At 74.1% G+C, this 52,159-nt stretch carries 48 protein-coding genes; 22 read left to right on the top strand and 26 right to left on the bottom strand.

Going from position 1 to position 52,159, the window contains the following annotated elements; all coding sequences use genetic code 11:
- Nucleotides 1-92: 92 nt before the first annotated feature.
- A complete protein-coding gene (locus ACFXOZ_RS10465; protein WP_375891031.1) occupies nt 93-1,157 on the bottom strand; it encodes an LLM class flavin-dependent oxidoreductase in 1,065 nt (354 codons plus the stop codon).
- A gap of 440 nt (nt 1,158-1,597) precedes the next feature.
- Here ACFXOZ_RS10465 and ACFXOZ_RS10460 point away from each other — a divergent pair, with 440 nt between their 5' ends.
- The 6 genes from ACFXOZ_RS10460 to ACFXOZ_RS10435 all read left to right on the top strand — a co-directional run bounded on the left by ACFXOZ_RS10460 (nt 1,598) and on the right by ACFXOZ_RS10435 (nt 8,526).
- A complete protein-coding gene (locus ACFXOZ_RS10460) occupies nt 1,598-3,676 on the top strand; it encodes a radical SAM protein (protein ID WP_380589228.1) in 2,079 nt (692 codons plus the stop codon).
- Nucleotides 3,677-3,877: 201 nt separating this feature from the next.
- Nucleotides 3,878-4,294 (top strand): winged helix-turn-helix transcriptional regulator, encoded by a 417-nt coding sequence (locus ACFXOZ_RS10455; protein WP_375891027.1) that lies wholly within the window; start codon nt 3,878-3,880, stop codon nt 4,292-4,294.
- A 160-nt stretch (nt 4,295-4,454) separates the two neighbouring features.
- Entirely contained in the window at nt 4,455-5,375 is a 921-nt protein-coding gene (locus ACFXOZ_RS10450; RefSeq protein ID WP_380523044.1) for an NADP-dependent oxidoreductase, read from the top strand.
- Nucleotides 5,376-5,588: 213 nt separating this feature from the next.
- Nucleotides 5,589-6,329 (top strand): (Fe-S)-binding protein, encoded by a 741-nt coding sequence (locus ACFXOZ_RS10445; protein WP_380589225.1) that lies wholly within the window; start codon nt 5,589-5,591, stop codon nt 6,327-6,329.
- Nucleotides 6,326-7,819, top strand: a complete 1,494-nt coding sequence (locus tag ACFXOZ_RS10440; protein WP_380589222.1) for a lactate utilization protein B — start codon at nt 6,326-6,328, stop codon at nt 7,817-7,819. Before ACFXOZ_RS10445 ends, ACFXOZ_RS10440 begins: the two co-directional genes overlap by 4 nt.
- Nucleotides 7,816-8,526: a lactate utilization protein C gene (locus ACFXOZ_RS10435; RefSeq protein ID WP_380589219.1), complete on the top strand. Its 711-nt coding sequence runs from the start codon at nt 7,816-7,818 to the stop codon at nt 8,524-8,526. Before ACFXOZ_RS10440 ends, ACFXOZ_RS10435 begins: the two co-directional genes overlap by 4 nt.
- 42 nt (nt 8,527-8,568) lie before the next feature.
- Here ACFXOZ_RS10435 and ACFXOZ_RS10430 read toward each other — a convergent pair whose 3' ends face one another.
- From ACFXOZ_RS10430 to ACFXOZ_RS10420, 3 genes are all read right to left on the bottom strand, one after another.
- Nucleotides 8,569-10,572: a fructose-specific PTS transporter subunit EIIC gene (locus ACFXOZ_RS10430; protein ID WP_380589216.1), complete on the bottom strand. Its 2,004-nt coding sequence runs from the start codon at nt 10,570-10,572 to the stop codon at nt 8,569-8,571.
- Nucleotides 10,573-10,679: 107 nt separating this feature from the next.
- Nucleotides 10,680-11,639, bottom strand: coding sequence for a 1-phosphofructokinase (gene pfkB / locus ACFXOZ_RS10425; protein ID WP_380523040.1), 960 nt, complete (start codon nt 11,637-11,639; stop codon nt 10,680-10,682).
- Entirely contained in the window at nt 11,636-12,397 is a 762-nt protein-coding gene (locus ACFXOZ_RS10420; protein WP_380589214.1) for a DeoR/GlpR family DNA-binding transcription regulator, read from the bottom strand. The genes pfkB and ACFXOZ_RS10420 overlap by 4 nt, the downstream gene beginning before the upstream one ends.
- 334 nt (nt 12,398-12,731) lie before the next feature.
- On the opposite strand from ACFXOZ_RS10420, the gene ACFXOZ_RS10415 reads away from it, so the two are divergent.
- Entirely contained in the window at nt 12,732-13,007 is a 276-nt protein-coding gene (locus ACFXOZ_RS10415) for an HPr family phosphocarrier protein (protein ID WP_380589211.1), read from the top strand.
- 101 nt (nt 13,008-13,108) lie between these two features.
- On the opposite strand, the gene ACFXOZ_RS10410 is transcribed toward ACFXOZ_RS10415, so the two are convergent.
- The gene (locus ACFXOZ_RS10410; protein ID WP_380589208.1) at nt 13,109-14,056 is read right to left on the bottom strand and encodes an alpha/beta hydrolase family protein; all 948 of its coding nucleotides are present in this window, start codon (nt 14,054-14,056) and stop codon (nt 13,109-13,111) included.
- Between the two features lie 173 nt (nt 14,057-14,229).
- Between ACFXOZ_RS10410 and ACFXOZ_RS10405 the strand changes: the two genes are divergently transcribed.
- The 4 genes from ACFXOZ_RS10405 to ACFXOZ_RS10390 all read left to right on the top strand — a co-directional run bounded on the left by ACFXOZ_RS10405 (nt 14,230) and on the right by ACFXOZ_RS10390 (nt 17,816).
- Nucleotides 14,230-14,844, top strand: coding sequence for a TetR/AcrR family transcriptional regulator (locus ACFXOZ_RS10405; protein ID WP_380589205.1), 615 nt, complete (start codon nt 14,230-14,232; stop codon nt 14,842-14,844).
- A 238-nt stretch (nt 14,845-15,082) separates the two neighbouring features.
- Nucleotides 15,083-15,433 (top strand): hypothetical protein, encoded by a 351-nt coding sequence (locus ACFXOZ_RS10400; RefSeq protein WP_380589202.1) that lies wholly within the window; start codon nt 15,083-15,085, stop codon nt 15,431-15,433.
- Between the two features lie 209 nt (nt 15,434-15,642).
- Nucleotides 15,643-16,233, top strand: coding sequence for a carbonic anhydrase (locus tag ACFXOZ_RS10395; protein WP_375891007.1), 591 nt, complete (start codon nt 15,643-15,645; stop codon nt 16,231-16,233).
- A 119-nt stretch (nt 16,234-16,352) separates the two neighbouring features.
- A complete protein-coding gene (locus ACFXOZ_RS10390) occupies nt 16,353-17,816 on the top strand; it encodes a SulP family inorganic anion transporter (protein ID WP_380523035.1) in 1,464 nt (487 codons plus the stop codon).
- Nucleotides 17,817-17,931: 115 nt separating this feature from the next.
- On the opposite strand, the gene aspA is transcribed toward ACFXOZ_RS10390, so the two are convergent.
- From aspA to ACFXOZ_RS10365, 5 genes are all read right to left on the bottom strand, one after another.
- Nucleotides 17,932-19,341 (bottom strand): aspartate ammonia-lyase, encoded by a 1,410-nt coding sequence (gene aspA / locus ACFXOZ_RS10385; RefSeq protein ID WP_380589324.1) that lies wholly within the window; start codon nt 19,339-19,341, stop codon nt 17,932-17,934.
- A 76-nt stretch (nt 19,342-19,417) separates the two neighbouring features.
- Complete coding sequence (locus ACFXOZ_RS10380; protein ID WP_380589199.1) at nt 19,418-20,446, bottom strand: asparaginase; 1,029 nt, start codon at nt 20,444-20,446, stop codon at nt 19,418-19,420.
- Between the two features lie 81 nt (nt 20,447-20,527).
- The gene (locus ACFXOZ_RS10375; RefSeq protein ID WP_380589321.1) at nt 20,528-22,012 is read right to left on the bottom strand and encodes an amino acid permease; all 1,485 of its coding nucleotides are present in this window, start codon (nt 22,010-22,012) and stop codon (nt 20,528-20,530) included.
- A 32-nt stretch (nt 22,013-22,044) separates the two neighbouring features.
- Complete coding sequence (locus ACFXOZ_RS10370) at nt 22,045-22,722, bottom strand: FadR/GntR family transcriptional regulator (protein WP_380589318.1); 678 nt, start codon at nt 22,720-22,722, stop codon at nt 22,045-22,047.
- 197 nt (nt 22,723-22,919) lie between these two features.
- Nucleotides 22,920-23,888: a lactonase family protein gene (locus ACFXOZ_RS10365; protein WP_380589196.1), complete on the bottom strand. Its 969-nt coding sequence runs from the start codon at nt 23,886-23,888 to the stop codon at nt 22,920-22,922.
- Between the two features lie 722 nt (nt 23,889-24,610).
- Here ACFXOZ_RS10365 and ACFXOZ_RS10360 point away from each other — a divergent pair.
- On the top strand, nt 24,611-25,639 hold the full coding sequence (locus ACFXOZ_RS10360) for a ScbA/BarX family gamma-butyrolactone biosynthesis protein (RefSeq protein WP_380589193.1): 1,029 nt from the start codon (nt 24,611-24,613) through the stop codon (nt 25,637-25,639).
- An 82-nt stretch (nt 25,640-25,721) separates the two neighbouring features.
- On the opposite strand, the gene ACFXOZ_RS10355 is transcribed toward ACFXOZ_RS10360, so the two are convergent.
- Both ACFXOZ_RS10355 and ACFXOZ_RS10350 read right to left on the bottom strand, forming a co-directional pair.
- Nucleotides 25,722-27,257, bottom strand: a complete 1,536-nt coding sequence (locus tag ACFXOZ_RS10355) for an MFS transporter (protein WP_380589190.1) — start codon at nt 27,255-27,257, stop codon at nt 25,722-25,724.
- A complete protein-coding gene (locus tag ACFXOZ_RS10350) occupies nt 27,254-27,778 on the bottom strand; it encodes a MarR family winged helix-turn-helix transcriptional regulator (RefSeq protein WP_380589188.1) in 525 nt (174 codons plus the stop codon). Before ACFXOZ_RS10350 ends, ACFXOZ_RS10355 begins: the two co-directional genes overlap by 4 nt.
- Nucleotides 27,779-27,892: 114 nt before the next feature.
- Between ACFXOZ_RS10350 and ACFXOZ_RS10345 the strand changes: the two genes are divergently transcribed.
- Nucleotides 27,893-28,558, top strand: coding sequence for a response regulator transcription factor (locus ACFXOZ_RS10345; RefSeq protein WP_380405365.1), 666 nt, complete (start codon nt 27,893-27,895; stop codon nt 28,556-28,558).
- Between the two features lie 45 nt (nt 28,559-28,603).
- Here the strand turns inward: ACFXOZ_RS10345 and ACFXOZ_RS10340 are convergent, their stop codons facing one another.
- The 4 genes from ACFXOZ_RS10340 to ACFXOZ_RS10325 form a co-directional block, all read right to left on the bottom strand.
- Complete coding sequence (locus ACFXOZ_RS10340) at nt 28,604-29,902, bottom strand: sensor histidine kinase (RefSeq protein ID WP_380589315.1); 1,299 nt, start codon at nt 29,900-29,902, stop codon at nt 28,604-28,606.
- 201 nt (nt 29,903-30,103) lie between these two features.
- The gene (locus tag ACFXOZ_RS10335) at nt 30,104-31,498 is read right to left on the bottom strand and encodes an FtsX-like permease family protein (RefSeq protein WP_380589185.1); all 1,395 of its coding nucleotides are present in this window, start codon (nt 31,496-31,498) and stop codon (nt 30,104-30,106) included.
- 5 nt (nt 31,499-31,503) lie between these two features.
- A complete protein-coding gene (locus ACFXOZ_RS10330) occupies nt 31,504-32,277 on the bottom strand; it encodes an ABC transporter ATP-binding protein (RefSeq protein WP_380589182.1) in 774 nt (257 codons plus the stop codon).
- Between the two features lie 250 nt (nt 32,278-32,527).
- Entirely contained in the window at nt 32,528-33,895 is a 1,368-nt protein-coding gene (locus ACFXOZ_RS10325) for a hypothetical protein (protein ID WP_380589179.1), read from the bottom strand.
- Nucleotides 33,896-34,019: 124 nt separating this feature from the next.
- Here ACFXOZ_RS10325 and ACFXOZ_RS10320 point away from each other — a divergent pair, with 124 nt between their 5' ends.
- From ACFXOZ_RS10320 to ACFXOZ_RS10295, 6 genes are all read left to right on the top strand, one after another.
- Complete coding sequence (locus tag ACFXOZ_RS10320; RefSeq protein ID WP_380589176.1) at nt 34,020-34,544, top strand: hypothetical protein; 525 nt, start codon at nt 34,020-34,022, stop codon at nt 34,542-34,544.
- Nucleotides 34,541-35,290, top strand: a complete 750-nt coding sequence (locus tag ACFXOZ_RS10315; protein WP_380589173.1) for a hypothetical protein — start codon at nt 34,541-34,543, stop codon at nt 35,288-35,290. The genes ACFXOZ_RS10320 and ACFXOZ_RS10315 overlap by 4 nt, the downstream gene beginning before the upstream one ends.
- Nucleotides 35,291-35,372: 82 nt before the next feature.
- Nucleotides 35,373-36,245, top strand: a complete 873-nt coding sequence (locus ACFXOZ_RS10310; protein WP_380589170.1) for a ketopantoate reductase family protein — start codon at nt 35,373-35,375, stop codon at nt 36,243-36,245.
- 108 nt (nt 36,246-36,353) lie between these two features.
- Nucleotides 36,354-36,932: a DUF6817 domain-containing protein gene (locus ACFXOZ_RS10305; protein WP_380589167.1), complete on the top strand. Its 579-nt coding sequence runs from the start codon at nt 36,354-36,356 to the stop codon at nt 36,930-36,932.
- A 109-nt stretch (nt 36,933-37,041) separates the two neighbouring features.
- A complete protein-coding gene (locus ACFXOZ_RS10300; protein ID WP_380589164.1) occupies nt 37,042-37,440 on the top strand; it encodes a hypothetical protein in 399 nt (132 codons plus the stop codon).
- Between the two features lie 183 nt (nt 37,441-37,623).
- Nucleotides 37,624-38,274 (top strand): transcriptional regulator, encoded by a 651-nt coding sequence (locus ACFXOZ_RS10295; protein WP_380589161.1) that lies wholly within the window; start codon nt 37,624-37,626, stop codon nt 38,272-38,274.
- Between the two features lies 1 nt (nt 38,275).
- Here ACFXOZ_RS10295 and ACFXOZ_RS10290 read toward each other — a convergent pair whose 3' ends face one another.
- Nucleotides 38,276-38,782 carry a hypothetical protein gene (locus tag ACFXOZ_RS10290; RefSeq protein ID WP_380589158.1) on the bottom strand — a complete coding sequence of 169 codons (507 nt, stop codon included), beginning with the start codon at nt 38,780-38,782 and terminating at the stop codon, nt 38,276-38,278.
- A gap of 239 nt (nt 38,783-39,021) precedes the next feature.
- On the opposite strand from ACFXOZ_RS10290, the gene ACFXOZ_RS10285 reads away from it, so the two are divergent.
- Complete coding sequence (locus ACFXOZ_RS10285) at nt 39,022-40,197, top strand: S1 family peptidase (protein WP_380589155.1); 1,176 nt, start codon at nt 39,022-39,024, stop codon at nt 40,195-40,197.
- 94 nt (nt 40,198-40,291) lie between these two features.
- On the opposite strand, the gene ACFXOZ_RS10280 is transcribed toward ACFXOZ_RS10285, so the two are convergent.
- Both ACFXOZ_RS10280 and ACFXOZ_RS10275 read right to left on the bottom strand, forming a co-directional pair.
- Nucleotides 40,292-41,512 (bottom strand): ROK family protein, encoded by a 1,221-nt coding sequence (locus tag ACFXOZ_RS10280; protein WP_380589152.1) that lies wholly within the window; start codon nt 41,510-41,512, stop codon nt 40,292-40,294.
- Between the two features lie 200 nt (nt 41,513-41,712).
- The gene (locus ACFXOZ_RS10275) at nt 41,713-42,585 is read right to left on the bottom strand and encodes an SDR family NAD(P)-dependent oxidoreductase (protein ID WP_380589149.1); all 873 of its coding nucleotides are present in this window, start codon (nt 42,583-42,585) and stop codon (nt 41,713-41,715) included.
- Nucleotides 42,586-42,767: 182 nt separating this feature from the next.
- Between ACFXOZ_RS10275 and ACFXOZ_RS10270 the strand changes: the two genes are divergently transcribed.
- The gene (locus ACFXOZ_RS10270; RefSeq protein WP_380589146.1) at nt 42,768-44,495 is read left to right on the top strand and encodes a SpoIIE family protein phosphatase; all 1,728 of its coding nucleotides are present in this window, start codon (nt 42,768-42,770) and stop codon (nt 44,493-44,495) included.
- 63 nt (nt 44,496-44,558) lie between these two features.
- On the opposite strand, the gene ACFXOZ_RS10265 is transcribed toward ACFXOZ_RS10270, so the two are convergent.
- The 3 genes from ACFXOZ_RS10265 to ACFXOZ_RS10255 all read right to left on the bottom strand — a co-directional run bounded on the left by ACFXOZ_RS10265 (nt 44,559) and on the right by ACFXOZ_RS10255 (nt 47,126).
- A complete protein-coding gene (locus ACFXOZ_RS10265; protein ID WP_375890969.1) occupies nt 44,559-45,194 on the bottom strand; it encodes a hypothetical protein in 636 nt (211 codons plus the stop codon).
- Between the two features lie 180 nt (nt 45,195-45,374).
- Entirely contained in the window at nt 45,375-46,580 is a 1,206-nt protein-coding gene (locus ACFXOZ_RS10260) for a trans-sulfuration enzyme family protein (protein WP_380589143.1), read from the bottom strand.
- Nucleotides 46,581-46,727: 147 nt separating this feature from the next.
- A complete protein-coding gene (locus tag ACFXOZ_RS10255; RefSeq protein WP_375890965.1) occupies nt 46,728-47,126 on the bottom strand; it encodes a hypothetical protein in 399 nt (132 codons plus the stop codon).
- Between the two features lie 222 nt (nt 47,127-47,348).
- Here ACFXOZ_RS10255 and ACFXOZ_RS10250 point away from each other — a divergent pair, with 222 nt between their 5' ends.
- Complete coding sequence (locus ACFXOZ_RS10250; RefSeq protein ID WP_380589140.1) at nt 47,349-49,034, top strand: LCP family protein; 1,686 nt, start codon at nt 47,349-47,351, stop codon at nt 49,032-49,034.
- A 109-nt stretch (nt 49,035-49,143) separates the two neighbouring features.
- Here ACFXOZ_RS10250 and ACFXOZ_RS10245 read toward each other — a convergent pair whose 3' ends face one another.
- From ACFXOZ_RS10245 to ACFXOZ_RS10230, 4 genes are all read right to left on the bottom strand, one after another.
- Complete coding sequence (locus ACFXOZ_RS10245; RefSeq protein ID WP_380589137.1) at nt 49,144-49,803, bottom strand: zinc ribbon domain-containing protein; 660 nt, start codon at nt 49,801-49,803, stop codon at nt 49,144-49,146.
- A gap of 96 nt (nt 49,804-49,899) precedes the next feature.
- A complete protein-coding gene (locus ACFXOZ_RS10240; RefSeq protein WP_380589134.1) occupies nt 49,900-50,190 on the bottom strand; it encodes a hypothetical protein in 291 nt (96 codons plus the stop codon).
- Between the two features lie 111 nt (nt 50,191-50,301).
- The gene (gene lepB / locus ACFXOZ_RS10235; RefSeq protein WP_380589131.1) at nt 50,302-51,330 is read right to left on the bottom strand and encodes a signal peptidase I; all 1,029 of its coding nucleotides are present in this window, start codon (nt 51,328-51,330) and stop codon (nt 50,302-50,304) included.
- A gap of 66 nt (nt 51,331-51,396) precedes the next feature.
- Nucleotides 51,397-51,993, bottom strand: a complete 597-nt coding sequence (locus tag ACFXOZ_RS10230) for a helix-turn-helix domain-containing protein (RefSeq protein WP_375890955.1) — start codon at nt 51,991-51,993, stop codon at nt 51,397-51,399.
- Nucleotides 51,994-52,159 lie beyond the last annotated feature (166 nt).

Genomic DNA, 52,159 nt, shown 5'->3' with positions numbered 1-52,159 from the left:
CAGCACCAGGTCGAAGTCCTCCATGTCGTTCACCTCCTTTCCCGTCGTCGGGCCGGTGCGACCCCACCCACATCGGGAGCCGGCACCGGCGGTCAGAGTGCTTTCACCTCCGGCAGCACCTGGTCGCAGAAGAGCTCCAGGGTCTGCCGAGCTTCGGGGAGCGGCATCGCGCCGAAATCGATCTGCCAGAGGATCTGGTCGACGCCGCCGATGTGGTCGTTGAAAGCACGGATGCGGTCGATGACGGTGGCCGGAGATCCGACTATCGCGCCGCCTTCGGTGTAGAGCTTTTCGGGCCGCAGATTGCGCAGCATCCAGCCGAATCCGGAATAGCCGCGATAGGCGGAGGATTCCCGCCGGTCCCACGGGTTCACGGCCTCCGCCCACACGTCCAGATAGCGCCGCAGATAGGTCTCGGCGATCTCGGTCGCGCGCTCGTCGGTCTCCGCGACCACCAGGGGCAGGCTGGCCGCGACCCGGGGCCGCAGCCCGGAGCCGCCGTGCGCCGCCCGGAAGGCGTCGCGGTAGAGGGTCAGCTGGGCGCGGAACTCGTGGGGCGAGATCATCGGCGTGATCAGGAGCCCCAGCCCTTCGGTGCCCAGCCAGGTGAAGCTCTCCGGCGTGCGCACCGCAGCCCCCCACATCGGCGGGTGCGGCTGCTGGGTGGGCCGGGGCAGTCCGGTCACGTCGCGGTAGGAGAAGAACGGCGTCTCCTCGCTGACCTTCTCCTCGGTCCAGATCCGCCGGACCGCCCGGATGGTCTCGCGGTACCGGTCGACGCTCTCGTCCATGTCGACGCCGAGCGCGTCGAACTCGTCCGGCAGGTACGCCCGGGCGAATCCCACGTCGAGCCGGCCGCCGCTGATCGCGTCCACCTGCGCGGCCTCCGCCGCCAGCTGGATCGGGTGGTGGAAGACCGGGAGGACGCAGCCGGTGATGAGCCTGACCGAGCTCGTCCGGGCGGCGACCGCGGAGAGGAAGCCCAGCGGGCTGGGGCAGTAGCCGCCGTAGTGGTGGAGGTAGTGCTCGGTCATCTTCACCGAATCCAGACCGCCCGCCTCCGCCCGGACCGACAACTCCAGCGCGTCGCTGAAATAGTCCTGCGGAGATTTCGTCTCCGGCGTGCAGTCCGGAAGAAATGAAAGCCCGAAGCGCACCGATACCACACTCCCTTTAACAGCCGGATTTTCACCGGATGAATCTCGGGGGTTCGTCACCCGAGCACTCCGGGCCCAGTCGGCACGCCACCGGGTGTTTCGCCGCTGACGCTACATCGGGCCATCAGGACCGTCAATAACGACCGGCATTCCGGGCCGTAACTCAAATTAAGCTCAAATCTTCCCGGTATCCCCGGAGATACCTACGGTCCTGGGAGTGCGTTATTGACGCCGGTGCAATGCGCTGGAAATGTTGGCAGCCGCCGGCATCCCGTACAGCCGGGCATTGCGCCGGGGCGGACGACGGCGGAGACGGAACCCGGGCGATGTCGCGCATGCGGGTGTCACGGCGCTGTGAGCGATCACGAGGAGCGTGCGCGAGGCGCCGCGGCCACGTGCGAACTGTCCGAGTTTGCCCTACTTCGCCGGGAAGTGCAGTCATGACCTCCACCATCGACTCCCACCACGTCACCGACGGCGCGGCCGACGCCGGCCGGCGGCCGGCACCGGTGCCGGAGCGGCGGAAGACCGTCCAGCTCGTCGAGTTCACCGCGATGCAGGGGGTCCGGTACAGCGTCACCCTCGGGTACCTCAAGGCGACGGCGACCGCCGACCCCGCCCTCGACGCGGCCTGCGACTTCCGGATCAGCGTGCGCGAGCAGAGCGGTGGCGAGCAGGCCACCAAGGAACTTCTCGACACCTGGGACGAGCCGTTCGCCGTCGCTCTCACCGTGTTCTTCTGGAACCGCGCCCAGTCCCTGGAGCTGGCCCGCCAGGTCAAGGAGCGCTGGCCGGACTGCCGCGTCGTGGTCGGCGGCAACGACGTCAGCTACCAGCAGGAGCCGCTGTTCGCCGAGGCGCCCTGGCTGGACGTGCTGGTGCACGGTGAGGGCGAACTGCGCTTCCGCGACCTGCTGCACGCCTTCCTGACCGACGGGGACCTCGCCGCGATCCCCGGCATCAGCCACTGGCGGGACGGAACCGTCGTCACCAACCCGGACGCGGACCGCATCACCGACCTCAACCAGGTCGTCTCGCCGATCCTCACCCCGGTGTACTCCGACGAGGAGATCACCGGCTCGTCCATGATCGTCTACGAGACCAACCGGGGCTGCCCCTACGGGTGCGCGTTCTGCTACTGGGGCGGGGCGACCAACTCCAAGGTCCGCCAGTTCGACCTGGAGCGGATCTTCGCCGAACTGGACCGGCTGATCCGGCTGATGCCCCAGGACGCCACGCTGTTCATCGCGGACGCCAACTTCGGCATCCTCGGCCGCGACCGGCAGATCGCCGAGCACATCGTGGAGCTCAGCCGGCGCCACGGGAAGCGGCTGATCGTCAGCACCAACTGGGCGAAGAACGGCAACGAGCGCATCGTGGAGATCGCGAGCATGCTGCACGCCGCCGAGCTGACCGGCGCGATCACGCTCTCCGCGCAGTCCTTCGACGCGAACGTGCTCAAGATCGCCAACCGCGCCAACATCCGCACCGACCACTACCGCCGGCTGCTGGCCCGCTTCCGCGAACTCGACGTGCCCACCTACACCGACCTGATCTGGGGCCTGCCCGGCGAAACCTTCGACTCCTACCTCGACGGGATCGAGGAGGTGCTGACCGCGGGCGGATCCCCGGTGATCTACCCACTGCTGCTGCTGAACAACACCGACTACTCGCGCGAGGCCTTCAAGGACGAGCAGGGGCTGCGGACCCGCTGGATGCCCGCCGACATCACCAATCCCGAACTCATCGCCGACGTGGTCGTCGAGCACGGCTCGATGACCGCCGAGGAGTGGGTGCGGGGCATGGAGTTCCGGGTCTCCATGACGCTGTTCCAGAAGATCCTGCTGCGCTGCGCGCTCCGGGTGCTCCACACCACTACCGGCGTCCGCATGGTCGAACTGTGCCGGCAGCTGTGGTCGTTCCTCCTGGACGACTGCGCCGACCCGTTCCTGCGCGCCGTCGCCCGCGACGTCGCCGCCGTCTACCGGGACCCGTCCAGCCTGGACATGGGACTGCTGAGGACGGTCATCGGCGACCAGGTCGTCGTACCCGAGGAGGTGCACTACCAGGCGCTGCTGTGCCGCGCGGTGCGCACCGAACGCGCCACTGCGGACCTGCTCGGCGCGGCCGTCGACCACCTGTCCACCTGGCTGGCCGACTCCGGCTTCGAGGTCGACCGCGTGCTGGTCGACAGCGCGTTGAGCCTCGACATCGCGGCGACGACGATCCTGCGCGCCAGCCTGCGCGGCGACCTCGCCGAGGCCTCGTTCGCCGTCCCGCGCCGGGGCTGGGAGCTGCTCGTCGAGGCCGGCGACGTGCCGTCGAGCCTCGACGCCGGCGGGCAGGGGGACGTCGTCCGCGGCACGGTGTGGGCGCCGCCGCGCTGGGTCGACTACCCGATCAGCGTCTACGCGCTGTCCATCTGGCACGGCACCGGGCGACCCTTGTACGACCTGCTGTTCGCGCTCCCGGACGGGCTCCCGGACGGCCTGCCGGACGGGCTGCCCGCAGCCGCGTGACCGCTCTGCGGTGACCGGAGTTCGTCACTTCCCGGTAAGGGCCCGCGGGATTGACAGCCCTTCACTGACACGAACATGATGGTCACATCACGTGCATCACGCACCTTGCGCACATCACGCGCATCACACGCATCACGCACAACTTGGGGCACCCGCACCCCGCCCGAGGCCGCCGCCGTGCCCCGTGAACGTTGGGGGATCATGACCACCGAACACCCCGTCCAGTGCTCCGACATACGCCGTTCGATTCTCGACCAGATCACCGACAAGTGGTCGATGACGGTCCTGGCGGTCCTTGACGAGCCCAGGCGGTTCAACGAGATCAAACGCCGCGTCGACGGCGTCACCCAGCGGGTCCTGACCCAGACCCTGCGCCGGCTGGAGCGCAACGGGATGATCATGCGCCAGGTCCTGCCGACCTCTCCGGTCGGAGTCGAGTACTCCCTCACTCCGCTCGGCGTGTCCCTGCGGGAGCCGTTCAACCGCTTGTGCGCCTGGACCGCCGCCAATTCGGAGGAGATCCGGGCACACCAACTGGAGTACGACCGGCGCGCGCACCATTTCCTGGACCAGAAGGCCACCGTGCCACGACAGTTGGAGGAGGCGGAACACGCCTGACGCAGCGTGCGGCGTGGTGCCCTGCCCACCGGCGGACGGCGCCGCGACGGCGGGGCGAGGTGCCGGGCGCCCGCCTCCGGCATAGCGTGACCCACGGCGCCCCGCTCACCCCGGGCGGCGGTGCGCGAGACCGCAACCCCGGCTCCCTGGAGGTCGACTCATGCGCGCGGTGACCTACGACTCGTACGCCCCGGACAACTCCCGGCTCGAGTACGGCGAGGTGCCCGACCCGAAGGTCGGCCCCGGCCAGGTGCTGATCGAGGTCCGGGCGGCCTCCGTCAACCCGGTCGACTGGAAGGTCATGGCGGGCGGCCTGGACGGCATGATGGACACGGTCTTCCCCGTCATCCCCGGCTGGGACGTGGCCGGGGTGGTCACCCGCACCGGCCCGGACACCCCCGAGTTCTCCCCCGGGGACGAGGTGATGGCCTACGCCCGCAAGGACGCGGTGCAGGCCGGCACCTTCGCCGAGTACGTCGCGGTCGCCGCACCCGCGGTGGCGCGCAAGCCCGCCGGGCTCGACTGGGCGCAGGCGGCCGGGCTGCCGCTGGCCGGGCTCACCGCCCTGCGCAGCCTGGACCGGCTCGCGGTCGGCCCCGCCGACGTGCTCCTGGTGCACGGCGCCGCGGGCGGCGTGGGCAGCCTCGCGGTGCAGCTCGGCCGCGACCGCGGGGCCCGGGTGATCGGCACCGCCTCGGAGCGCAACCACGCGTACCTGCGCGAGCTGGGCGCCGAACCGGTGGCGTACGGCGACGGCCTGGTCGAGCGGGTGCGCGCGCTGGTGCCCGGCGGTGCGACGGCCGTCGCGGACTTCGTCGGCGGCCAGCTGGACACCACCCTGGCCGTGCTCGCCGACGGCGGGCGGCACGTCTCGATCGCCGACCCGGGAGTGACGCAGCACGGCGGCCACTGGATCTGGGTGCGCCCGGACGGCGCGAAGCTCGCCGAACTCGCCGCGGCGGTCGACCGCGGCGCGCTCACCGTGGAGGTCGCCGGGACCTTCCCGCTGGAGCGGACGGGCGAGGCCTTCGACGCCAGCCGCACCGGGCGCACCCGCGGAAAGCTGGTCGTCGTGCCGTGACCCCCGCCCGCCGCGGCCGGGAGCACGGGCCGCGGGGGCCCGGCCCACCCTGGTGCGGAGCGCCGGCCTCACCCGTCCGGCGTACCCGGGCGCCCGGACGGAGGCACGCGTGGAGACGGCCGCCGAGCAGGACGCGCCCACCGCCGCGCCGGGCGCGCACCGTCGACCCGCCGCAACCGCCCCGCCCCTGCCGGACGACAGGATGGCTTGCCGATGCGCATCGCGCTGTTCATCACCTGCTTCAACGACACCATGTTCCCCGGGACCGGCCGCGCCGTGCTGACCGTCCTCGAACGGCTCGGCCACACCGTGGAGTTCCCACCGGAGCAGACCTGCTGCGGGCAGCTGCACCTCAACACCGGCTACCGTGCGGACGCCGTCCCGCTGACGGCCCGGTTCACCCGCACCTTCGCCGACTACGACGCGGTGGTCACCCCGTCCGCGTCCTGCGCCGGGCTGGTCCGGGAGCACCACCCCGAGCTCGCCGCGCAGTACAGCACCCCGGAACTGCACCGACAGGTCTCCGAACTGGCGCCCCGGGTCCACGAGTTCACCGAGTTCCTGACCGACGTCCTCGGCGTCGAGGACGTCGGTGCCCGCTTCCCGCACCGCGTCACCTACCACCCCACCTGCCACTCCTTGCGCGGACTGCGCCTCGGCGACCGGCCACAGCGGCTGCTGCGCGCCGTCGAGGGGCTCGACCTGGTCGAGCTCCCGGCCGCCGACTCCTGCTGCGGCTTCGGCGGCACCTTCGCCGTCAAGAACGCCGCGACCTCCGGCGCGATGCTCGCCGACAAGGTCGGGGCGGTGCGGGAGACGGGAGCCGAGGTGCTGTGCACGGTCGACAACTCCTGTCTGATGCACATCGGCGGCGGGCTGTCCCGGCAGGCCGCCGGGGTGCGGACCATGCACCTGGCCGAGATCCTGGCCGCGACCGAAGGCGGACGCCCGTGACCGCCCCCGGCGACCGCGGAGTGGTCTGGCTGGGCTCGCCGTCCTTCCCCGACGCCGCCCGCGAGGCCCTGGGGAACACCCGGCAGCGCGCCAACCTGAAACACGCCACGACCGTCATTCGCGACAAACGCCTCGCCGTCGCCTCGGAGCTGGACGACTGGGAGGAGTTGCGCACCGCCGCCGACGCGATCAAGACCCGGACGCTGCGTCACCTCGACCACCACCTGGTGCGACTGGAGGAGTCGGTCACCGCGGCCGGCGGGACCGTCCACTGGGCCGCCGACGCCGCCGAGGCCAACCGGATCGTCACCGAACTGGTGCGGGCCACCGGCGGCAGTGACGAGGAAAAGCTTGAGGTCGTCAAGGTCAAGTCCATGGCGACCCAGGAGATCGGCCTCAACGAGGCGCTGGCCGAGGCCGGCATCACCGCCTACGAGACCGACCTCGCCGAGCTCATCGTCCAGCTCGGCGACGACCGCCCCTCGCACATCCTGGTCCCGGCGATCCACCGCAACCGGACCGAGGTCCGTGACCTGTTCGCCGAGCGGATGGGCGAGTGGGGGCAGCCGGCCCCCGAGGGGCTGAGCGACGAGCCCGCCGAACTCGCCGAGGCCGCCCGCCGGCACCTGCGGGAGAAGTTCCTGCGCGCCAAGGTCGCCGTCTCCGGTGCCAACTTCGCGGTCGCCGACACCGGCACGGTCGTCGTGGTGGAGTCCGAGGGCAACGGCCGGATGTGCCTCACCCTGCCCGAGACCCTGATCACCGTGATGGGCATCGAGAAGGTCGTCCCCACCTGGGCGGACCTGGAGGTGTTCCTCCAGCTGCTCCCGCGCTCCTCCACCGGCGAGCGGATGAACCCGTACACCTCCACCTGGAGCGGCACCACGGAGGCCGACGGCCCGCAGGACTTCCATCTCGTCCTGCTCGACAACGGCCGCACCGACACCCTGGCCGACACCGTCGGCCGGCAGGCCCTGGCCTGCATCCGCTGCTCCGCCTGCCTCAACGTCTGCCCGGTCTTCGAGCGGACGGGCGGGCACGCCTACGGCTCGGTCTACCCCGGGCCGATCGGCGCCGTGCTCACCCCGCAGCTCGTCGGTGTCCGCAGTGACATCAAAAGCAGTGCGGCCTCCCTTCCCTTCGCCTCCACCCTGTGCGGGGCCTGCTACGACGCCTGCCCGGTGAAGATCGACATCCCGAAGCTGCTGGTGCACCTGCGGGCCGAGGTCGTCGAGGCCGAGCGCGGAGCCGGCGGCCTGCCCACCGGTGAGGCGCTGGCGATGAAGGCAGCCGCCGCCGTCCTCGGCTCCCCCGCACTGCTGGGCGCCGCCCAGAAGGCGGCCTCGCTCGGCGGCCGGGCGCTGGCCCGCAACGGCCGGATCGGCCGGCTGCCCGGCCCGTTCAGCGGCTGGTCCGCCGACCGGGACACCCCTGCGCCGCCCGCCGAGTCGTTCCGCGCCTGGTGGCGCAAGAACCGGGAGGGAAAGTGACGACCACCCGAGAGGCCGTGCTCGGACGCGTCCGCGCCGCGCTCGCCGACGTCCCCACGGACGAGGGCCCGCAGGACGTGCCCGTCCCGCGCGACTACCGGCGCGGTCACACCGCCGACGGCCAGGACCTGGTGGCCCTGTTCGCCGAGCGGGTCGCCGACTACCGCGCCACCGTCACCCGGACCGCCCCGGCCGGGCTGCCCGGGGCGATCGCCGCCGCCCTCACCGCACGCGGTGCCCTGCGCCTGGCGGTGCCCGACGGCTTCCCGGACGACCACCTGCCGTCCGGAGCCTGGGAATGGCACCGGGAGCCCCTGGACGTCCCCGCGCTGGACGCCCTCGACGGCGCCGTCACGCTGGCCGCCGTCGGCATCGCCGTCACCGGCACCGTCGTCCTGGACACCGGCCCGGGCCAGGGCCGGCGCGCCCTGACCCTCGTCCCCGACTACCACCTGTGCGTGGTCCGGGCCGAGCAGATCGTCGACGACGTCCCCGGGGCGCTCGCCCGCCTCGACCCGCACCTGCCGCTGACCTTCATCTCCGGCCCGTCCGCGACCAGCGACATCGAACTCACCCGGGTCGAAGGCGTGCACGGGCCCCGGACCCTGGTCGTGATCATCGTCGACGACCTGGAGGTCCACCGCAGGATCGTGCCCGGCTCGAACAACGCCGGGCACTCCTGGCAACCTCCCGGAGGTCAACACTGACGTGCCGTCGGGCCCGGGCGGATCCGCTCGGGCCCCCTCGGCTCAGGCGCCGACCAGCACCTTTCCGTCGACGGCGGAGTCCGCGGCCGCCGGAGCGGCGTCCTTGCGCAGCCCCTTGAGCAGGACGACCACCGCCGTGGTGACCACCGTGCCCGCCGCGACCGCGAGCAGGTACAGGAACGGGCTGCCGATCAGCGGCAGCACCCAGATCCCGCCGTGCGGCGCGCGCAGGGTGGAGCCGAAGGCCATCACCAGGCCGCCGGCCGTCATGCTGCCGACGATGTTCGCCGGGATGACCCGCAGCGGGTCCGCCGCGGCGAACGGGATCGCGCCCTCGGTGATGAACGAGGCGCCGAGCACCCAGGCCGCCTTGCCGTTCTCCCGCTCCTCGGGGGTGAAGAGCCTGCGGCGGACGACGGTGGCCAGGGCCATGCCCAGCGGCGGGGTCATGCCGGCGGCCATCACCGCGGCCATCACCTTGAGGCTGCCGGCGTCCGGGGTGGTGCCCGCGGTGGTGAGCGCGCCGGCCGCGAAGGTGTAGGCGACCTTGTTGAGCGGGCCGCCCATGTCGAAGGCCATCATCGCGCCGAGCAGCACGCCGAGCAGGATCGCGTTGGAGCCGGAGAGGCCGTTCAGCCAGTCGGTCAGACCGTTCATCGCCGAGGCGATCGGCGAGCCGACCAGCACGAACATCAGGAAGCCGACCGCCGCCACCGACAGCAGCGGGATCACCACCACCGGCATGATGCCCCTGATCGCGCGCGGCACGTTCCAGCGGATCATCCACAGCACCAGGAAGCCCGCGGCCAGGCCGGAGACGATGCCGCCGAGGAAGCCCGCGCCGACCGCCACCGAGACGGCGCCGCCCGCGATGCCGGCGGCCAGGGCCGCCCGGTCCGCGATCCCCCAGGCGATGTACCCGGAGAGGATCGGGACGAGGAAGCCGAAGGAGGTCTTGCCGGTCTGGAACAGCATCGCCGCCCAGCTGTGCGAGGAGGTCCAGTCGAAGTGGCCCAGCACGGACGGCGCGGAGGCGATCCGGTACCCGCCGATGGCGAAGGCGAGGGCGATCAGCAGACCGCCCGCCGCGACGAACGGGATCATGTAACTGACCCCCGTCATCAGGTACTTGCGCAGCCGCTGGGCCCAGTGCTCGCCGGTCGGCGCGCTCGCCGCGGTGACCGGGGCGGCACTCGCTCCGCTGCCGACCTCGGCGACCAGCCCGGCAGCCTGCGCGATCAGGTCGTCGGCGCGGTTGACGCCGGCCTTCACACCCACGTCGACGGTCGGCTTGCCGGCGAAGCGCGCGCGGTCCCGGACCTCGACGTCATGGGCGAGGATCACGGCGTCGGCGGCCGCGATCACCTCGGGGGCCAGCACCGTCGTCCCGGCCGACCCCTGGGTCTCGACCTGGATCTGCACGCCCGCCCGGGCGGCGGCCAGTTCGAGGGCCTTGGCGGCCATGTAGGTGTGGGCGATGCCGGTCGGGCAGGAGGTCACCGCGACGAGCCGCAGCCCGCCGCCGGCGACGTCCGCCTCCGGGGCGGCGGCCGTCTCCGGATCGACCGCCGCAACGGGAGCGGCAGCCGGTGCCTCCTCCCCGTTGACCAGGGCCGCGACCGCGGCCGGGCTCTCGGCCTCGCGCAGGGCGCCGGTGAACGCCGGGTCCATCAGCCGACCGGCCAGCGCGGCGAGGATCCGCAGGTGGGTGTCGTCCGCGCCGGCGGGTGCCGCGATCATGAAGACCAGGTCGGCGGGCCGGCCGTCCGGGGCGTCGAAGTCCACGCCCCTGGTGCTCCGGCCGAAGGCCAGGCTGGGCCGCGTGACGTGGGGTGATCTGCAGTGCGGGATGCCGATCCCGTCGCCCATCCCTGTGGGGGCCTGGGCCTCGCGGGCGGCCACGTCGGCGAGGAAGCCGTCGAGGTCGGTCACCCGGCCCTCGGCGACCAGGCGCTGGGCGAGGGAGCGCAGCGCCTCGCTCTTGTCCGCGGGGGCGAGGTGGAGGTCAACGAGTGCGGGTGTGATCAGTCCGCTGGTGTCGCTCATCGTGTCGGTCCTTCGACTGGTGCCTGACAGTGTTCCCTTGCCCCCGGGAATGTCCGCCGTGCCCGTCCCACACGGTCCGGCGGGGTGCCTCCGGCAGGAGGCGGTGCTCAGCCGCGGAGCGGCCGTTCGAGCGGGAGGTCCGCCGTCACGACCACGGCGGCCGGGTCCAGATCGGCCGGGGTCGGCATGACGCTCCCCGGCAGTTGTACGGCGGCGGCGCCGTGCGCCAGGGCCGCCGCCAGTGCCTCGGGGCCGGTGCCGCCGGCTCCGAGGAAGCCCGCGAGCGAGGCGTCGCCCGCTCCCACGTCGCTGCGGACGGCGGCGACCGGCGCGCTGCCGTACCAGCTGCCCTCCTCGGCGATCAGCAGCATCCCGTCCGCACCGAGGCTGGCGAGGACCTGCTGGGCGCCGCGCTCGCGCAGTTGCCCTGCTGCCGCCACGGCGTCGCCGACGGTGGCGACCGGGCGGCCCACGGCCTCGGCGAGTTCCTCGCGGTTCGGCTTGACCACGTCGGGGCGGGCCGGGAGCGCGGCGAGCAGTGCGGGGCCTGAGGTGTCCAGGGCGATCCGGGCGCCGCCCGAGTGCACCTGCGCGACCAGGTCCGCGTACCACCCGGGCCGGAGGCCGCGCGGCAGACTGCCGCAGCAGGCCAGCCAGTCGACGCCGTCGCCGGTGCCCCGGCCGGCCTGCTGGGTGTCGCGGACGAGGGCCAGCAGTGCGGCCGACTCGGCGGTGCTGAGCTCGGGGCCGACCGCGTTGATCTTCGTGAGGCCACCGCCGTCCTCGGCGATCGAGACGTTGATCCGGGTGTCGCCCACGATGGTGACCGCCGCGACGTCGATGCCCTGGCGGCGCAGCAGGTCGCGGAGCAGTCCGCCGGAGGGGCCGCCGAGCGGCAGGACCGCCGTCGTCCGGTGGCCCGCGGCGGTGAGCGCACGGGAGACGTTGACGCCCTTGCCGCCGGGGTCGAGCCGGTCCTGCCCGGCCCGGTTGACCTCGCCCACGGCGAGCGTTCCCAGCTCGTAGGTGCGGTCGAGACTGGGGTTGGGGGTGATGGTGACGATCATGCGCGGATGACTTCCGGTCCGTGGTTCTCGATCTGGGCGGTCTGCTCGTCGGTCAGTCCGGTGTCCGTGACCAGCACGTCGACCTGCTCCAGCGAGCCGAACCGGGCGAAGTGGCGGGCGCCGTACTTGGAGGAGTCGGCCACCAGGACGACGCGTCGCGCACCGGCGAGCATGGCCCGCTTGACGGCGGCCTCGGCGAGGTCGGGCGTCGACAGTGCGCCCTCCGGGGTGAAGCCGTTGGTGGCGACCACCGCGACGTCCGCGTGGACGTCGGCCAGGTCGCGCAGCGCCCAGGCGTCGACGGCGGCCTGGGTGCGGTGGCGCAGCCGCCCGCCGACGAGGTGCAGGGCGAGCGAAGGGTGGTCGGCCAGCCGGGCCGCGACCGGGAGGGCGTTGGTGACGACGGTGAGGGTGCAGTCCAGGGGCAGCAGTCCGGCCAGCCGGGAGACGGTCGTCCCGGCGTCCAGGATCACGCTGCCCTCGGTGGGCAGCAGGGCCAGCGCCGCCCTGGCGATGCGCTCCTTCTCGGCGGCGGCCGTGGAGTCCCGTTCGGCCAGGCCGGGTTCCAGGTGCAGGGCGCCGACGGGCAGTGCGCCGCCGTGCACCCGGTGCAGCAGGCCGGCCTTGTCCAGGGCGCTCAGGTCACGCCGGATGGTCTCCTGGGTGACACCGAAGTCCTCGGCCAAGGTCGGCACGTCCACCCGGCCCCGCTCCTGGGCGAGGTGGAGGATCTGTTGCTGCCGCTCGGGTGCGTACATGTGGGATTGAGTCCGTTTCATGTCCGTTTACGCCTGGTGAAGCCCGACCATACGCGCTTCGGACGGAAATGCAAGGGGCTGCTCCGCCTCCCGCCGTCTCTCGTCGCCTCTCGTCGCCTCCCCTTCGGTCCGTGACGTACGCCCGAATGTGTTGACATCTGCTCGCAACCGGGCGTAGAACCAACCGAAACAACACGCCAACGGGCGTGAAACCAAAGACCGCCTGGCCCCCCGCGACCGCCCCCGTACCGCGGGGGGCCGGGCACCACCGGGCCCGGATCCCACCCGGGCCGACCGTCGTCCCCTCCTTCTCCCCCTCTCCCCAAGGACTCCCATGCACTCGACCCAGGTCACCGTCGGCTCCAGCAGCGGCCTGCACGCCCGCCCGGCGTCACTGTTCGTCCAGGCCGCCACCGCCCGGCAGCCGGTCAAGGTCACCGTCGGCCGCCCGGGCCAGACCCCCGTCGACGCCCGCAGCCTGCTCTCCGTACTCGCCCTGGCCGCCCGCTCCGGCGACATCCTGGAGCTCACCGCCTCCGGCGACGGGGCCGAGGACGCCCTCCGGGCACTCGCCGACCTGCTCGCCTCCGACCTCGACGCGGCGGCCTGACCGCCCCCCCGCCGGAAGGTGCCCGCCCGGCGCCGGGCGGGCACCGGGCCGGGCTCCCCCGTGAGCCCAGCGGCCCCGGCCCAGCGGCCCCGGCCCTGCGCCTACTTGGCCTCGACCCGGCCGACCGGGTCGGGGCCGGTTGCCAGCGCCTCGCACGCGGCCTGCCAGGCCCCGTCACCCGGCGCGAGCCGGCTGCGGAGGTAGGCGGCGGTGAGCCGTCCGAGGGCAGCGACCCGCCCGGGATTCTCGTCGGTGGTCTCGGCGGCGTCGTACCCGGCGATCCCGCCGAGTCCGTGCCCCGCGTCGAACAGGGTGAGCAGGTCCTTGGGGCCGGGGGCGAGGGTGTAGGGGTCGGCGTGCCAGTCCGGTCCCATGTCGGTGAAGTGCCGCGAGTCGTCCTTGTCGCCCGCGACGACCAGCGCGGGAGCGGTCATGGTGGAGAAGTCGACGGATCCGATGACGGGCCACTGCTCGGCCATCGGCCCGTTGAAGACGTCGCCGCCCCTGCCGGGCGCGGCGAGCAGGACGCCCGCCTTGATCCGCGGTTCGGCCAGCTGCACCACGTTCCCGGTGACGGGGTCGTTGAGTCCGGCGCCCAGCAGGAGGGCCGCTGTGAAGCCGCCGAGCGAGTGCCCGACGAGGGCGACCTTGGTGCGGTCGATCCGTCCCGCGAGCTGCGGCACGGTGCGCTCGATCTGGTCGAGCCGGTCGAGGACGTGGGTCATGTCCTCGGCGCGGGAGCGCCAGAAGTCCGGTGCGCCGGGGGCGTCGGCGACCAGGTGGCTCAGCGTCCGGGAGGTGAGGTGGGTGGGCTGGATGACGACGAAGCCCTGCTCCGCCCAGGCGTTGGCGAGCGGCGCGTAGCCGTGCAGCGAGGACAGGTGGTGCGAGGGGCCGTGGCCGTGGGAGAGCAGGATGACGGGCAGGCCGCTTCCGGTCCCGGGCGCGGAGACGCGCACCTGGAGGTCCACCGGCCGCCCGGGCACGGACAGGACCACCGGGCTGTACGACAGGACCGGGACGGGTGCGGTGCGGGTGGTTGCGCTCATGCTGAGCAGTGCTCCTTCTGCGATGGGCGTCGCCCTGCGATGGGTGTCGCCGCGGTCGGCCCAGGCCGGGCGGCGGCAGGCAAGCAGGCAGGGGTTCAGGGGCGTCCCGCTTCGGCTAAGCTGAAGCGGAACGCTGTCCCACTTACTATCCGGAACATGGTTCCGCTTTGTCAATGGATGCTGGAGGAAGAGTCGTGCCCGGCGAGGACCCCACGGGAAGGACGTCGGCCCGGAGCAAGCGGGCCGACGCGATGCGCAATCAGCAGGCGCTGCTCGCGGCCGCGGCCGAGGTGTTCGTGACCTCGGGCGTCGACGCACCGATCCGCCGGATCGCGGCCGAGGCCGGCGTCGGAACGGGAACGATCTACCGGCACTTCCCGACCCGGGCCGATCTCATCACGGCCGTCTACCGCCACCAGATCGAGGAGTGCGCACAGGCCGGCCCGCGACTGCTGGCAGCCGCCGACTCCCCGTTCGACGCGCTGCGCCGGTGGATCGACCTGTTCGTCGACTTCCTGGTCACCAAACACGGGCTGGCCGACGCGATGCAGTCGGACAGCACCGGCTTCGCCGCCCTGCACGGCCTCTTCCTCGACCGCCTGCTGCCGGTCTGCGCGCAGCTGCTCGACGCCGCGGTCGAGGCCGGTGAGATCAGGGCGGGCACCCGGCCCTTCGAGCTGATGCGCGGCATCGGCAACCTGTGCATCGGAGGCAGCGGCCCGCAGTACGACCCACGGCGCCTGATCGACCTGCTCCTGCACGGGCTGCAGTACCCCCGGCCGGCGTGACGCCGGCGGCGACCGGGCGACCGGGCGGTCGGATCGCCTCCGGAACGGAGCAAGCCGACACTCCCGCCCCGAACGGTTCACCGCCTGCCCGCATTCCACCCCGTCAGTTCATGGACCATCACCGGTCGGCCGAACTGATTCACGGACTGTTCACGACAAAACCGGAACTCGCCCCCGCCCGTGGCCGTCGGAATTCATGACGGTTCGACACATCCCACAGGCAGGGAAAGGAACGGCAATGTCCTTGGTCAGGAGGGTGATCGGCGCCGCCGCCGTGGCCCTCGTGGCCGTGTTGGGGCTGGTGGTGCTGTCCCAGTCCGCGTCCGCCCTCACCCGCGAGGAACGCTGCCCCCGAATGGTCGCGGAGGCGAAGCTCGCCGAGGAGGCGGTGGCCCCCAAGTGCCCGCCGGGGCTCGGCTGGACGCGTCCGCGGAGCGTCGAAGTCCCCTCGTGCCAGCGGGAGTTGCACCCGGCCCTCGCCGACGAGGCGTCCACCGGGGACGACCCGTCGGCGACCCGCGCCTCCGACCCGCCGCACGGGGCGCGCAGACAGCCCAGAGCCGCCGTCCTCCAGGTGTTCCGCTGCTGATCGGTCCCGACCGCGCACGCACGCTCGACGACGGTGGCGACACTCCCCACGGGTGACCCACCGCCCCACGTCCCGGCAGTCCACGACGGCCCGCGGCAGTGCTTCCGCCTGCCCGCGCCGCCGCGCTCCGCGCTGCCCCCGTACCGAGCGAGCGGCACGGTCCCGAAGTCACCGTTCCCACAGGACTTCCGAAGGGCCCGAGGCACGACATGCAAGGATTCATCGACCACGCCCGCACCTTCCGCCGCCGCGCCGCGCAGGAGGCCGACGCCTTCGGGCGGCTGGCGGCGGGCCAGAGCCCGCAGGCGCTGTTCATCACCTGCTCCGACTCCCGCATCATCCCCTCCGCCGTCACCGGCGCCCGGCCCGGGGACCTCTTCGAGCTGCGGACCGCCGGCAACATCGTCCCGCCGCACCGCCCGTCCGCCCCCTCGGCCGAGGCCGCGACCATCGAGTACGCGGTCGAGGTCCTGGGGGTCGCCGACATCGTGGTCTGCGGCCACTCCCACTGCGGCGCCGTGGGCGCCGTCGTCCGGGGCGAGGACCTCACCGGGGTGCCCGCCGTACGCGACTGGCTGGCCGACGGCACCGAACTGACACCCGCCGGGGAGCCCAGCCACGACCTGGCCGCCCCGGTGCAGCGGCACGTGCTGGACCAGCTGGCGAGGCTGCGCACCCACCCGAGCGTCGCCCGCCGGGCCGACCAGGGCCGGCTGGGCCTGCACGGCTGGTTCTACGAGGTCCACACCGGCGCGGTGCTCAGCCACCGCCCCGGCAGCGACGTCTTCCTGCCGCTGTGACCCGGCGGCCCGCCCCACCGCCGCCCACCACGCCATCGCCGGCCGCCCCGCGGCCGGCCACACCACAGCCGACCACGCCGCGGCCGACCACCCCCGGACTCCCACCGATGAGGGCTCCCATGCGCTTTCCCACGCTCAAATACGACCTGACCGCCTCGCTCGTCGTCTTCCTGGTCGCCCTCCCGCTGTGCGTCGGCGTCGCCGTCGCCTCGGGCGTGCCCGCCGAACTCGGCCTGATCACCGGCATCGTCGGCGGCCTGGTCACCGGCATGCTCCCCGGCAGCAGCCTCCAGGTCAGCGGCCCGGCCGCCGGACTGACCGTGCTGGTCGCCGAGACCGTGCAACGGTTCGGCCTGCCGGCCCTCGGCCTCGTGGTCGCCGCCACCGGCCTGCTCCAGCTGCTGCTGGGCGCGCTGCGCTGGGGCCGGTGGTTCCGCGCGATCTCCGTCGCCGTGGTGGAGGGCATGCTGGCCGGCATCGGCCTGGTCATCATCGCCGGCCAGCTCTACGCGATGGCCGACCGGCCGGCGCCCGCGAGCGGGGTCGACAAGCTCCTGGGCCTTCCCGGCCTGCTCGCCCGGCTCGTCTCCTCGCCCGCCGCCGGCTACTCCTTCGTGATCGGCGCCGGCACCATCGCGGTGATCCTGTTGTGGCAGCGGCTGCCCGCCCGGGTGCGGGTCGTCCCCGGCGCACTGGTGGCCGTGCTGCTCGCCACCGGCACCGTCTGGCTGCTCGACCGCCCGGTGAAGAAGGTCGAGGTCCAGGGCCTCCTGGACGCCGTCCAGCCACCAGGCAGCGGGGTGTTCGAGCAGCTCACCCCGGCGCTCGTCGTGACGGTCGTGGCCTTCACCCTCGTCGCCTCGGCCGAGAGCCTGTTCAGCGCGGCGGCCGTCGACCGGCTGCACGACGGACCGCGCACCGACTACGACAAGGAGCTGATGGCGCAGGGCGCGGGCAACGCGCTCTGCGGCGCCCTCGGCGCCCTGCCGATGACCGCGGTCATCGTCCGCAGCGCCGCCAACGTCCAGGCCGGTGCCCGGACCAAGGCGTCCCGCGTGCTGCACGGCGTGTGGCTGCTGCTCTTCGCCGCGCTGCTCCCCGCGGCCCTCGGCGTCATCCCCGTCGCCGCGCTGGCCGGGGTGCTGGTGCACGCCGGGTTCAAGCTGCTGCCGTTCAAGCAGTTCGGGCCGCTGTGGCGCGAGCACCGGGCGGAGGCGCTCGTCCTCGCGGCCACCGCCGTGGCCATCGTCACGGTCAACATGTTCGAGGGCGTGCTGATCGGCCTGGGCCTGTCGGTCGTCAAGTCGGCCTGGGAGACCTCCCGGCTGCACGTCGACACCGAGGAGCGGCCCGGCGGCCTGCTCCGGGTCCGGCTGACCGGCAACGCCACCTTCCTCCGGCTGCCCAAGCTCCTGGACGCCCTGGAGGCGCTGCCCGCCGACCGCGTCGTGGAGCTGGACCTCTCCGGGCTCCGGCACCTCGACCACGCCTGCCAGTCCGCGCTGACCACCTGGACCGAGCGCCACAACGCCCGGGCCCCGGAGGACGTGCGGCTGATCCCCGCGCTGGCCGGTCCGGCCTGACCCTGGCCCCGTCCCGCGGAACACGCGTCGCCGCACCGGAACTCCGGTGCGGCGACGAGTCGTTCGACGCGTTCGCCGTGCTCCGTGCTCCGCGCTTCGTTATCCGTGCTCCGCGTCAGGCCACCGGCGCGCCGGTGCCCGCGATCACCTCGGGCCGCAGCAGGGCGGCGAGCCGCTCGGCCGGGAGCAGCCCCTTCTCCAGGACGAGTTCGGCCACGCCCCGGCCGCTGGCCAGCGCCTCCTTGGCGATGTCGGTGGCGGCCGTGTACCCGATGTGCGGGTTGAGGGCGGTCACCAGGCCGATGGAGTTCTCGACCGTCGCGCGCAGCACCTCGGTGTTGGCGGTGATGCCGACGACGCACCGCTCGGCGAGGGTGAGGCAGGCGGCCCGCAGATGGGTGATCGACTCCGACAGCGAGTGCAGGATGATCGGCTCGAAGGCGTTGAGCTGGAGCTGCCCGGCCTCGGCGGCCATGGTGACGGCGACGTCGTTGCCGATCACCTCGAAGGCGACCTGGTTGACGACCTCGGGGATCACCGGGTTCACCTTGCCCGGCATGATGCTCGAACCGGCCTGCACCGGCGGCAGGTTGATCTCGCCGAGGCCCGCGCGCGGCCCCGAGGACAGCAGGCGCAGGTCGTTGCAGCTCTTCGAGAGCTTGACGGCGACGCGCTTGAGCACCCCGGACATCTGGACGAACGCCCCGCAGTCCTGGGTGGCCTCGACCAGGTTCGCCGCCGTGACGAGGGGCAGCCCGGTGAGGTCCGCGAGGTGGCGGCGCGCGGACTCGGCGTACCCGGCGGGGGCGTTGAGGCCGGTGCCGATCGCGGTGGCACCGAGGTTGATCTCCAGGATCAGCTCGACGGCCTCCGCGAGCCGGCTGCGGTCCTCGTCGAGCATCACCGCGAACGTCGAGAACTCCTGCCCGAGCGTCATCGGCACGGCGTCCTGCAGCTGGGTGCGGCCCATCTTCAGCACGTCGCGGAACTCGACGGCCTTGCGGGCGAAGGCCTCCTGGAGCACGGCCATCGCGTCGAGCAGGCCGCGCACGGCGAAGACGGTCGCGATCCGGACGGCCGTCGGGTAGACGTCGTTGGTGGACTGGCCCAGGTTGACGTGCTCGTTGGGGTGCAGGTGCCGGTACTCCCCCTTGGAGTGCCCCAGCAGTTCCAGCGCCCGGTTGGCGATGACCTCGTTGGCGTTCATGTTGGTCGAGGTCCCGGCGCCGCCCTGGATGACGTCCACGACGAACTGCTCGTGCAGCCCGCCGCCCCGGATCTCGCGGCAGGCGGCGACGATCGCGGCGGCCTTCGCGGGCTCCAGCAGGCCGAGTTCCTCGTTGGCGAGGGCGGCGGCCTCCTTGACGGCGGCGAGGGCGTCGATCAGGTGCGGGTAGGTGGAGATGGGCGTGCCCGTGATCGGGAAGTTCTCGGTGGCGCGCAGCGTGTGGACGCCCCAGTAGGCGTCGGCGGGGACGTCGCGGTCTCCGAGCAGGTCGTGTTCGCTGCGGGTGGCGGCGGTCATGGGGGTCGCGGCGATCGTGGGTATGGCGGCGGTCATGGGTGTGCGGTCCTCTTCCTTCGTGGAACGGTGGATCGGGTCAGACGGGGGCGGGCAGCGCCGACGGGTCGAGCGCCGCCACCGGCCGGACGCCGCCGACGAGCCTGCCGCCACCGGTCGTCGGCGCCCCCGCGAACGCGGTGAGCAGCCGCGGCTCGACCCCCGCCAGGGCCAGCGCGGCCGCCGCCACCGGGACGCGCGCCCGGTTCGCCCCGTCGGCGATCTTCACGGCCACGGCGCGGCCGTCCGGCAGCGCGGCGATCTGCACACCCTCGAAGCCGTCCTTGGCCAGCAGTCCGGGCACGGCGCGCATCAGCGCGGCCGTGTCCCGGCCCGCGCCGGAGGCCATCTCCGGGTGCCCGCGCAGCGCGTCCGCCACCCGGGACTCGGGGGTCCCCGGCGCGCCGGTGGCGATGCGGGCGGCGGCGCGGGCGAGGCCGTGCAGCGAGACGGCGAACAGCGGGGTGCCGCAGCCGTCGACGCTGACCCGCGCGATGCGTTGGCCGGTGAACTCCTCGACGACCCCGGCGATCAGCCGCTGGAGCGGGTGGGCCGGGTCGTCGTAGTCGGCCGACGACCAGCCGTTGAGCCTGCAGAGGTAGAGCATCGCGGCGTGCTTGCCCGAACAGTTCTGGGCGAGCCGGGAGGCCGGGCGGCCCTCCCGGATCCAGGTGTCGCGGACAGCCGGGTCGTACGGCAGGTCCGGGACGTTGCGCAGGTCGTCCTCGGAGAGGCCGGCGAGCTCCAGGATCCGCCGGGCACCGGCGAGGTGGCGCTCCTCACCGGAGTGGCTGCCCATCGCGAGGGAGAGCAGTTCGCCGTCGAGCGGCAGGCCCGCCCGGACCATGGCGACGGCCTGGAGCGGCTTGAGGGCCGATCGCGGGTAGCAGGCGGCTTCGACGTCGCCGAGCCGGAACCGGACCTCGCCGTTGCCGCCGCCGTCCTCACCGAGGACGACGACGGAACCGTAGTGGACGCCCTCGACCACTTCGCCACGGATCACGTGGGCGACGGGCTCGTGGCGGGGCTCGCGGATCGCGGGGGCGTCCGCGAGGGGACTGTTGAACATGAGACGTGCCTCGATCGGTGGTGGTTGTGCCGGCGGCCTGCGGGAGCCCGGCGTGTGGGATCCCTCGGGCCGCCGGCGGGTTCAGTCGCCGGCCCCGGCGGCGACACGGGCGATCCGGCCGCGGATCGCGTACCAGCCCGCAACCAGCGCCCCGGCGATCAGCGGCAGGCACAGCACGGTGGTGCGCCCGGCGCCGCCGTCGGCGTACATCAGGACCAGGACGGAGACGAGGAAGGCCAGCGTCACGAGCTCGGTCCACGGCGAGCCGGGGAGGCGGTAGCCGGGCCGGGTCAGTTCGCCGGCCCGGGTCTTCCGCCAGAAGAGGAGGTGGCAGACCATGATCATGCCCCAGGTGGCGAGGATGCCGATCGCCGCGAAGTTCAGCACGATCTCGAACGCGTCGGCGGGGACCACGAAGTTGAGGCCGACGCCGAGCACGCACATGCCGCTGGTCAGCAGGATGCCGCCGTACGGCACCTGGGTGCGGCTCATCCGGGCGGTGAACCGGGGGGCCGAGCCGCTCACGGCCATGGAGCGCAGGATGCGGCCGGTGGAGTAGAGGCCGGAGTTGAGCGAGGACATGGCCGCGGTGAGGACGACCAGGTTCATCACGCTGCCGGCCGCCGGGACGCCGATGTGGGACAGCACGGTCACGAACGGGCTCTGGCCGGAGCTGTACCTGTTCCAGGGCAGCAGCATCGACAGCAGGACGACCGAGCCGACGTAGAACAGGCCCACCCGCCACATGATCGAGTTGATCGCCTTCGGCATGATCTTCTCGGGATTCTCGGTCTCCCCTGCCGTGACGCCGACGAGTTCCACCGAGGCGTAGGCGAAGACGACTCCTTGGATGATCAGCAGCATCGGCATCAGGCCGTTGGGGAAGATCCCGCCGTTGTCGGTGATCAGGGACGGGCCGGGGACGGCGCCGTCGACCGGGTGCCGGGTGACCAGCAGGAAGATCGCGATGCCCATGAAGACCAGCAGCGCGCCGACCTTGACGATGGCGAACCAGAACTCCAGTTCACCGAAGATCCGCACCGAGATGAGGTTCACCGTCAGCACCGCGGCCAGGGCCACCAGCGCGATCACCCACTGCGGGATGTCGGAGAACAGGTGCCAGTAGTGGGTGTAGGTGGCGACGGCGGTGATGTCGGCGATACCCGTGGTCGCCCAGTTGAGGAAGTACATCCAGCCCGCGGTGTACGCGCCCTTCTCCCCCAGGAACTCCCGGGCGTACGACACGAAGGCGCCGGAGGACGGGCGGTACAGGACGAGTTCGCCGAGCGCGCGCACGACCAGGAAGGCGAAGGCGCCGCAGACGGCGTAGGCGACGAACAGGGAGGGCCCGGCGTCGGCGAGCCGACCGCCCGCGCCGAGGAACAGGCCGGTGCCGATGGCGCCGCCGATGGCGATCATGTTGACGTGCCGGGGCTTCAAGGACTTGCTGTAACCGGCGTCACCGGCGTCGACGTGACGGGTCGTGGAGGTGGTGGGGGCGGTGAGGTTCGTGGGGCTCTCAGGGCTTGTGGGGGCAGTCGGGATAGTGGAGGTGGTGGGGGTCATGCGGCGCTTCTCGTCGTCGAGGAACTGCTCGCTCACGCCTCGGCTCTGCCTTCCGTGGGGGTCTCCGTGCGTCCTGGGTGCACGATGTGGGTGAGGGTCGCCTCGACGCGGTGGAGGTGGTGCGACATCGCCGCGACCGCGTCGGGCTCGGAACCGTCGACCAGCGCCTCGACGATCGCCCGGTGCTCGCAGTTGGACTGCTCGCGGCGATCGCCCAGCTCGTTGAGGAAGGCCGACTGACGCGCCAGTGCGTCGCGGATCTCCTCGATGACCCGGCGGAAGACCGGGTTGCGGGAGGCCTCGGCCACCGCCAGGTGGAAGACCGTGTCCAGCGCGACCCACGCGGTGGTGTCGGTCTCCCGGTCCATCCGGTCGAGCAGGTGGGCCAGCTGGTCCAGGTCCTCCGGGGTCCGGCGCAGCGCCGCGTACCCGGCGACCGGGATCTCGACGTGCCGGCGCACCTCCAGCAGGTCGCTGGCCGCGTAGTCGCCGAAGGTCGGGTCGTCGACCGTGTTCGCCACGACGAAGGTGCCCTTGCCGGCCTTCGAGACGGTCAGGCCCATGGTCTGGAGCGCCCGGAGCGCCTCCCGCAGCACGGGCCGGCTGACCTCCAGCGTGCGGCACAGCTCCGCTTCGGAGGGGAGCTTGTCCCCCACGGCGTACTCGCCGCGCTCGATGGCGCCGCGCAGGTGGCCGAACACCGCTTCCATCGCGCTCACGCGTCGGGGGACCGATCCGGCTGTCTGGCTGTCTGACAGGTTCACAGGACGATCCTGGGCCGACGGGGCGGACGGTGTCAAGACGTCGGGAGCGCTCACCTCAGAGACCGCATGAGGGACCGCTTGAGAACGTCCACGGGCCCGTCGGTGCCCGACGGCTCACCCGCCGGGCACCTCGGGGCCCGAGGTCAGCGGGCGATCGGCAGGACGGACGTGGGCTCACTGACCGCCAGCGGCTCCCCGGCCGGGCTCAGGAGGCCGGTCGACGGGTCGCGGTGGAAGACCGTGACCGTGTCCGAGCGCTGATTGGCGCAGAACAACAGTCGGCCGTCCGGCGTGAGCGCGATGTCGCGTGGCCAAGTCCCGCCGCAGGGCACGGTGGTGAGCAGCTCCACGGACGCGCCGTCGTCGTGCACGGTGTACACCGAGATCGCGTCGTCGCCACGGTTGGTCGTGTAGAGGAAACGGCCGTCGTCCGACACGCGGACCGCGGCGGCGGAGTTGGCGTTCGGCGCATCCGGATCCCGTCGGGTCTCGACCTCGGCGACCGGGTCGAGGCGGCCGGAGAGCGCGTCCCAGGTGCAGACGGTGAGGGTGGAGGAGAGTTCGTTCAGGACGTAGGCGTACCGGGCCGACGGGTGGAACACCAGGTGCCGGGGGCCGCGGCCCGACGGCAGTTGCACCGTCCGGTGGGCGCTGAGCGGGCCGTCGGCCGGATCGAAGGCGTAGACGTACACCCGGTCGGTGCCGAGATCGGTGCACAGCAGGAAGCGCCCGTCCGGCGAGGGGGCTGCCATGTGGGCGTGCGGGGAGGTGAGCCGGTCCCCGGAGGCCTCCCGGCCCGGGTGCCGGACGGTCTGCACCGGCTCGGCGGTGGCGACCGCGCCGTCGGCACCGGTCGCGACGACCGAGAGGACGCCGTCGCCGTAGTGGGCCGCGAAGACGTGCGACCCACTGGGGTGGACCGCGAGGTGGCAGGGGCCCGCACCGCCGCTGACGGTGTCGGCGACCACGGCACCGGGCTCGGCACCACTCGCCACGCGCACCGAGACGATCCGTCCGACCGCCTGTTCCAGGACGGCGTGGACGACCGCGCGCGTCGGGTCGACCGCCGCGTAGGAGGGGTGGTCCAGCGGGAGTGTGCGGACGGGACTCATGGCGCCGGTTCCGTCGTAACCGACCGTGCACAACCCCGCTCTGGGAACGTCGGCCGGGGCGGCACTGCCGATGACCAGCAGTCCGCCGGGCGACGTGGTCGGAGGATGGTTCACGAAAGACCTGCTCTCTGCTCTCCGGGTGGCGCGCGATCCGCGACGCCGGTCCCACCCGGCACCGGCCGTACGGGATCGGCCGTACGCGCTCGCGCCGGGCTGTCGAGGTGGTCACCCCACGAGCGGGCGGACCCGTCGATCGTCCCGGTGGCACCGGGCCGTGAGGTGGGGGGTGGGGTGAGGTGGGGCGGGAAGTGCCGAAGTCTATCCGGCGGCCGAGCGCGCGGGAACCGGCATCGGGCGGGTGGTACGGCGTGGCAACTGCGCCTCCCGGTCGGCCGTTTGACGACCACCCGGGAAGGCCCGGCACCGGCCCCGTTCCGCTGCTACGACCGGGCCGCCCGAGCCGGTGACGCCCCTGCTCCCAGCGCTTGTGATGATGGGCTCGTCAACCCGGATCGTCCGCATCACCGCAGGTGAACGGCCGTGTGCTGACCGTCGAGGTGATCGGTCGGGCGCGGACGGACAGTCCCGGCGTTGACACGGCTGCGCTCGGCCGCCGACGCGCCCCCGGCCCCGGCTCCCCGACGAGCGGACCGGCAGGTGCGTACCCCCACGCGCCCTGAGCAGCCGGTCCCGCCCACCCCGGCCCCTTGGAGCGCTCCCCCATGTCCCTGCTCGCCTACTTCGCCCCCACACTCGCCCCGGCCCCCGCCCCGGCCGGCGGGCCCCTCGGCACACCCCCCGCGCCGATCCGCCCGGCCGCTCCGGCACCCCGACTGACCAGCACCGTCGCCAAGGAGTACGTCCACCGGGCCTGCCACGCCGAGGTCTTCATCACCGGCAGCGAGCCGCTCGGCGACACCGCGTTCACCGTCACCGCCCAGTGGCCGCGGGCGCACACCTTCTTCAGCACCCCGGACGGGACCGGGTACGACCCGATGCTCGCCGCCGAAACGGTTCGCCAAGCCGGGCTCTACCTCGCCCACACCCGGTACGGCGTCCCGCTCGACCACAGGTTCATGATGTGGAACCTCGACTACACCGCCCGCGCCCGCCGGCTGTCCATCGGGGAGACACCCACCGACCTCACCATCGAGGCCAGACTCCTCCCGCGCCCTCGGCGCACCCGCAGCACGGTCGACTTCACCTTCACCGCGACCGTCCGCCGCGGCCCCCACCTGGCCGCGACCGGCGAGGCCCGCTTCACCACCGTGCCGGACTCCACCTACCGCCGGCTGCGCGGCGCCCGCCCCGTAGGCAGCCCGATACCGGAGGCAGCCGAGGCAGGGACCGCCCGCCCCCTACCGCCGACCCTGGTCGGGCGGGTCCGGCCCTGCGACGTCGTGCTGACCCCCACCGACACCCCCGGCACCTGGCTCCTCACCCCCGACCTCCGGCACCCGATCCTCTTCGACCACGCCGGCGACCACATCCCCGGCATGGTGCTGCTGGAGGCCGCCCGCCAGGCTGCCAACGCCCTCGGCGCCCCGGCCACCATCGCCCCGGTCACCATCGCCCCGACCGCCGCGGCCACCACCTTCCACCGCTACGCCGAACACGACGCGCCCACCACCGTCACCGCCCGGCGCACCCCCGGCGAGGAGCCGGACACCGTCACCACCACGGTGACCGGACGCCAGCACGGCGAGCCGGTCTTCACCACGGTCCTCACCGGCCGACCCGACCGGGGCTGACCCGCACGCCCCCGTGCGGGCCCGTCCGGCCCCGGGTCGGACGGGCCCGCACCGCTGACCGACGGTCCGTCATGTCCCTTGATCAGGAAGCACTCCCGAGTCGGCCGAGCGAGCGGTCGGGGAGGACGAGGAGGAAGAGCAGGGCCGCGCCGCCGAACATGAACAGCGCGAGGTGGTGCAGTCCGGCCGTGGTGGCGCCGTGCGGGAAGAAGGCCGCGTTCGCGGCCGAGGCGGCCATCGCCCCGAGGTACATGAAGGTCCGCAGCAGCCCGGCCGCGGAGGCGATGGCGGCCGGGTCGGCCTGGTGGTAGAGCGCGGTCTGGTTGCCGAGGCCGATCAGCCCCTGCGGGATGCCCGCCAGCACCCCGACGGCGATCAGCAGCACCGGCGGACTCGCCGACCCCGCCATCAACAGGGCCGCGCAGGCGGCCATCTGGACCGCCGCGCCGACCACCAGCTTGCCCCGCACCGCCGCACGGCGACCGGTCGCACCGGAGACCGCGAGGGCGGTCAGCGAGAGCGGCAGCAGCACCAGCCCGGCGGAGGCGGCGCTCAGGCCGCGCCCCTGCTCCAGCCACTGGGTGTAGCCGTAGAGGAAGGCGTAACCCGCCGTGCAGCCGAGCACCTGGCGCAGATAGGTGGCGACCAACGGACGGTTGCCGGCCAGGGCCCGCAGGTCGATGAACGGGCTGCGGGCCCTGGTCTCCCGGAGCACGAATCCGACGCCGGCCAGGACCGCGAGCACCGGCAGGTACCAGCGCTCCGCCCCGGGCCGCATCACGAACAGCATCAGTGCCAGCAGGAGGACGGCGAACAAGGCGATCCCGGACCGGTCCAGCCGCCCCCCGCCGTCCCGGCCGTCCCGCCGCGGACCGGCGACGGGCAGCCGGGCGGACCCGAGCACCAGACAGGCCAGCGACAGCGGGACGTTGACCGCGAAGATCGTCCGCCAGCCGCCCAGCCCGATCAGCAGGCCGCCGAGCGTCGGCCCGATCACGGCGATGGTCTGGTTGGCGACGGCGAGCACCGTCAGCACCCCGGTGGGGCTGGTCCGCCCGGTCCGCCCGGTCCGCTCGGCCTCGCTGCGGGTGAGGTACATCGCGGCCGGGTACGCGGCGGAGGTGCCGATCCCGAGCAGCACCCGGGCGACGACCAGCAGCCCGAGCGTGGGCGCCAGCACACCGACCAGTCCCGCCAGGCCGACCAGCGCCGTCCCGGCCAGGTAGAGCCGGCGCGGCCCGTAGCTGTCCACCAGCCGGCCGATCACCGGCTGGCCGACGGCAGTGGCGAGGTAGAGCCCGCTCACCAGCCAGGCCGTCTCGGCGGGCGGCGCACCGAAGGCGGTGCCGACGGGCACCAGGGCCACCGCGATCATCGAGGAGTTGATCGGGTTGAGCACCGAACCCAGCACCATCGGGGCGAGCAGCCGACGGTTGAACCCGTCCCCGGGCCCGGCCGGCCCGGTGGGCCCGGCGGGCGCCTCTGCCCGGGTCGGGGCCAGCGCGGCAGGGACGGACGAGGCGGGGACGGACGGGGCCGGGATGGACGGGGCCGCTGCCCGGTCCGCGCCCTGGCGTCGGGAGCGCAGCCGCGCCAGCAGCGTCGACGGGCCGGTCATCGCTGGTTCAGTCGGCTCGGTCGGCTCAGCCGACTCGCCCGGTTGAGCCGGTCCAGCAGGGGCAGCGCCGCCAGCACGGTGGCGCGCTCGGCCTCGCTGAACTCCTCCTCCAGGGCCCTGGCCAGCCACTCCTCACGGGCCCGGCGGCTGTCCGCGATCCACTCCAGCCCGGTCGCGCTGAGGTCCACCACCTGGCGGCGCCCGTCCTCGGGGTCGGGGCGGCGGGCGACCAGCCCGTGCGCCTCCAGCGCGGCCAGCGTGGCGGCCATCGACTGCGGCCGGACCCGCTCCGCAGCGGCCAGCGCGCTCGCGGCGGCCGGCCCGTCGGTGATCAGGCGGTTCAGCACCGCGGTCTGCGAGGGGGTGAGCCCGCTGGAACCCTGTCCCTTCTCCTGGAGGGTCCGGCGCAACCTGCTGAACACGGCCCGGAGCTCCCGGGCGGCCAGCGCGGCCGTGTCGGCATGGGACTCCGAGGCAGGCGGTGCCTCCGGAACGGCTGGGGCGGTTCGCTTCTCGGTCACCGCTCCACGGTAATTTCATCAGTCCAAACTGTCCAGCCTTGCTGTAGACCTACACCGCCAGGACGAACCGGACCCGGCACCACCGCCCACCCGGACGGTCCGGATAATGGCGTCATGATCGACAAGCAGCTCCGCGTCGTCCTCGCCGAGGACTCGGTGATCCTCCGCGAGGGGATGGTCGAGCTCCTGACCGCCCGTGGGTGCGCGGTGGTCGCCACCGCCGGCACGGCCCCCGAACTGGTCGCCGCCGTCACCGAGCACCGGCCCGACGTGGCCGTGGTGGACATCCGGATGCCGCCCACCCACACCGACGAGGGGATCCGGGCCGCGGTCGAGATCCGGGCCACCGCACCCGGGACCGGCATCCTGGTCTTCTCCCAGCACGTGGAGACCGCCTGGGCCGCCCGGCTGCTGGCCGGCGGCGCCGCGGGCATCGGCTACCTGCTCAAGGAACGGGTGGCCCGCACCGCCGAGTTCGTGGACGCCCTGCACCGGGTCGCGGCGGGCGGCACGGCGCTCGACCCGGAGATCGTCAACGGGCTGATGCACGGCGGGCGGCGCAACCGGGTGGACTCGCTCACCGCCCGCGAGCGCGAGGTACTGGAGCTGATGGCCCAGGGCCACTCCAACCGCTCGATCGCGGGACGGCTGGTGGTCTCCGAGCGAGCGGTGGAGAAGCACGTGGCCGCTGTGTTCACCAAGTTCGACCTGCCCGCGACGGACGCCGACAACCGCCGGGTCAAGGCCGTCCTGGCCTACCTCGCGGAGACCGGGGCCTGAGCGGCCCGGCCCCCTGCCCGTCCGGGGCGACACGGCCCAACGGCCTCACAGCCTGCTCGGCAGTTCCGCCGTGACCAGCGTCGGCCCACCGGGCGGGCTGTCCACCCGCAGCCTCCCGTCCACCGCCGCCAGGCGCTCGGCCAACCCCGTCAGCCCCGTCCCCGCACCGATCCCGGCGCCCCCGCGCCCGTCGTCGCGCACCGTCAGCCGGACCCGGCCGTCGACCGCGCTCGCCGTCAGGTCGACCGCCCGGGCGCCGCTGTGCTTGGCCACGTTGGTGAGCAGTTCGGCCGCGCAGAAGTACACCGCGCGCTCGATCACCTCCGCCGGCCGCTCCCGCAGGTCCAGCCGGAGCGTCACCGGCACCGGCGAGGTGGCCGTCAGTGCGGGCAGCGCCTCGGCCAGGCCGCCGTCCAGCGCCACCGGGTGGATGCCCCGGGTCAGCCGCCGCAGCCCGGTGATGGTGTCATCGGTCTGCCCACGCGCCCGGTCGACCAGGGCGCGCAGCCGCCCCAGGTCGGCACCGCTCCCGGCGTCGCTCCCGGCACCGGCACCGGCCCCGGACGCCGCCGCCCCGCCGAAGGCCACTGCCCCGCCGGGCGCCGCCTCGCCGAGCGCGTCGTCCGCCAGCGAGAGGGTGATGGCGAGCGCGACCAACTGCGCCTGGGTGCCGTCGTGGAGGTCGCGTTCGAGCCGCCGCAGCCGGTCCGTGTTCTCGGCGAGCAGGGTGGCGCGGGCGTGCTCCAGCTCCCGCACCCGCTGCTGCGACCGCACCGGCCCGAGCAGCGCCCGGGCCAGCGCGCGATTGGCCCGGCTCAGGGCCCGCAGTACGGCCGGTACGGCGGCCAGCACCGCGAGCCCCACCGGCGGCCCGGCGACGTCCAGCCAGTCGACCGCTCGCGGCCCCGGCTCCAACAGCCGTACCCAGAGCGGGAAGCCCGCCAGCCACACCGAGCCGAGCGGCAGTCCGACCACGGCCAGGAAGCCGAGCGCGCCGAGCGGCAGCCGGAGGAACAGGTAGAGCAGCGCCCGCCAGGCGACCGGGTCGGTCAGTACGACCCGCCCCCGGGCCAGCAGCCCCGAGGGGCGTACCGACGCCGGTGGCGCGGCCACCCGTTCGCCCAGCAGCCACCCGACCAGCCGCCGGTGCAGCCCGCCGATCCCGCGTGCCCCGACCAGGGCGGCCGCGACGAACGGCAGCCCCAGGACGGTGAGCGAGAGCAGGGCCCCCGCGTAGAGCACGGCGACCGCGTAGACGCCGCCCAGCACTCCGAGTGGCAGTCCGAGGAGGGCGAACGCCACCTCACCGCCCCGCACCGACAGTCCGCGCCGCCACCGAGTCACCACGTGCCCCACCGTTCACCGATCAACCGACACCCAGCATCCCCCAGCCACCACCAGGTCCGCCGCCCGCCCGGACCCTCCGTCACCGCAGACCACCTCACCGCCCGAGGCCGCCCCGAACCCCCTCTCACCTCCGCAGTCCTCATACGCCCTCTTCCCTCGTCACCTGTCCAGAGCCGCCCTCAACCGTCCTCCTCCCACTCACCCCCGCTCCCCGCCCACCTCCTCCACCGCACGGCCGCCGATCGCCCAGAGCCCCGTGCCGACGATCCCCGGCACCGTCAGCACCGCCGCGCCCGCCACCACCCAGCCGCAGGCGGCGCCCGGCACCACCGGCAGCAGCGATCCGGTGACCGCCCGGCTGAACGCCCCGGTCGCCGCGGCCGCCACCGCCGCACCGAGCAGCACTCCCACCGCCGTGGTCAGGACGGCCTCGACGAGGAGCATCCGCAGCAGCTGCCGCCGCGTCGCCCCGACCAGCCGGAGCAGTGCGAACTCCCGCCGCCGGTCGGCCGTCAGCGCGACCAGGGTGTTGACCGTGGAGACCGCCGCGAAGCCGGCCAGCAGGCCGAGCTCCGCCTGCCGCAGCCAGACGTCGCTGGCCTTGGTGACGCTGGTCGTGGCCCCGGTCGCCAGCGCGGCCCGCTCCGCCGTGCCGGTCATGATCAGCATGGTGGCCGAGAGCCCGACCAGCAGCGCGACCGGGACCACCGCCGAGGAGAGCCGGACGGCGTAGCCGCGTAGGTTGGCGTCCGCCAGCCAGCCGACCCGGGGCAGCAGCGCCCGGACCGGGGCACCGAGCACCGCCATCGGCAGCCGGGCCACCACCGGCCCCAGCAGGGCGACGGCGACCAGCAGCACCAGGGCGCCGAGCAGGGCCGCCTGCCCCGCCTTGTCCAGTTCCCCGGCCGGTCGGGTGCCGGCCAGCCGCAGCAGCAGACCGCCGCCCGCCAACACCGCCCCGCCGATCAGCAGCCGCACCACGCCCGTCCACCGTTGCCCGACCGCGCTGTCGGTCAGCGCGGCCGCCGGGGCGGGCCGGGTGATCCGCCGGACCGTCAGCGCGGTGGCCGCCAGGCCGACCAGCAGCGCCACCGCGAGCGCGATCAGCACCGGCACCGGTGTCCCGGGTATCCGCAGCCCCGGTGCGGCCATCCCGCGCCGCTGCAGCGCGGTGAGAAAGGCCCGGGCGGCGAAGTGGCCCGCCGCACCGCCCGGAACGGCCGCCGCCAGCACCGTCGCCGTGACCTGGAGGCGCACCAGCCGCCGGATCTGGCGGGGCGTCGCCGCGACCGTGCGCAGCAGGGCGAGGTCGCGGTGCTGCTGACGGAGGGTGAACCCGAGCGCGTTCACCACCACGAACAGCGCGACCAGGACGGCGATCTCACCGAAGGCCCCCGCGATCACCAGCAGCCCGGGCCCGGCCACCGCCGCCCGCGCCACCGGGGCCGGCGCCGTGACCTGGGCGGCGACCAGGGAACCGAACAGCGTCACCGCCGCCACCGCCAGGAACAGCGCCGCCGCGAGCCCGGCGAAGGCCGCCGGCCGGCGCCTGATCTGACCGACCGCCAGGGTCGGCACGGAACCGCCACGCATCGCCCTCACCCGCCCAACCTGCTGAGCCGCTCGCCGACCTGCGCCGCCGTCGGCCGGTCCAGTTCGTCCACCAGCAGGCCGTCCGCCAGCAGCAGCACCCGGTCCGCGTAGCCGGCGGCCACCGGATCGTGGGTGACCATCACACACGTCCGCCCGTCCTCGTCCACGCCCGCGCGCAGCAGGTCCAGGACGTCGCGCCCGGTCGCCCGGTCCAGCGCGCCGGTGGGCTCGTCGGCGAACAGCACCTCGGGCCGGGCGGCCAGGGCGCGGGCGATGGCCACCCGCTGCTGCTGGCCGCCGGAGAGCCGGCCCGGCCGGTCCCGCTCCCGCCCGGCCAGCCCGACCCGGGCCAGCGCCTCCCGCACCCGGGCCCGCTCCGGCGGGTTCCCGGCCAGCCGCCCGGGCAGTTCGACGTTCTGCGCGACCGTCATCGCGGGCATCAGGTTGAAGGCCTGGAAGACGAACCCCACCCTGGTGCGCCGCAGCTCGGCGAGCCGCCGCTCGGGCAGGCCGGACACCTCCGTACCGCCCCAGCGGACGGTGCCCCGGGTGGGGCGGTCCATCCCGGCCAGGCAGTGCAGCAGGGTGGTCTTGCCGGAGCCCGAGGGCCCCATCACCGCCGTGAAGGTGCCCGGCGCGAAGGCCACGGACACCCCTCGCAGCGCCCGGACGGCGGCCGCGCCGCGCCCGTACTCGCGGTGCAGCCCCTCGCAGCTGAGGGCCGCCCCCGTCACCTCGCCGTGCGCCGCCCGGTCGGCGGCTGTCGTGATCCCGTTCATGCCCCCAATCCTGGACATCCGGGACGACCGGGTCGATTGTGCTGGCACCCCAATCCGGGGTTCGGAAAACCGAACCCCGCAGGTGGTGCCAGGGGGTGTCTTGTGGCTCAGGTCGGATGAGCCCGCGGCGTCAGGGTGCGTGCATCGCAAGGCGGAGGAGGGAGTCCATGCAGCGCATTGGCGACCGACGACAACGCGGCGAGGTGCGTGCCCTGGCGTCGCGGGCCCGGCCTGAGCCACAAGACACCCCCTACGTCCCCTCGGCCCCGCCGCGTGTCCGCCAGGCCCAGATCGCCTCCGCCCGGTGGTCGTAGCGGTACTCGTGCCAGGGGAGGCCCCCGACCCGGTCGACCGCCTCCGCCGCCCGCCGGTCGCCCCGCACCACGAGCCCGTACGCGCCGACCACCCGCGCCCGCTGGTCCTCCTCGTCCGACAGCGCGGCCAGGGCGTCGGCGACCTCGCCCGTCCGGTCGTCCGACGCGTCCGACTCCGCCAGGGCGCACCCGGCCGAGAGCCGCACCCGGGCGTCCTCGTCCCCGGCGAGCGCGAGCAGCACCGCCCTGAACTCCTCCGTCAGCGGACGGTTCTCAAGCCTCCGGGCCACTCCGGCCCGGACCGGCGGCCACTCGTCCCGCGCCAGCCGCAGCAGGCAGGCGGTGACCTCCGCCGAGAAGGGCTGACCGCCCGCCCCCAGACAGTGCGTCGCCACGGTGCGCACCTCCCGGTCCGGGTGGTCGGCGTGGCGCAGCGCCAGGCCCTCCGTCCCCGGGTGGTCGCGCATCAGCAGCGCCTGGAGGACCTCCGCGAGCACCTCGCCGTCGGTCTCCTCCGCCGCCCAGACGGCGAGCAGCTCGTCCTCCTTCTCCTCCTCGAAGGAGGGGACCAGGGCGGGCGGCACCATTCGGTTGGTCGTCAGGAAGGAGGCCGTGAAGCGGCGGTGGCGCGGGTCGGGGTGCCGGCGGTACGCCATCACCGCCTCCCAGGTCGCCCTGTCGGGGCGCTGTGCGAGGACGTACTGGCACGCCGCCCCGTCGACGTGGCGGTCGTCGGGCTGCCGCACGGCCCGGGCCACCAGCTCGTCGACCGGGGTGGCGATCCGGAAGGTCCACTCCAGCGTCGTCAGCACGGCCCCGTGCCCGGCCCGGACGGTGAGCCCGCCGAGGGAGACCTGCTCGACCTGGCAGAAGTCCTCCTCGATCAGCAGGGTCTCGCCCGGCCCCTCCGCGCCCGTCCGGCGGCGCAGCTCGGCCTGCGCACCCGTCGCGTACCAGGACCGGGCCAACCCGAGCAGCCGCTCCCGCTCCGCCGGCCCCAGCCGCAGCACGGGGTCCTCGCCGAGGACGGCTCCGAGGACGGCGTACGAGCCCAGGTCGACGGCGCGCAGCAGCGGGGTCGTCCCGTCCGGCAGCGGGAGGTCGGGGTCGGCGCCCATGGTGACCAGCGCGTGGGCCACCGCGTGGTCGAACCCGGCCACGGCCGCGCACAGCACCGGCAACCCGTCCCCGCCCCGCACGTCGGGGTCCGCCCCCGCGCCGAGCGCCGCCCACACCGCGTCCTCGTCCCGGGCCCGCACCGCCTCGACGAGCCGGGCGTCCGCAGGTACCTGATCCGCCGCCATCCGCTCCCCCTCCGGTTCCGCCTCCGCGCCACCCCGCACCGAGCCTAAGGCGGCTCGCGCTCCGTGACGCCTGCCACGGCAGCACGGACTCCCGTCGGCGGGCCCGAGGAGGAATCATGATCGGGTGACCATCGACCTGCTGCCCGGCCGAGGCGTTCGCCTGCCGGCCCCGCTGCCCGAACTGCGCTTCGGCCTCACCGAGGAGGCCGTGCGCGCGCTGCTGGCCCCGCACGGCGAGCTGCTGCCGGACGGGGTGCGCCCGACCTTCGTCTGCGGCACCAGCTGGGCCCTGGGCTTCGGACTCCCCGGGGTGGGCGTCACGCTGTCCGGGGGCGAGGACGGCGGCCTGGAGGGGGTCTCGGTGGGCCTGAACCGGTACGACGACCGGCCCCCCTGCCCGGTCGGCCACCTCGGGATCGACGTCTTCGCCTGGCCGGCCCGGGAGTTGGCCGAGGCCCTGCGCACCGAGGGCCTGCCGGTCCCGGACCCGGAGCACGGCACGCTGCGCCACCAGGGGCTCTACCTCCATGCCAGCACCGGGCGCCCGCCCCGCCCGGCCCCCGGCCGCAAGGCCCGCCACGAGGCGCCCTACCACTTCGACTTCGTCTCCCTCCACCGCACCATCACCACCACCGAGGCCACCCGATGAACCACCCCCCACCGTCGCCCCCGCGCCCCACCGGCACCGCCGCCGGCCCGTACAACGCCGCCTTCCTCCCCCGCCTCGCGCTCTCCGCGCGCCCCGCCGAGCGGCCGATCACCGAGCCGGTCGCCAAGCTCGGCGGCGAGCCCTGCTGGCTGGCCGAACCCACCTGGCCGCTGGCCCCCGGCACCGGCGAGCCCCTGGTGTTCATCGGCCAGTTCCCCGTCCCCGGCGACGAGTTGCGGCTGGCGTACCTCTTCCTGGAGGAGGACGAGCTGATCATGGGCGGCCAGGATCCGGAGCACGGCGACGGCGTGCTGCTCGTCCAGCCGGGCGGCCGGATCCCGTCCTTCGCCGTGATCGGCCCACCCGGCACCCGGGGCCGCACGCTCTGGCGCGACGATCCCGACGCCGACCGGACCGTCCCGGTCGAGTTCCACCTCGACCTGCTGCCGCTGTCGGCCGAGCTGGACCGCTCGATGGACCAACGGGCCGCCTTCCAGCGGTACTTGCGCCACGAGGGCCCCGAGGCCCCGGTCCCGGACGGCGACCACGTGCGCGACCACCTCGGCGGCCTCCCGTCCTTCCCGAACGGCCGGGCCCGGGTGCCCGCACCCTGGCAGTTCCTCTTCGCACTCTCGGACGCCCCCGACGACGGCGATCCGTACTTCCTCAACTTCGGCTACGGCGTCGGCTCCGGCTTCCTCAGCCCGGACGGCCTGGAGGGCCGCTTCTCCTGGGAAGCCCCGTAGCGACGGCCCCGAACGCCCCGCTCACGCACCGGTCACCAACCCCTCCCCACCCCGCCCCACCCCGCCCCACGAAGGAGTCCGCATGACCACCACCCCCCTCACCGTCGCCGTCCTCGGCCCCGGCGGCGTCGGCGGCCTGATCGCCGGGCTGCTCGCGCGCGACGGCCACCGCGTGATCTGCCTGGCCGGCGAGCAGAGCGCGGCCGTCCTCGCCCGCGACGGACTGCACGTGCGCAGCACCCAGTTCGGCGAGTTCACCGCCCGGGTCGAGGCCGCGACCGAGCTCCGTGCGCCGGTCGACGCCGCCTTCGTGACCGTCAAGGAGACGGCCCTGACCGCCGCGCTCGACCGGATGCCGCCGCAGACGCTCGGCACCGGCATCGTGGTGCCGCTGCTCAACGGCCTGGACCACATGACGCTGCTGCGCGGGCGCTACCCGGCCGGGCAGGTGGTGGCCGGCACGATCCGGGTCGAGGCCACCCGTACCGCGCCGGGCCGGATCGAGCACACCAGCCCGTTCGCCGCCGTGGAACTCGCCGGTCCCGTGACGGAGTTCGCCGAGCAACTGCGGCGCACCGGGCTGGACGTCACGCTGCGCGAGGACGAGACCGCGATGCTCTGGAGCAAGCTCTCCTTCCTCGCGCCCTTCGCCCTGCTGACCACCCGCCACGCCGACGGCGTCGGCGTCGTGCGCACCGAGCACCGGGACGAACTGCTCGCCGTCCTGGACGAGATCACCGCCGTCGCCGACGCCGTCGGCGCCCCAGCGGATGCGCAGGCGCTGCTCGCCGCCTTCGACCGGATCCCCGCCGGGATGAAGTCCTCGATGCAGCGGGACGTCGAGGCGGGCCGACCGACCGAACTCGACGCGATCGGCGGCGCGGTGCTGCGGGCCGCCGAGGCCCACTCCGTCCCCACCCCGACCATCGCCCGACTGGTGCGCGAACTCTCCTGACGCCTCGAACTCCCGCCGTCGAACCTCTGCACGGACCGACGGCGGGCGTTCGACCCCCATGGCCGAACCCGGTTGCGGGCGGTCGGGCACCGGAGTAGAACTCGTCGGATGACCTCACCCGATCACCCCACCGCTCCCGCCTGGAGCCACATCGAGGAGTTCCTGCGCGCCCACGAGGCCGACCGGACCCCCCACCCGGGCGGGACCCTGCTGGCGCACCTGACCCGGGTGGCGGCCCGGTTGGCCGACTGGGGCACCGACTCCGCCGTCCAGACCGCCGGGCTCTGCCACGCCGCGTACGGGACCGACGGGTTCGACGGCGCCCTGCTGGCCCTGGACGAACGGGCCACCCTGGTCGACCTCCTGGGCGACCGCGCCGAGGCGATCGTCTACCTGTACGCCAGCTGCGACCGGGCCGCCGTCTACCCGCGCCTGGGCCGGGACGAGACGCCGCTGTTCCACGACCGCTTCACCGGCGAGGACCACACCCCGCCGGAGGAGGACCTGCGGGCCTTCCTCGCCATCACCGCCGCCAACGAGCTCGACGTGTTCGTCCACAACGCCGAGCTGGCCGCCTGCTACGGACCCGGCCTCCACGAACTCGTCTCGCGCAGCCGCACCTTGCTCCCGCCCGCCGCCTGGAAGGACTGGCAGGACTGGCATCACCGGCAGAGCAGCGCGACCTGACGATCCGTCACTCTCCCACCCGAAGTCGAGACTTCGCCGACCGTTCACCCTCCACGCCGGAACCGCCGCGCGAGCACGGGACGTTCTAGAACGCGGGAGGGATACAGACATGACAAAGAAGCCGTACCGCCTGGCCGCCACAGCGCTCGTTCTGCTCGTGGCGGCCCCCTTGTTGACCGCGTGCAAGAACACCGACCAGTCCCTCGACTGCGGGAAGCGGGCGATCAGCCTCACCGGCGACGTCCAGGACCTCACCGACTCCGCGCTCAACGTCGGCCAGATCACCGACGACAACCGGCGCAAACACACCGTCACGGCCCTCAAGAAGATCGTCGAGGACGTCAAGAAGATCCGCCAGGACGGGGACGGCAAGGTGGACGCGGCGGCCGACAAGCTGTCCAAGGCCGTGGACAACGCCCAGACCGCCGTCTTCAAGGGCAAGGAACCCGACTTCGGGCCGATCGGCGACGCCGCCGGCGAGCTGACCAAGGCCTGCGCCGGAGCCTGATCCCCGCACAGCCGCCACCCGGGCCGGGAGCGCCGCACCACCGGGCGCTCCCGGCACCCGCACCGCCCGAGCACCCCCGGGACATCCCCGAGCGCCCCCGGGCACCCCGGCCTGTCGCCACCGCACCGAGGCCCGCACGCGGTAGGAATGGGCACCGGACCGAACCGCACCCCGGAGGCACCGGTGAACCACCCGATCCTCGACCAGATCCGCCGCCTGCGCGCCGAGTCGGCCCCCGGCGACACCGCGCCCGCCCTGGTCACCGCGCTCGCCGCCGGCACCGCCCCGCTCTCCGCGGTGGCCGAACTCGCCGCCCAGCAGCAGCGGATCATCACCTCGGACCGGCGCAGCCTGCTGCTACTCGCCACCCGCTGCGCCGACCGGCCGCTCGGCGCCTGGTACGTCACTCTCGCCGGGGGCGAGAGCGCCGCCCTGCGCGCCCTGCCCGCCCTGGCCGAAGCCTGCGGCCTGGACCGCCGGGCGGCCGCCGCCCGGGTACCGCTCCCCGGCTGCCAGGCCTACCCGTCCTACCTCGCCTGGCTCGCCCTGAACGCCCCGCCACCGGCCGCAGCCGCCGCCCTGGTGGCCAACTTCGCGGCCTGGGGCGGCTATTGCGCCACCATCGCCGCGGCGCTGCGCCGCCACCACGGCTTCTCCGACGAGGCCTGCGCCTTCTTCGACTTCTTCGCCCAGCCGGCCCCCGAACTGGAACAGCAGGCCGCCGACGCCCTCGGCCCGGACCCGCTGGACGACCCCGCACTGACCGCCGCCCGGGAGTACGGCCTGCTGCTCCAGGCCTACGAGCACCTGTTCTGGGACACCCTCGGCGGGTGACTCACGCCTGCCAGTGCGGCTTTCCGCTGACCATCCGGCAGTAGATCATCCGCCCGTTGGCGTCGTGGGTGCTCCGGCCCAGGTCGTCGTTGCGGCAGAACTGGCCGGCCGCGTAGCAGTTGCCCGCGTTGGAGCGGAGCTCGCACTCGGTGCCGCCCGCTGCCTGGGTGTGCTGGGGCTGCGGGTCGTTCGGCGGCTGGGCGGTGGTGACCTTGGGCTGCGGCTTGGCGGACGGCGTCTGCGGGTGCGCGGCGGGCGGGGCGGACGGCGGCGGGGCGGACGCGACGGGCGGCGCCGAGGGGGTGACCACCGGCGGCGCCGGGACCGTCGGGCTCGCCGCGGTGGGCGTGGCGGAAGCCGGCGTGGCCGCGACGGTCGGGGAGGAGGTCGGCGTGGCGTCCGCCGCCGACGGGTCGCAACCGGTCAGCGCCAGGCCGACGGTGAGGACGAGTCCGGCGAATCCGGCCAGGCCGGCCGTTCTGCGGCGCCCGGATATCGGTGAGGCCATGAGGGGAGAACGCTCCGTTCCGTAGGTCCGTACGGGTGAGGCGTGCGATTCAAGCAGAGTCCGCACACGCCGTGAGCACCGTTTCCCCACTCGTTGGCGGATCGAGATCTTCCGGCCCCCACGTCGAGCCTCCGGCGGGGGGGGTATAGCGCCGGAGCGCGGGGCGTTACGACATGTTCCGGACATGCCAATCAGGTCGCTACGGTTCCGGCAACCCCCACGCCGAACGAGGAGACCCCATGCTCCGGATCCGTGCGCTGGCCGTCGCCGCAGCCTTCGCGACCGTCGCGCTCACCGCAGCACCCGCCGTCAGCGCCCCCGCTGACGACCCGTCCGTCACGGCCGCCCTGGCCGCCACCCCCACCCGCACCACGGCCGTGCCCACCGCCCTGCTGCACGCGATGCAGCGCGACCTCGGGCTCGCCCCGCAGGCCGCCGCCGACCGGATCGCCCGCGAGGGCCGCGCCACCGCCGTCCAGCACGCCCTCACCCAGGCGCTCGGCGAGCACTGGGCCGGCGCCTGGATCGACGGACCGCAGGCCGACCTGGTGGTCGCCACCACCGACGCCTCCGCCGCCCGGACCATCACCGCCCACGGCGGCCGGGCCACCGTCGTCCGCCACGCGCTGGCGTCCCTGGACCGGGCGAAGGACGCGCTCGACCGGGCCTCCCGGGCGGCCGCCCCGGACGCCACCCCGCTCTGGTACGTCGACGTCCGCTCCAACGCCGTCGTGGTGCAGTCCGCCGACGACGCCCGCACCGGGGCCTTCCTGGACCGGGCCGGGGTGGACCGCTCCCTGGTCCGGGTCGAGCGGGCCACCGCCGCACCCCGACCGCTCGCCGACCTGCACGGCGGGGACGCCTACTACATCGACAACGCCGCCCGCTGCTCGATCGGCTTCCCGGTCACCCAGAACGGCCAGCCCGGCTTCGTCAGCGCCGGCCACTGCGGCCAGCCCGGCTCCAACGCCACGACCTCCGACGGCAGTTCGATCGGCACCTTCCAGGGCTCGACCTTCCCGGGCAACGACTACTCCTGGGTGGCGGCCGGATCCGACTGGACGGCCCAGCCGCAGGTGAACGACTACGCCGGCGGCACGGTCACGGTGGGCGGCTCGTCCGAGCAGGCGGTGGGCGGCTCGGTCTGCCGCTCCGGTTCCACCACCGGCTGGCACTGCGGCACCGTCCAGGAGCTGAACGCCACCGTCAACTACCAGGAGGGCAGCGTCTACGGCCTCACCCGCACCGACGTGTGCGCCGAACCGGGCGACTCCGGCGGCTCGTTCATCTCCGGCAACCAGGCCCAGGGCGTGACCTCGGGCGGCTCCGGCGACTGCACCTCCGGCGGCGAGACCTACTTCCAGCCGGTCAACCCGATCCTCAGCACCTACGGCCTGACCCTGGCCACCGGCTGACCCGCCCGGGGCCGGTGGGTTCCCCCACACCCACCGGCCCCGGCCCCACCGGCCCCACACCTACGGACCCGGGCCCACACCTACGGACCCGGCCTCACAACTCCGCCGTCCGACGCTCGAACACCTCGGGACGCGCCGTCTCCAGCGCCGTGGCCACCGCGCCCAGGAGGACCGCCTCCTCCCCCAGCAGGCTCGGGGCGAGCGTCGGACGCATCGGCGCGAAGCGGCGCAGGGCCCGCTCCAGCGGTTCCAGGAGCAGGTCCGCGCTGCTGCCGATCCCCCCACCGAGCACCAGCAGGTCCGGGTCCAGCACGGCGGACAGCACCGCCACCGCGTACGCGAGCCGCTCCGCCTCCCACTCCACCGCCCGCAGCGCCGCGTCCTCCCCGGCCCGGGCCCGTTCGAAGACCTGCTTGGCGGTCAGCCGGCTCCGGCCCTTCCCCGCCAGCCCGAACTCCCGGGCGGCACGCACCACCGCGTCCGCCGCCGCCGCCTCCTCCAGCGTGGTCACGGCCGGCTCGCCCGGACGGGCGGGCAGCGGCACCAGGCCGATCTCGCCGAGCGCGCCGTGCGCACCGAGCAGCAGCTCTCCGTCCTTCACCACCCCGACCCCGAGGCCGGTGCCGACCAGCAGGTAGGCGAACATCCGGCTGCCGCGCCCGGCTCCCAGGGTGTACTCGCCGAGCGCGGCCAGGTTGGCGTCGTTGGCCACCGTCACGGCCGTGCCCAGGCCCTGGCCGATCCGGTCGAACAGCCCCGGCCGGCCCCAGTCGGGCAGGCTGGTGGCGTACCGGAGGCCGCGCCGCTCCTCGTCCCACACCCCGGGCGTGCCGATCACCGCGTGCACGAGGTCCCCGGCGGCCAGGCCCGCCTCGGCGGTCGCCTCCCCCGCGGCGGCGACCACCGCGTCCGCGACGGCGTCCGCGGTCCGCCCCCGGTTGGGCACGTCCCGCCGGGCGACCACGGTGCCGGCCAGGTCCGCCACGGCGACCCGCAGCCGGGCCCGGCCGACGTCCACGCCGAGCACGTGACCGGCCGTCGGGTCGACCTCGTAGAGCACCGCGGTGCGGCCCCGCTCCGGGGCCACCCGCCCGGCCTCGCGGACCAGCCCGGCCTGCTCCAGGTCGGCCAGCGCGGCGGACACGGTGGGCTTCGACAGGCCGGTGTCCCGGGCCAGTTGGGCGCGCGAGGTACCGCCGCCGGTACGCAGCAGCTCCAGCAGCAGCCACTCGTTGTTGCTGCGCAGCCGCTGCCGGTTCCACGGCACCCCGGGGGCCCCTGCCGCCGGACGACTGGTCGGCTGGTGGGGGCTCATCGGTTCCTCCGGTCTGGGCTGCCGACGGGCCGCTCCTGGCGGCCCGTTGCCTGCGGACGGCGCTGTGGCACCGTCTGCGGCACCCGGTGTCGGGCGCCGCCGCCCAAGTATGACCGTTGATCACCCGCGACCCGTCGCCCGGACCCGGAGCCGCACGCACCCAGCACCCCGGTGCCCCCACCCCCGCACCCCGCCCGACGTCAGGCGCTCCCGGTCGCGACCCAGCCGCCGGTCATCGCCCCCACCGCCGAACCGTCCAGGTCGGCCAACTTGACCCCGACGAAGGCCCGGGCCGCCTCGGAGGTCTGCACCCGCAGCGGCGGCCGCTCGGCGGTGAGCACGTCGACGATCGGCGCGGCCGCCTCCTCGGGGGTCTGGGCGCTGCCGAAGGCCTTCAAGGTCCGGTCGACGTACGCCTCCAGGGCGGGGCCGTACGGGCCGGCGGCGGCCACCAGCGCGGGCACGTCGATGCCCTGGTTGCCGATGAACTCGCTGGCCACCGCGCCCGGTTCGACCACGGTGACGGCCACCCCGACGGCGGCGGCGACCGGCGCCAGCGACTCCATGAAGCCCTCGACGGCGAACTTGGCCGCGCAGTAGGCCTCGTTGAAGGGCTGCCCGACCACCCCGCCGACGCTGGTCACGGTGACCACCCGGCCGCCGGCGGCGCGCAGGTGCGGCAGCGCCGCCCTGGTCACCTCGACCACGCCGAAGTAGTTGACCTCCATGGCGGCGCGCACCGGTGCCATGCCGTCCTGCTCGACGGTGCCGACGAAGCCCGCGCCCGCGTTGTTGACCACGGCGTCCAGCCGCCCGTGCCGCTCGACGACGACGCCGAGGCAGTCCGCGACGGAGGCGGGGTCGGTGACGTCGAGCCGCTCGATCTCGATCCGCTCGGCGACGCCCGCCTCCTCCGCCGCGCGCAGCAGGTTCCCGGCCCGGCCGGTGTCGCGCATGGTGGCGACCACCCGGAAGCCGGCCCGGGCGGCGGCCACGGCGGCGGCGAGGCCGATTCCGGAGGAGGTGCCGGTGATCAGGACGATCCGGGTGCCGTTCATCGGGGTGACTGCCATGCGGGCCCTCCTCGCGGCCGCCGGACGGTTCCGGACGGCCATGACTGTGTGCGTGTGCACGCACTCTACAAGTGCGTGTGCGCGCACGCAACCGGGCACGCTTCGCTACAACACCGTCTCCGAGCGGTCAAGGTTTCACCCAGTTGTGGGCGTGCCGCGCCCCGACGCGTGATCATGGGCCTATGCACTTCCGGCACGGGCCCCGCGCAGAGGGCACCCCGCCCCCGGACGAGGACCCCGCCTCCGAACCCTCCGGCACCGACCCCGGCCACGACCCCGGTCACGGCCCCGGGAACGACCCCGACCTGCTCCGCGAGCTGCTCGCCACCGCCCCGGTCGGCGTCGCCCTGCTCGACGACCAGCTGCGCTGGCACTACCTCAACCCCGCTTTCACCACCGTCACCGGCCTGCGCCGCGCCGACCTGCTCGGCCGCGCCGCCGCGACCACCCCCTTCGCCGGTGCCGCCGCCACCCTGCGCCGCGTCCTCGCCGACGGCCGCGACCGCGAGCACGTCACCGGCGGCCCCGACGGCGCGGGCGCCCCCGTGCCACCCGGACTGCGGGTGCGCTACCGGCCGCTGCGGCACGGCGGGCGGACCACCGGCGTGATCGTCGTGGTCCTGGACGACCCCGACCCGGCCCGCGCGCAGCTGCGCGAGCTCGAACAGGCGCGCGCCCGGCTCGCCCTGCTGGACGCCGCCGCCGAGCGGATCGGCACCACCCTCGACATCCGCACCACCTGCGCCGAACTCGCCGCCTTCACCGTGCCCGCCCTCGCCGACCTCGCCGTCGTCGACGTGCTGCCGCCCGAGGCCGAACCCGCCCGCCCGGGCCGGGCCGGTGCCCAGCGGCTGCACCGCGCCGCGGTCCGGGCCGTCCCCGGACTCGACGCCGCCCTCGCCGAGCTGGCGCGCCCCGGCGAGTCCGTGCGCCACCGCGAGGGCTCGGCCGCGGCCCGCGGCCTGGCCGGCGGCGTCGCCGTGCTCACCGCACCGGGCCCCGCCGACGCCTGCCCGGCGGGCACCGCCTCACTGCTGGTCCTGCCGCTCGCCGCCCGCGGCCACCTGGTCGGGGTGCTCACCCTCGGCCGCACCGACGCCAACCCGACCTTCACCCCGGACGAGGCCGCCCTGCTCGGCGACCTCGCGGCCCGCGCCGCCACCGCCATCGACAACGCCCGCAGCTACACCCGCTCCCAGGGCATCGCCCTGGAACTCCAGCGGGCCCTGCTGAGCGAGCCCGGCAACCCGCACCAGAACCTCGCACTGGCCTCCCGCTACCTGCCCTCCGGCAGCAGCTCGGTGGTCGGCGGCGACTGGTACGAGACGGTCCGGCTGCCCTTCGGCCGCACCCTGCTGGCCATGGGCGACGTGATGGGGCACGGCGTCGAGGCCGCCGTCGACATGAGCCACTACCGCTCGGCGCTGCGCGACGTCGCCGGCATGGACCTGCCCCCGCACCGGATCCTGCGCCAGCTCGACCACGTGATCTCCGCCGACGACACCGCCCGCCCCGCGACCTGCCTGCTGGCCCTCGCCGACCCCGGCCGCGCCCGCTGGACCTTCTCCAGCGCCGGCCACCTGCCGCCCGCCCTGATCACCCCGGACCACCCCACCGAACTGCTGGCCGTCCCCACCGGCCCACCGCTGGGCACCGGCTTCGGCGGCTACGAGCAGTCCACCCATCCGCTCGACCCCCGGCAGACCCTGCTGCTCTACACCGACGGCCTGGTGGAGCGGCGGAACGAGGACATCGACACCTCGCTGGCGCGCCTCGCCGCCCTCCGGCTCCCTGCCACCGGCGACCTCGACGAGCTGCTCGACGCCGTCCTGCACTCCCTCGCCCCGCCCCCGGCACCCGCCGCCGAGGACGACATCGCCCTGCTCGCCGCCCGGCCCAGGGCCCGCTGACGGCCGGCCCGCCGGCCTACTCCTCGCTCCACGCCAACCGACCCGGCCCGCCCCTCCGCCGGACTACTCCTCGAACCAGACCACCAGCCGGACGTGCTGCTCCCCGTGCACCTCGGCGAGGGTGCGCAGCACCGTCCACACCGGCCGCCACGGCCCGTCCGCGGGAACGGCGTCGCGGCGCCGGTCGCGCTCGGCCCGGAAGAGCAGCGGTCCGGTGTCCCACTCGGTGCCCTCCGCCCAGTGCTCGCCGAGCCGGCCGAAGTCGAAGGTCCGGCTGTCGATCCCGGCGGCCCGGGCGAAGGCCCGGCTCCAGTCCTCCCGGCGGACCGGCTCCAGCGAGCCGTCGGGCCGCCGCCGGTACCGGGCGATCCTGGTCGCCCGGGGCAGCGCCGGCTCGTCCCAGTCCACCGCGAGCACCTCGTCCCAGCCCAGCCAGGTGGCGCCGAAGGCCGCCGGGCCCCAGGAGGCGTGCCCGGCGCGGGTGGTGGCCGAGGCGTCCGCGGGCAGGCCGCGGGCACCGACCACCGGCCGCCAGTGACGGTGCGGGTCCCGGACCCCGAAGAGGCAGGCGAAGGAGCCGTAGTCCCTGGTCGGGCCGAGCAGGGACAGGTCGACGGCCGCCTGCCAGGCCCGCTCCCCGGGGTCGAGGCCCGGGGCCCAGGTGCGGCACTCCACGAAGCCCCGGATGTCCGTTCCCATGGACCGGATCATGCCCGGTCCGCCGGTACCCCCGCAGCCGGATTTCCACCCCGCCGGGGCGGGTCTCACCCGGTCGTCCGCTCAGGCCCCGCCCGGTCGTCCGCTCAGGCCCCGCCCGGCCTCCCGCTCAGGCCCCGCCCGGCCTCCCGCTCAGGCCTCCCCCGGCCTCCGGGTCGGACCTCAGGCCTTCGCGAGGGCCTGCTCGACGTCCGCCCACAGGTCCTCCGGGTGCTCGATGCCCACCGAGACCCGCACCGTGCCCGGGCCGATGCCCGCCGCCGCCAACTCCTCGTCCGACAGCTGCCGGTGCGAGGTGCTGGCGGGGTGGACCACCAGGGTGTGGACGCCGCCCAGCGAGGGTGCCAGCGCGGCCAGCCGGACGGACTCGGTGAAGGCCCGGGCCGCCTCCCGGCCGCCCGCCAGGTCGAAGGCCAGCACGCCGCCGTGGCCGTCGGGCAGCAGGCGGCGGGCGAGTTCGTGGTCGGGGTGGTCGGGCAGGCCCGGGTAGTGGACGGCGTCGACGGCCGGGTGGGCGGCCAGCCGGGTGGCCAGGTCGAGCGCGGAGTCGCAGTGGCGGCGGACCCGCAGCGCCAGCGTCTGGAGGCCGCGCAGGGTCAGCCAGGCGGCGAAGGGATCGGCGCTGGCGCCGAGTTCGGTCCCGTGGTGCCAGACCTTCCGGTGCAGTTCGGGGTCGGCGAAGACGGCGATCCCGGCCAGCACGTCCGAGTGCCCGCCCAGGTACTTGGTGGCCGAGTGCACCACCACGTCCGCACCGTGCTCGATCGGGCGGCACAGCAGCGGGGTGGCGAAGGTGTTGTCGACCACGCTGAGCACCCCGGCCCGCTTGGCGACGGCGATCAGCCCGGGCAGGTCGGTGACCCGGGTGGTGGGGTTGGAGACGGTCTCCAGGTGCAGCAGCCGGGTGGTGGGCCGCAGCGCCGCCGCCACCTCGTGCGGATCGGAGCCGGAGACGTGGGTGACCTCGACGCCCCACCGCTGCGCGAGGTCGGCCAGCAGCGCGAACGTCCCGCCGTACAGGCTCCGTTGGGCGATCAGGTGGTCGCCGGAACGCAGCAGGGCGAGCAGTACGGTGCTGATCGCGCCCATTCCGGAGGCGGTGGCGAGCGCCCCGGTGCCGCCCTCCAGGTCGGCGACGGCGTCCTCCAGCGACCGGACGGTGGGGTTGCCGTAGCGGTTGTAGACGAACGCCCCGTCGGGGCCGGCGAAGGAGGCGGTGAGCGCCTCGCTGGTCTCGAAGGCGTACAGGTGGCCCTGGTGCAGCGGGACGCCCAGCGGCCGGGCGCCGCCGAGTCCGGCCAGCGGCGGGTGGACGATCCGGCTCTCGGGGCGCAGCGCGGCGGAGGGGTTGCGCGGGAAGTCGCTCATGTCGCCCATCCTGGGGCGCGGCGGTCGGGCGGGACAGGGCCAATCACCGCCGGGTGGCCCGGCCCCGGCGCCGTGTCGGCGCCCGGGCCGGCCGCCCCGGAACCGGCCCAGCGGCTCAGCGGCTCAGCGGCTCAGCGACCCAGCGGCTCAGCGACGGCGGAAGAGCTTCCGCACCAGGTGAACGATGCCCCAGATCACCAGGATGATGAACAGGATGATCAGAATGACCACGACCAGCAGGAACTTGCCGAGCTTGGCGAAGAAGCCGGACTTCTTCTTCTCCTCCTTGGCCGCGACGTGCGCGACCTGCCGGTCCTGCGCGCCCTGAACGCTCTGAACGCCCTGGGCGACGGTGCCGACGGCGCCGACGGCAACGGGCGCCTGGGCGGCGGCGCCGGCCGCCGGTCCCCCGGCAACGGCCGTGCCGCTCGCGGCGGTCCGGGGTGCGGCCACCGCCGTCGCGCTCGACGCCGCGGCGCTGAGGCCGACGGCGGCCAGCAGTGCCACCAGGGCGCCGGCTATCGAACGTGCGATCCGGTGAGTCATCGTGCTCCTCGTGCGGGTACGGAGCGACGGAGATGAGACCCGGTCGACCTTCTCTCATGGTCTGACCAGTATTTTTCTCATCTGCGCCTAGTATGCTCCTCTGGAAGTTCTACAGCGGTGTAAAAGTTTAGCGGCGGGACGACCCGGATCGACACTCCGACCCAGGACCACGCAAGCCACCGCTCCGTCGGGGGTTCCGTGGCAACTGTGGAGGATGACGCCGTGTCGGGTCGCAGGGGTTCCACCGAGGGCGAGAATTCGTCGCACCGGGCCGGTGGACGCAGAGCGGCGAACCGCAAGCCCGGTACGGGCAGGGACGGTTCGGCCAAGGACGGTTCGGTCGAGGACGGCCCGGGCAAGGAGATACCCGACGCCCGCCCCGCCGGCCGGGCCAAGCCGAAGCCCAAGCGCAGCACCAAGCAGAAGGTGCTCTGGGTCACGGCCGGCTGCACCGCGCTCCTGGTCCTCGCCGGCGGCGCCGTCTACTACCGCCTGAACAGCAACATCACCACCTTCGACCGCGACGCCCTGAGCAAGGACCGCCCGGAGGCGGCCGCCCCGGACGCCCAGGGCCGCACCCCGGTCAACGTCCTGATGATCGGCTCGGACAGCCGCGGCAACGGCAACGGCAACCTGGGCGGCGGCGGGGACGACGGCGCCCGCTCGGACACCGCGATCCTGCTGCACATCTACGCCGACCACAAGCACGCCGTCGGCATCTCGATCCCCCGCGACTCCCTGGTCGACATCCCGCCGTGCAAGCTGCCCAACGGCAAGTGGACCAAGGAACAGACCAATGTGATGTTCAACAGCGCGTTCTCGGTCGGCAACACCGACCAGGGCAACCCGGCCTGCACCCAGAACGCCGTCGAGAAGCTCACCAACCTGCGCGTCGACCACACCATCGTGGTGGACTTCGGCGGCTTCGCCGCGATGACCACGGCGGTCGGCGGCGTCGAGGTCTGCCTGCCGAACAACGTCTACGAGGGGGACCTCAACCCCAACCTCGGCCACAAGGGCAAGCAGATCTTCGCCAAGGGCAAGCAGAAGGTCGAGGGCCAGTCCGCACTGGACTTCGTCCGGGTCCGGCACGGCATCGGCGACGGCTCCGACATCGGCCGCACCAAGCGCCAGCAGGCCTTCCTCTCCTCCCTCATCAAGGAGGTCAAGTCCCGCGGCATGGACCCGACCACCCTGCTGCCGCTCGCCGACGCGGCGACCAAGTCGCTGACCGTCGACCCCGACCTCGGGTCGGCCGCCAAGCTGATGTCCTTCGCCATGTCGATCAAGGACGTCGACCTGCACGACGTCAAGTTCCTCACCGCACCCTGGCGTTACGAAGGCCCCCGGGTCGCCCTGGTCCACCCCGACGTGGAGCAGCTCTGGGCCGCGCTCAAGGCCGACCGCACCATCGACGGCCAGGACGCCAGCGCCCAGAGCCCGGCCGCCACCGACTCCGCCGCCCCCAGCACCCCGCCCACGGCCGAGGCCACCCCCTCCCCCGCCGCGGCCGCCAGGAACGCGGACATCAAGGTCGCCGTCCTCAACGGCACCGGCGAGAGCGGCATCGGCAGCAAGGGCGCCGAGACCGTCAAGGGCGCCGGCTACACCGTCACCACCGTCGGCAACGCGGCTGGCAAAACCCGCAGCACCACCGTGGTCGAGTACGGCGCGGGCGAGCGCAGCAACGCCGAGGCCGTCGCCAAGCTCTTCCCCGGGGCGAGCGTCCAGGCCGGCGGCAAGGGCCTGAGCGTGGTGCTCGGCCACGACTTCGCCGCCGCCAACCCGGGCCCGGCCGCCGGTTCGACCCCCGGCGCGCCCGCCGCCCCGGCCCCGCTGCCGAGCAGCGTCAGCGGCACCGCCCGCTCGGCCGACGACGACCCGTGCGCCAACGTGTCGTACGGCTGAGCCTCCCGCTCCGGGGCCGTCCCGCGACCGACGGCCCGGAACGAACCGACGGGGCGCCCGCGGACCTCACCGGTCCGCGGGCGCCCCGTCGCGTCGACCTACCGGCCGCTCAGCGCCTCGCCCCGCAGGACGGGCAGAACGCCGCCCCGTCGGGCACGTCCTTGTGGCACTGCCCGCACTGGACGGGCTGCGCCAGCTTGAACCCGCAGCCGGGGCAGAACGGCGTGCCGTGGGTCTCCGTGTGGCACTGCGGGCAGACCAGTTGGCGCGGCGTCCGCACGTCGTACTCCGCGCCGGACTGCTGGCCGACCTGGTAGGCCCGGTCCGAGACCATGTCGTTGAGGCCGCGCCGCTGGGCCGCGGCCGCCTCGGCGGCGGTGTCCGGGGCGCAGTCGAAGCACAGGCCCTGCTCCGGGTTGAAGCAGCGGCCGCAGACGTAGCGGGTGCAGCGGGCACAACGGTTGAAGTGCGACTGGGCGTTGTCGATCGCGCGCTGGAACGCGGCGTCCCGCGAGGTGCCCCAGGTCTGGCCGGCCAGGCCGTCCGCGGCGTTGCTGATCGTGTTGGCGTTGCCGCCGATGAGGTTCCACGCCGCACTGACGCCCTTGCCAAGCCAGCCCGCCACCTGACCGGTGGTGAACCGCTCGAACGGCGAGCGCCAGGTGTCGGAGCAGCGGTAGCAGGAGAACTCGAACTGGAAGCCCGCGCCCGTCCCGTACTGTTCGCACAGGTCGCGGTAGTTGTTGTTGAAGTAGATCTCGGAACTCACGTCGTCCCCGGTTGCTGAAAGTGGCCTAGTCGGCGTTCGCTCCCAGGGACGACAGGGGTCCTCGAACGGTTCCGCCAAGAACTCCTGACACTCTCTTCACAACCCGGAGACCGGGAGCAGCCGTACCCGGTCGGGTTCGAACGGCCGCCAGTCGGCGGGCAGTCCGCTGCGGCCGACCCGCAGCCGGCACCAGTTCCGCCCGGTCGGGTCCTGCCACCAGCCGCTGATCCGGCCGGGCGCCCAGTGGCCGTCACCGAGGTCGACCTCGACCGGCTGGTACACCCACCGGACCTCCCGGTCCATCGGCGGCACGGGCACCTCGGTGGGCGCCGCGGGCACCGCGGACGACACGGCGGGCGCCGCGGGCCCGTTCGAACGCTCCACCACGGTTCCGCCTCCGATCCGACCGGTGCGACCGCGCCCGACGCCGCGGCCCGTCGCCGGAACTCTACAGCCGTGTAGAACACGGCGGGCGGAGTTCCGGCGGAGCGGTCCCGCTCAGCGCCCGGTGCGCCGCGCCCGCCGGCGCCGCCACAGCGCGATCGGCACGACGCCCGCGAGGGCGAGCACCGCCGGCGCCGGGGGCGCCTCCACCGGGCTGCCCGCGGCCCGGGAGGGCACCTTGTCGAAGGTGTCCGGGACGGGCAGGGTGGACCAGTCGGAGATCGGCCACGCCACCACGAACGCCCGGCCGACCACGTTGTCCACCGGCACGAAGCCGTCCCCGGTGAGGTTCTGGTGCGGGCGGGAGTCCCGGGAGTTGTTCCGGTGGTCGCCCATCACCCAGAGCTTGCCCTTGGGCACGGTGACGGTGCCGACCGGGTCGTTGTCGCAGGGCGTCGCCCCGGGGAAGAGGTACGGCTCGACCAGCGCGACGCCGTTCACCTTCACCGGGCTGCCCGCGTTGCACTCGACGGTGTCGCCGCCGACCGCGATGACCCGCTTGATCAGGTCCTTCTCGTCCGCCGAGGGCATCAGGCCGACGGTGCTCAGCGCCTTCTGGACGGTGCCCATGACGCCGCCGGAGCTGGTCGTGGGGGTGTCCTCCAGCCAGCCGCCCGGGTCGCGGAAGACCACCACCTCGCCGCGCTCCGGCTCGGCGCCGAACCACGGGGTGAGCTTGTCGACCAGCACCCGGTCGCCGATCTGCAGGGTGTTCTCCATCGAACCGGAGGGGATCGAGAAGGCCTGCACGAAGAAGGTCTTGATGCCGAGCGAGAGCAGCAGGGCGATCACCAGCAGGATCGGCAGCTCCTGCCAGAACGGGCGCTTCTTGCGCGCGGGCTTCGCACCGGCCGCGGTGGACTCCTCCGGTCCGGCGGCCCGCCCGGCTTCCGGCTCCGGCGGCTCCTCCGTCCCGGCTCCGGAACGGGTTCCGGGGGCGGCGCCCGGCCCGGTGGCGGGCCCGGCACCGGGGCCGGCGCCGGGGCCGGTGCCGGGGCCGGTGCCGGCCCCCTCCGGCGCGGTCCCCGGCCTCTGCTCGGTTCCGCCGCTCTCACCGGACTCCGTGCTCTGCTGCACACTCATGTAATCGGCCCCTCCCGACGGCCTGCGGGGGAGCCCGAAGCGGAGACCCCCTGTCAGGGAACGAACCTACCGAACAGAGGTTCCCGGTCGCGCCCTGATGTGGATGCGTTCGCCCTGCGGACCGAACAGGCTGAGGAACTCCACCGGCTGCGAACCGGCGTTGCCGAAGCCGTGCGGGGTCCGGGTGTCGAACTCGGCGGCCTCACCGGCGGTCAGTTCCAGGTCGTGCGGGCCGAGCACCAGCCGCAGCCTCCCGGACAGCACGTACAGCCACTCGTAGCCCTCGTGGACCTTCAACTCCAGCTCCGGCCCGGCGTTCCGGCCCGGCGGCACGATGTGCTTGTACGCGTGCAGACCACCGAGGTGGCGGGTGAGCGGGACGACGGTCTGGCCGTTCCTGGTCACCGGGCGCGGGTGGATCCTCGGGTCCCCGGTGGCCGGGGCGCCGACCAGTTCGTCCAGCGGCACCCGGTACTCCCGGGCCAGCGGCAGCAGCAGCTCCAGGGTCGGCTTGCGCTGCCCGGACTCCAGACGGGACAGCGTGCTGAGCGAGATCCCGGTCGCCGCGGCCAGCTTGGCGAGCGTGGTGCCGCGCTCCCTGCGCAGGGCCCGCAGCCGCGGGCCCACCGTGGTGAGGACGTTCTCGAACTCTTCGTCGGCCATGCCTGCTATTCGCCGGGACGGCAAGGGTGCTTGTCAATCCGGCACACCGGTGACGGCCCGTCCCCACCTGCCGAGGGGCCCCGTGGGGGGGCCCCGCCCCCCCCCCGGCCCCCCCCCCGGCGTGCCCGAGAAACGCCATACCATCCAACCCCCCCACCCCGGGGGC

This window comes from Kitasatospora sp. NPDC059160 (assembly GCF_042755465.1).
In the GTDB taxonomy this organism is placed as follows: Bacteria; Actinomycetota; Actinomycetes; order Streptomycetales; family Streptomycetaceae; genus Kitasatospora.
The sequence above is the reverse complement of the archived record's forward strand: the minus strand, read 5'-3'. Positions and strand labels throughout refer to the sequence as shown.

Excerpts from the sequence above, each read along its gene's own strand:
- ACFXOZ_RS10460 (WP_380589228.1), top strand. The coding sequence starts at position 1,598 with ATGACCTCCACCATCGACTCCCACCACGTCACCGACGGCGCGGCCGAC.
- ACFXOZ_RS10455 (WP_375891027.1), top strand. The coding sequence starts at position 3,878 with ATGACCACCGAACACCCCGTCCAGTGCTCCGACATACGCCGTTCGATT.
- ACFXOZ_RS10450 (WP_380523044.1), top strand. The coding sequence starts at position 4,455 with ATGCGCGCGGTGACCTACGACTCGTACGCCCCGGACAACTCCCGGCTC.
- ACFXOZ_RS10445 (WP_380589225.1), top strand. The coding sequence starts at position 5,589 with ATGCGCATCGCGCTGTTCATCACCTGCTTCAACGACACCATGTTCCCC.
- ACFXOZ_RS10430 (WP_380589216.1), bottom strand. The coding sequence starts at position 10,572 with ATGAGCGACACCAGCGGACTGATCACACCCGCACTCGTTGACCTCCAC.
- pfkB (WP_380523040.1), bottom strand. The coding sequence starts at position 11,639 with ATGATCGTCACCATCACCCCCAACCCCAGTCTCGACCGCACCTACGAG.
- ACFXOZ_RS10420 (WP_380589214.1), bottom strand. The coding sequence starts at position 12,397 with ATGTACGCACCCGAGCGGCAGCAACAGATCCTCCACCTCGCCCAGGAG.
- ACFXOZ_RS10415 (WP_380589211.1), top strand. The coding sequence starts at position 12,732 with ATGCACTCGACCCAGGTCACCGTCGGCTCCAGCAGCGGCCTGCACGCC.
- ACFXOZ_RS10410 (WP_380589208.1), bottom strand. The coding sequence starts at position 14,056 with ATGAGCGCAACCACCCGCACCGCACCCGTCCCGGTCCTGTCGTACAGC.
- ACFXOZ_RS10405 (WP_380589205.1), top strand. The coding sequence starts at position 14,230 with ATGGATGCTGGAGGAAGAGTCGTGCCCGGCGAGGACCCCACGGGAAGG.
- ACFXOZ_RS10400 (WP_380589202.1), top strand. The coding sequence starts at position 15,083 with ATGTCCTTGGTCAGGAGGGTGATCGGCGCCGCCGCCGTGGCCCTCGTG.
- ACFXOZ_RS10395 (WP_375891007.1), top strand. The coding sequence starts at position 15,643 with ATGCAAGGATTCATCGACCACGCCCGCACCTTCCGCCGCCGCGCCGCG.
- ACFXOZ_RS10390 (WP_380523035.1), top strand. The coding sequence starts at position 16,353 with ATGCGCTTTCCCACGCTCAAATACGACCTGACCGCCTCGCTCGTCGTC.
- aspA (WP_380589324.1), bottom strand. The coding sequence starts at position 19,341 with ATGACCGCCGCCACCCGCAGCGAACACGACCTGCTCGGAGACCGCGAC.
- ACFXOZ_RS10380 (WP_380589199.1), bottom strand. The coding sequence starts at position 20,446 with ATGTTCAACAGTCCCCTCGCGGACGCCCCCGCGATCCGCGAGCCCCGC.
- ACFXOZ_RS10375 (WP_380589321.1), bottom strand. The coding sequence starts at position 22,012 with ATGACCCCCACCACCTCCACTATCCCGACTGCCCCCACAAGCCCTGAG.
- ACFXOZ_RS10370 (WP_380589318.1), bottom strand. The coding sequence starts at position 22,722 with ATGGAAGCGGTGTTCGGCCACCTGCGCGGCGCCATCGAGCGCGGCGAG.
- ACFXOZ_RS10365 (WP_380589196.1), bottom strand. The coding sequence starts at position 23,888 with ATGAGTCCCGTCCGCACACTCCCGCTGGACCACCCCTCCTACGCGGCG.
- ACFXOZ_RS10360 (WP_380589193.1), top strand. The coding sequence starts at position 24,611 with ATGTCCCTGCTCGCCTACTTCGCCCCCACACTCGCCCCGGCCCCCGCC.
- ACFXOZ_RS10355 (WP_380589190.1), bottom strand. The coding sequence starts at position 27,257 with ATGACCGGCCCGTCGACGCTGCTGGCGCGGCTGCGCTCCCGACGCCAG.
- ACFXOZ_RS10345 (WP_380405365.1), top strand. The coding sequence starts at position 27,893 with ATGATCGACAAGCAGCTCCGCGTCGTCCTCGCCGAGGACTCGGTGATC.
- ACFXOZ_RS10335 (WP_380589185.1), bottom strand. The coding sequence starts at position 31,498 with ATGCGTGGCGGTTCCGTGCCGACCCTGGCGGTCGGTCAGATCAGGCGC.
- ACFXOZ_RS10330 (WP_380589182.1), bottom strand. The coding sequence starts at position 32,277 with ATGAACGGGATCACGACAGCCGCCGACCGGGCGGCGCACGGCGAGGTG.
- ACFXOZ_RS10325 (WP_380589179.1), bottom strand. The coding sequence starts at position 33,895 with ATGGCGGCGGATCAGGTACCTGCGGACGCCCGGCTCGTCGAGGCGGTG.
- ACFXOZ_RS10315 (WP_380589173.1), top strand. The coding sequence starts at position 34,541 with ATGAACCACCCCCCACCGTCGCCCCCGCGCCCCACCGGCACCGCCGCC.
- ACFXOZ_RS10310 (WP_380589170.1), top strand. The coding sequence starts at position 35,373 with ATGACCACCACCCCCCTCACCGTCGCCGTCCTCGGCCCCGGCGGCGTC.
- ACFXOZ_RS10305 (WP_380589167.1), top strand. The coding sequence starts at position 36,354 with ATGACCTCACCCGATCACCCCACCGCTCCCGCCTGGAGCCACATCGAG.
- ACFXOZ_RS10300 (WP_380589164.1), top strand. The coding sequence starts at position 37,042 with ATGACAAAGAAGCCGTACCGCCTGGCCGCCACAGCGCTCGTTCTGCTC.
- ACFXOZ_RS10290 (WP_380589158.1), bottom strand. The coding sequence starts at position 38,782 with ATGGCCTCACCGATATCCGGGCGCCGCAGAACGGCCGGCCTGGCCGGA.
- ACFXOZ_RS10285 (WP_380589155.1), top strand. The coding sequence starts at position 39,022 with ATGCTCCGGATCCGTGCGCTGGCCGTCGCCGCAGCCTTCGCGACCGTC.
- ACFXOZ_RS10280 (WP_380589152.1), bottom strand. The coding sequence starts at position 41,512 with ATGAGCCCCCACCAGCCGACCAGTCGTCCGGCGGCAGGGGCCCCCGGG.
- ACFXOZ_RS10275 (WP_380589149.1), bottom strand. The coding sequence starts at position 42,585 with ATGGCAGTCACCCCGATGAACGGCACCCGGATCGTCCTGATCACCGGC.
- ACFXOZ_RS10270 (WP_380589146.1), top strand. The coding sequence starts at position 42,768 with ATGCACTTCCGGCACGGGCCCCGCGCAGAGGGCACCCCGCCCCCGGAC.
- ACFXOZ_RS10265 (WP_375890969.1), bottom strand. The coding sequence starts at position 45,194 with ATGGGAACGGACATCCGGGGCTTCGTGGAGTGCCGCACCTGGGCCCCG.
- ACFXOZ_RS10260 (WP_380589143.1), bottom strand. The coding sequence starts at position 46,580 with ATGAGCGACTTCCCGCGCAACCCCTCCGCCGCGCTGCGCCCCGAGAGC.
- ACFXOZ_RS10255 (WP_375890965.1), bottom strand. The coding sequence starts at position 47,126 with ATGACTCACCGGATCGCACGTTCGATAGCCGGCGCCCTGGTGGCACTG.
- lepB (WP_380589131.1), bottom strand. The coding sequence starts at position 51,330 with ATGAGTGTGCAGCAGAGCACGGAGTCCGGTGAGAGCGGCGGAACCGAG.
- ACFXOZ_RS10230 (WP_375890955.1), bottom strand. The coding sequence starts at position 51,993 with ATGGCCGACGAAGAGTTCGAGAACGTCCTCACCACGGTGGGCCCGCGG.